The 56,234-nt window shown below is 71.0% G+C and carries 53 protein-coding genes, 1 pseudogene and 2 riboswitches (1 of these 56 running past the window's edge); of the genes and pseudogenes, 28 read left to right on the top strand and 26 right to left on the bottom strand.

Features of this window, described 5'->3' with window-relative positions; genetic code table 11:
- The first annotated feature begins 56 nt into the window (after positions 1-56).
- The 5 genes from KSK32_RS24060 (at position 57) to KSK32_RS24040 (ending at position 7,569) form a co-directional block, all read left to right on the top strand.
- The gene (locus KSK32_RS24060) at positions 57-320 is read left to right on the top strand and encodes a hypothetical protein (protein ID WP_254187166.1); all 264 of its coding nucleotides are present in this window, start codon (positions 57-59) and stop codon (positions 318-320) included.
- A gap of 517 nt (positions 321-837) precedes the next feature.
- Positions 838-3,402, top strand: coding sequence for a bifunctional acetaldehyde-CoA/alcohol dehydrogenase (adhE, locus tag KSK32_RS24055; protein WP_216933235.1), 2,565 nt, complete (start codon positions 838-840; stop codon positions 3,400-3,402).
- Positions 3,403-3,442: 40 nt separating this feature from the next.
- Entirely contained in the window at positions 3,443-4,012 is a 570-nt protein-coding gene (locus KSK32_RS24050) for an SRPBCC family protein (RefSeq protein ID WP_216933234.1), read from the top strand.
- Entirely contained in the window at positions 4,009-4,962 is a 954-nt protein-coding gene (locus KSK32_RS24045; protein ID WP_216933233.1) for a nitroreductase family protein, read from the top strand. The genes KSK32_RS24050 and KSK32_RS24045 overlap by 4 nt, the downstream gene beginning before the upstream one ends.
- A gap of 204 nt (positions 4,963-5,166) precedes the next feature.
- Positions 5,167-7,569 (top strand): phosphoketolase, encoded by a 2,403-nt coding sequence (locus tag KSK32_RS24040; RefSeq protein WP_216933232.1) that lies wholly within the window; start codon positions 5,167-5,169, stop codon positions 7,567-7,569.
- Between the two features lie 88 nt (positions 7,570-7,657).
- Here KSK32_RS24040 and KSK32_RS24035 read toward each other — a convergent pair whose 3' ends face one another.
- The 3 genes from KSK32_RS24035 to KSK32_RS24025 are packed head-to-tail and all read right to left on the bottom strand — an operon-like array spanning position 7,658 to position 9,860.
- Entirely contained in the window at positions 7,658-8,155 is a 498-nt protein-coding gene (locus tag KSK32_RS24035; RefSeq protein WP_216933231.1) for a DUF3237 domain-containing protein, read from the bottom strand.
- On the bottom strand, positions 8,152-8,634 hold the full coding sequence (locus KSK32_RS33590) for a MarR family winged helix-turn-helix transcriptional regulator (RefSeq protein ID WP_216933230.1): 483 nt from the start codon (positions 8,632-8,634) through the stop codon (positions 8,152-8,154). Before KSK32_RS33590 ends, KSK32_RS24035 begins: the two co-directional genes overlap by 4 nt.
- A complete protein-coding gene (locus KSK32_RS24025) occupies positions 8,631-9,860 on the bottom strand; it encodes a flavin-dependent oxidoreductase (protein ID WP_289256627.1) in 1,230 nt (409 codons plus the stop codon). Before KSK32_RS24025 ends, KSK32_RS33590 begins: the two co-directional genes overlap by 4 nt.
- Before the next feature lie 226 nt (positions 9,861-10,086).
- Here KSK32_RS24025 and KSK32_RS24020 point away from each other — a divergent pair, with 226 nt between their 5' ends.
- The 4 genes from KSK32_RS24020 to KSK32_RS24005 are packed head-to-tail and all read left to right on the top strand — an operon-like array spanning position 10,087 to position 13,459.
- The gene (locus KSK32_RS24020; protein WP_216933228.1) at positions 10,087-11,061 is read left to right on the top strand and encodes an ABC transporter substrate-binding protein; all 975 of its coding nucleotides are present in this window, start codon (positions 10,087-10,089) and stop codon (positions 11,059-11,061) included.
- 10 nt (positions 11,062-11,071) lie between these two features.
- Positions 11,072-11,842 carry an ABC transporter permease gene (locus KSK32_RS24015; RefSeq protein ID WP_216933227.1) on the top strand — a complete coding sequence of 257 codons (771 nt, stop codon included), beginning with the start codon at positions 11,072-11,074 and terminating at the stop codon, positions 11,840-11,842.
- Entirely contained in the window at positions 11,839-12,654 is an 816-nt protein-coding gene (locus tag KSK32_RS24010; protein ID WP_216933226.1) for an ABC transporter permease, read from the top strand. Before KSK32_RS24015 ends, KSK32_RS24010 begins: the two co-directional genes overlap by 4 nt.
- The gene (locus tag KSK32_RS24005; protein WP_289256378.1) at positions 12,647-13,459 is read left to right on the top strand and encodes an ABC transporter ATP-binding protein; all 813 of its coding nucleotides are present in this window, start codon (positions 12,647-12,649) and stop codon (positions 13,457-13,459) included. Before KSK32_RS24010 ends, KSK32_RS24005 begins: the two co-directional genes overlap by 8 nt.
- An 82-nt stretch (positions 13,460-13,541) precedes the next feature.
- Here the strand turns inward: KSK32_RS24005 and KSK32_RS24000 are convergent, their stop codons facing one another.
- From KSK32_RS24000 to KSK32_RS23990, 3 genes are all read right to left on the bottom strand, one after another.
- Positions 13,542-13,811, bottom strand: a complete 270-nt coding sequence (locus KSK32_RS24000) for a superoxide dismutase (protein WP_216933225.1) — start codon at positions 13,809-13,811, stop codon at positions 13,542-13,544.
- A 4-nt stretch (positions 13,812-13,815) separates the two neighbouring features.
- Positions 13,816-14,430, bottom strand: coding sequence for a superoxide dismutase (locus KSK32_RS23995; RefSeq protein WP_216933224.1), 615 nt, complete (start codon positions 14,428-14,430; stop codon positions 13,816-13,818).
- 112 nt (positions 14,431-14,542) lie between these two features.
- Positions 14,543-15,979 carry a short-chain fatty acyl-CoA regulator family protein gene (locus KSK32_RS23990; RefSeq protein ID WP_216933223.1) on the bottom strand — a complete coding sequence of 479 codons (1,437 nt, stop codon included), beginning with the start codon at positions 15,977-15,979 and terminating at the stop codon, positions 14,543-14,545.
- Positions 15,980-16,173: 194 nt separating this feature from the next.
- Between KSK32_RS23990 and aceA the strand changes: the two genes are divergently transcribed.
- From aceA to KSK32_RS23975, 3 genes are all read left to right on the top strand, one after another.
- Positions 16,174-17,445: an isocitrate lyase gene (aceA, locus tag KSK32_RS23985; protein ID WP_216933222.1), complete on the top strand. Its 1,272-nt coding sequence runs from the start codon at positions 16,174-16,176 to the stop codon at positions 17,443-17,445.
- On the top strand, positions 17,442-19,049 hold the full coding sequence (aceB, locus tag KSK32_RS23980) for a malate synthase A (protein WP_216933221.1): 1,608 nt from the start codon (positions 17,442-17,444) through the stop codon (positions 19,047-19,049). Before aceA ends, aceB begins: the two co-directional genes overlap by 4 nt.
- 85 nt (positions 19,050-19,134) lie before the next feature.
- Positions 19,135-19,355, top strand: a riboswitch (cobalamin riboswitch).
- A gap of 128 nt (positions 19,356-19,483) precedes the next feature.
- Entirely contained in the window at positions 19,484-20,227 is a 744-nt protein-coding gene (locus KSK32_RS23975; protein WP_216933220.1) for a class I SAM-dependent methyltransferase, read from the top strand.
- Here KSK32_RS23975 and meaB read toward each other — a convergent pair.
- The 3 genes from meaB to KSK32_RS23960 all read right to left on the bottom strand — a co-directional run bounded on the left by meaB (position 20,154) and on the right by KSK32_RS23960 (position 25,547).
- Positions 20,154-21,224 carry a methylmalonyl Co-A mutase-associated GTPase MeaB gene (gene meaB, locus KSK32_RS23970; RefSeq protein ID WP_216933219.1) on the bottom strand — a complete coding sequence of 357 codons (1,071 nt, stop codon included), beginning with the start codon at positions 21,222-21,224 and terminating at the stop codon, positions 20,154-20,156. The two genes, KSK32_RS23975 and meaB, sit on opposite strands and share 74 nt — an antisense overlap.
- A gap of 244 nt (positions 21,225-21,468) precedes the next feature.
- A complete protein-coding gene (scpA, locus tag KSK32_RS23965) occupies positions 21,469-23,691 on the bottom strand; it encodes a methylmalonyl-CoA mutase (protein WP_216933218.1) in 2,223 nt (740 codons plus the stop codon).
- Positions 23,691-25,547, bottom strand: coding sequence for a methylmalonyl-CoA mutase family protein (locus tag KSK32_RS23960; RefSeq protein WP_216933217.1), 1,857 nt, complete (start codon positions 25,545-25,547; stop codon positions 23,691-23,693). The genes scpA and KSK32_RS23960 overlap by 1 nt, the downstream gene beginning before the upstream one ends.
- Before the next feature lie 176 nt (positions 25,548-25,723).
- A riboswitch (cobalamin riboswitch) is annotated at positions 25,724-25,916 on the top strand.
- A 116-nt stretch (positions 25,917-26,032) separates the two neighbouring features.
- Here KSK32_RS23960 and metE point away from each other — a divergent pair.
- Entirely contained in the window at positions 26,033-28,270 is a 2,238-nt protein-coding gene (gene metE / locus KSK32_RS23955; RefSeq protein ID WP_216933216.1) for a 5-methyltetrahydropteroyltriglutamate--homocysteine S-methyltransferase, read from the top strand.
- A 69-nt stretch (positions 28,271-28,339) separates the two neighbouring features.
- Here metE and KSK32_RS23950 read toward each other — a convergent pair whose 3' ends face one another.
- Positions 28,340-29,500, bottom strand: coding sequence for an alkaline phosphatase PhoX (locus tag KSK32_RS23950; protein ID WP_216927959.1), 1,161 nt, complete (start codon positions 29,498-29,500; stop codon positions 28,340-28,342).
- Positions 29,501-29,645: 145 nt separating this feature from the next.
- The gene (locus KSK32_RS23945; protein ID WP_216933215.1) at positions 29,646-30,575 is read right to left on the bottom strand and encodes a mechanosensitive ion channel family protein; all 930 of its coding nucleotides are present in this window, start codon (positions 30,573-30,575) and stop codon (positions 29,646-29,648) included.
- Positions 30,576-30,900: 325 nt separating this feature from the next.
- On the opposite strand from KSK32_RS23945, the gene KSK32_RS23940 reads away from it, so the two are divergent.
- Both KSK32_RS23940 and KSK32_RS23935 read left to right on the top strand, forming a co-directional pair.
- Positions 30,901-32,103 (top strand): aromatic acid exporter family protein, encoded by a 1,203-nt coding sequence (locus KSK32_RS23940; protein WP_289256377.1) that lies wholly within the window; start codon positions 30,901-30,903, stop codon positions 32,101-32,103.
- Between the two features lie 351 nt (positions 32,104-32,454).
- A complete protein-coding gene (locus tag KSK32_RS23935) occupies positions 32,455-32,901 on the top strand; it encodes a DUF305 domain-containing protein (protein WP_216933214.1) in 447 nt (148 codons plus the stop codon).
- Positions 32,902-33,061: 160 nt separating this feature from the next.
- On the opposite strand, the gene KSK32_RS23930 is transcribed toward KSK32_RS23935, so the two are convergent.
- Together KSK32_RS23930 and KSK32_RS23925 are read right to left on the bottom strand one after the other, a co-directional pair.
- On the bottom strand, positions 33,062-34,387 hold the full coding sequence (locus tag KSK32_RS23930; protein WP_216933213.1) for a polysaccharide pyruvyl transferase family protein: 1,326 nt from the start codon (positions 34,385-34,387) through the stop codon (positions 33,062-33,064).
- 156 nt (positions 34,388-34,543) lie between these two features.
- Positions 34,544-35,044, bottom strand: coding sequence for a GNAT family N-acetyltransferase (locus KSK32_RS23925; protein WP_254187164.1), 501 nt, complete (start codon positions 35,042-35,044; stop codon positions 34,544-34,546).
- A 540-nt stretch (positions 35,045-35,584) separates the two neighbouring features.
- Here KSK32_RS23925 and KSK32_RS23920 point away from each other — a divergent pair.
- A complete protein-coding gene (locus KSK32_RS23920; protein WP_216933212.1) occupies positions 35,585-36,334 on the top strand; it encodes a GNAT family N-acetyltransferase in 750 nt (249 codons plus the stop codon).
- Between the two features lie 79 nt (positions 36,335-36,413).
- On the opposite strand, the gene KSK32_RS23915 is transcribed toward KSK32_RS23920, so the two are convergent.
- Entirely contained in the window at positions 36,414-37,139 is a 726-nt protein-coding gene (locus KSK32_RS23915; protein WP_254188499.1) for an IS5 family transposase, read from the bottom strand.
- Between KSK32_RS23915 and KSK32_RS23910 the strand changes: the two genes are divergently transcribed.
- A complete protein-coding gene (locus tag KSK32_RS23910) occupies positions 37,138-37,893 on the top strand; it encodes an SUMF1/EgtB/PvdO family nonheme iron enzyme (protein ID WP_216933210.1) in 756 nt (251 codons plus the stop codon). The genes KSK32_RS23915 and KSK32_RS23910 overlap by 2 nt on opposite strands.
- A 398-nt stretch (positions 37,894-38,291) precedes the next feature.
- On the opposite strand, the gene KSK32_RS34630 is transcribed toward KSK32_RS23910, so the two are convergent.
- From KSK32_RS34630 to KSK32_RS23885, 6 genes are read right to left on the bottom strand one after another with little or no spacing between them, the layout of a single operon-like run.
- Complete coding sequence (locus KSK32_RS34630; RefSeq protein WP_353939626.1) at positions 38,292-38,687, bottom strand: hypothetical protein; 396 nt, start codon at positions 38,685-38,687, stop codon at positions 38,292-38,294.
- A complete protein-coding gene (locus KSK32_RS34625; protein WP_353939625.1) occupies positions 38,668-39,837 on the bottom strand; it encodes an AMP-binding protein in 1,170 nt (389 codons plus the stop codon). The genes KSK32_RS34630 and KSK32_RS34625 overlap by 20 nt, the downstream gene beginning before the upstream one ends.
- Positions 39,834-40,298, bottom strand: coding sequence for a MaoC family dehydratase (locus tag KSK32_RS23900; protein WP_216933209.1), 465 nt, complete (start codon positions 40,296-40,298; stop codon positions 39,834-39,836). Before KSK32_RS23900 ends, KSK32_RS34625 begins: the two co-directional genes overlap by 4 nt.
- Positions 40,295-41,467 carry an acyl-CoA dehydrogenase family protein gene (locus KSK32_RS23895; protein WP_216933208.1) on the bottom strand — a complete coding sequence of 391 codons (1,173 nt, stop codon included), beginning with the start codon at positions 41,465-41,467 and terminating at the stop codon, positions 40,295-40,297. The genes KSK32_RS23900 and KSK32_RS23895 overlap by 4 nt, the downstream gene beginning before the upstream one ends.
- A 32-nt stretch (positions 41,468-41,499) precedes the next feature.
- On the bottom strand, positions 41,500-42,258 hold the full coding sequence (locus KSK32_RS23890) for an SDR family NAD(P)-dependent oxidoreductase (protein WP_216933207.1): 759 nt from the start codon (positions 42,256-42,258) through the stop codon (positions 41,500-41,502).
- 14 nt (positions 42,259-42,272) lie between these two features.
- A complete protein-coding gene (locus tag KSK32_RS23885; RefSeq protein WP_216933206.1) occupies positions 42,273-43,421 on the bottom strand; it encodes an acyl-CoA dehydrogenase family protein in 1,149 nt (382 codons plus the stop codon).
- A 272-nt stretch (positions 43,422-43,693) separates the two neighbouring features.
- Here KSK32_RS23885 and KSK32_RS23880 point away from each other — a divergent pair, with 272 nt between their 5' ends.
- On the top strand, positions 43,694-44,086 hold the full coding sequence (locus KSK32_RS23880) for a hypothetical protein (protein WP_216933205.1): 393 nt from the start codon (positions 43,694-43,696) through the stop codon (positions 44,084-44,086).
- 1 nt (position 44,087) lies between these two features.
- On the top strand, positions 44,088-44,579 hold the full coding sequence (locus KSK32_RS23875; protein ID WP_216936525.1) for a hypothetical protein: 492 nt from the start codon (positions 44,088-44,090) through the stop codon (positions 44,577-44,579).
- On the opposite strand, the pseudogene KSK32_RS23870 reads toward KSK32_RS23875, so the two are convergent.
- Positions 44,528-44,872 (bottom strand): annotated as a pseudogene (locus KSK32_RS23870) (transposase family protein); the annotation flags it as partial. The gene KSK32_RS23875 and the pseudogene KSK32_RS23870 overlap by 52 nt on opposite strands.
- 535 nt (positions 44,873-45,407) lie before the next feature.
- On the opposite strand from KSK32_RS23870, the gene KSK32_RS23865 reads away from it, so the two are divergent.
- The 9 genes from KSK32_RS23865 to KSK32_RS23825 all read left to right on the top strand — a co-directional run bounded on the left by KSK32_RS23865 (position 45,408) and on the right by KSK32_RS23825 (position 52,449).
- Positions 45,408-45,590, top strand: a complete 183-nt coding sequence (locus KSK32_RS23865) for an AlpA family transcriptional regulator (RefSeq protein WP_216936322.1) — start codon at positions 45,408-45,410, stop codon at positions 45,588-45,590.
- Complete coding sequence (locus tag KSK32_RS23860; RefSeq protein WP_216933204.1) at positions 45,590-46,795, top strand: site-specific integrase; 1,206 nt, start codon at positions 45,590-45,592, stop codon at positions 46,793-46,795. Before KSK32_RS23865 ends, KSK32_RS23860 begins: the two co-directional genes overlap by 1 nt.
- Before the next feature lie 850 nt (positions 46,796-47,645).
- On the top strand, positions 47,646-47,882 hold the full coding sequence (locus KSK32_RS23855) for a YgaP-like transmembrane domain (RefSeq protein WP_216933203.1): 237 nt from the start codon (positions 47,646-47,648) through the stop codon (positions 47,880-47,882).
- Positions 47,883-48,001: 119 nt separating this feature from the next.
- A complete protein-coding gene (locus KSK32_RS23850; RefSeq protein ID WP_308163813.1) occupies positions 48,002-48,652 on the top strand; it encodes a sulfite exporter TauE/SafE family protein in 651 nt (216 codons plus the stop codon).
- A gap of 125 nt (positions 48,653-48,777) precedes the next feature.
- The gene (locus tag KSK32_RS23845) at positions 48,778-49,209 is read left to right on the top strand and encodes an OsmC family protein (RefSeq protein ID WP_216933201.1); all 432 of its coding nucleotides are present in this window, start codon (positions 48,778-48,780) and stop codon (positions 49,207-49,209) included.
- A gap of 35 nt (positions 49,210-49,244) precedes the next feature.
- Complete coding sequence (locus KSK32_RS23840; RefSeq protein WP_216933200.1) at positions 49,245-50,990, top strand: aminotransferase class V-fold PLP-dependent enzyme; 1,746 nt, start codon at positions 49,245-49,247, stop codon at positions 50,988-50,990.
- Positions 50,930-51,325, top strand: coding sequence for a sulfite exporter TauE/SafE family protein (locus KSK32_RS34235; protein ID WP_308163713.1), 396 nt, complete (start codon positions 50,930-50,932; stop codon positions 51,323-51,325). Before KSK32_RS23840 ends, KSK32_RS34235 begins: the two co-directional genes overlap by 61 nt.
- A gap of 450 nt (positions 51,326-51,775) precedes the next feature.
- Positions 51,776-51,916, top strand: a complete 141-nt coding sequence (locus tag KSK32_RS23830) for a hypothetical protein (protein ID WP_216933198.1) — start codon at positions 51,776-51,778, stop codon at positions 51,914-51,916.
- Positions 51,913-52,449, top strand: coding sequence for a class II aldolase/adducin family protein (locus tag KSK32_RS23825; protein ID WP_216933197.1), 537 nt, complete (start codon positions 51,913-51,915; stop codon positions 52,447-52,449). Before KSK32_RS23830 ends, KSK32_RS23825 begins: the two co-directional genes overlap by 4 nt.
- Positions 52,450-52,555: 106 nt before the next feature.
- On the opposite strand, the gene KSK32_RS23820 is transcribed toward KSK32_RS23825, so the two are convergent.
- The 5 genes from KSK32_RS23820 to KSK32_RS23800 all read right to left on the bottom strand — a co-directional run.
- Entirely contained in the window at positions 52,556-53,155 is a 600-nt protein-coding gene (locus KSK32_RS23820) for a bifunctional 2-polyprenyl-6-hydroxyphenol methylase/3-demethylubiquinol 3-O-methyltransferase UbiG (protein ID WP_216933196.1), read from the bottom strand.
- An 86-nt stretch (positions 53,156-53,241) separates the two neighbouring features.
- Positions 53,242-54,210: a M56 family metallopeptidase gene (locus KSK32_RS23815; RefSeq protein WP_216933195.1), complete on the bottom strand. Its 969-nt coding sequence runs from the start codon at positions 54,208-54,210 to the stop codon at positions 53,242-53,244.
- Positions 54,207-54,602: a BlaI/MecI/CopY family transcriptional regulator gene (locus tag KSK32_RS23810; protein ID WP_216933194.1), complete on the bottom strand. Its 396-nt coding sequence runs from the start codon at positions 54,600-54,602 to the stop codon at positions 54,207-54,209. Before KSK32_RS23810 ends, KSK32_RS23815 begins: the two co-directional genes overlap by 4 nt.
- The gene (locus KSK32_RS23805; protein ID WP_216933193.1) at positions 54,599-55,972 is read right to left on the bottom strand and encodes a cytochrome c biogenesis CcdA family protein; all 1,374 of its coding nucleotides are present in this window, start codon (positions 55,970-55,972) and stop codon (positions 54,599-54,601) included. The genes KSK32_RS23810 and KSK32_RS23805 overlap by 4 nt, the downstream gene beginning before the upstream one ends.
- Positions 55,969-56,234, bottom strand: the end of a protein-coding gene (locus KSK32_RS23800) for a thioredoxin domain-containing protein (protein ID WP_289256372.1). It continues 400 nt past the right edge of the window; 266 of the gene's 666 nt are visible here — the last part of the coding sequence; its start codon lies off the right edge, out of view — the gene reads right to left on this strand; its stop codon occupies positions 55,969-55,971. The genes KSK32_RS23805 and KSK32_RS23800 overlap by 4 nt, the downstream gene beginning before the upstream one ends.

The following is a 56,234-nucleotide window of genomic DNA, read 5'->3' as shown; positions in this document are numbered from 1 at the left end:
CGGAACCTCTCCCCGCTTGCGGTCCGTCCCGCGGCGGCGAGGGCGGCAGTACGTCGATGTTCCTCCTGGGCGGCCTGGTCGCCGCCGGCCTGGGCGCGCTCGCGCTGGTGATGGTGCGGCGGAGGAACGCACCGAGCGGGTTGGCGGATCAAGCCGCTCCCCCGGCGACCCGGCTGCCGGCCGGTGGGGACATGGCCGATGCTCCGACCGCGATCCTGCACCTCGGGCCGCCCGGCGGCGGGCCAGGCAGGCCGGAGAACGGGTTCCACGACCCGGCGCTCACGTACCGGCACCGAGCTGCCACACCCGAAGGTTCCTGATCCGCGAGGCCCTGCCCGTGGTGACCGCTGACCGTCTCACGGGAGGCGCACCGTGAGGCGGGCGTCCCGCCCCGTCCGGCCCTCGGCCTCGATCGTGCCGTGACGGCTCGTGACGGCCCCTCGGAGCAGGGCCAGCCCCAGGCCGGAGCGGCGGCTTCGGTGCCCGCACCGCGGTGCAACCGGTCGAAGATCCGCCGGGCGTCCGCCTGGTCGAAGCCCTTTGCGGTGCCGGCGATCACGAACTCGGCGACGTCGCCGCAGGCTGAACGCGAGCAGGAGGCGCCGGCGGCGGGTCACGTGCCGGACGCCGTCAGGTGACCGGCGCCCGGGCCGGCTCATCCGCCCGCCGAACAGGCCGAGCCGGACCTCATCGGCCCGGTCGTCTCCCGCCACGGCGAAGGCGGCCGCCGGGTACGGGCGCGGGCCGGTGGTCCCGTCCTCGCAGGCCCATCGGCCATGCCGGCATCGATCGCCGGATGCCTATGTTCGATGTGACGGACCGACGGAGGGCGGAAGCATGATCGGGACCCTGGTCGAGAACGGTCTCAAGGCGTTGGCCGGCTACGACTCATACGGTCAGGAGCAGATCGACGAGATCGTGAAGAAGGCCTCGGTGGCCGCGCTCGGCCGGCACGCCGAACTCGCGATGCTGGCGGTCGAGGAGACCGGCCGCGGCGTGTTCGAGGACAAGGCGGTGAAGAACATCTTCGCCTGTGAACACGTCACCAACCACATGGCCGACATCCGCACCGTCGGGGTGATCGCCCAGGACGACATCTCGGGGATCACCCAGATCGCCGAGCCGGTCGGGGTGGTGGCCGCGGTGACGCCGGTGACCAACCCGACCTCGACCACCATCTTCAAGGCGCTGCTGGCGCTCAAGACCCGCAACCCGGTGATCTTCGCCTTCCATCCGGCGGCGCAACGCTGCAGCGCGGAGGCGGCCCGCACGGTCCGCGACGCCGCCGTCGCCGCCGGCGCCCCGGAACACTGCGTCCAGTGGATCGAGGAACCGTCGGTAGCCGCGACGAACGAACTGATGCAGCATCCCGGTGTCTCGGTGGTCCTGGCTACCGGCGGCAACGCGATGGTCCGAGCCGCCTACTCCACCGGCAAACCGGCGCTCGGCGTCGGCCCCGGCAACGTCCCCGCATACATCGAGGCCTCGGCCGACCTGGCTCGTGCGGTCAACGACGTGGTGCTGTCCAAGTCGTTCGACAACGGCATGATCTGCGCCTCCGAGCAGGCGGTCATCATCGACGACGCGATCCGGCCGGCCGCCCTCGCCGAGTTCCGGCGACTGCACACCCACGTCGCGACGCCGGAGGAGAAGTCGCTGCTGGAGCAGCTGCTCTTCGGCTCCGGCAAGCTCAACCCGAACGTGGTCGGGCAATCGGCGACGTGGATCGCCGAACACGCCGGTTTCGCGGTCGCCCCGAACACCTCGATCATCCTGGCTCCGGTCGACCGGGTCGGCCCGGCCGAGCCGCTGACCCGGGAGAAGCTCTGCCCGGTGCTCGCCCTGCTGCCCGCCACCGGTCACGATCAGGCCTTCGGACATGCCGAGCAGATGGTCGAGTTCGACGGTCTGGGCCACAGCGCCGTCATCCACACGCGGGACGCCGCTCTGGCCGAGGCGTACGGCCGCCGGGTCAAGGCCGTCCGGATCATCTGGAACGCACCGGCTTCGCAGGGCGGCATCGGCGACATGTACAACGCCTTCCTGCCGTCGCTGACGCTGGGCTGCGGAAGCTACGGCCGCAACTCGGTGTCGCACAACGTCACCGCTGTCGACCTCATCAACATCAAGCGGGTCGCCCGGCGTACGAACAACCTGCAGTGGTTCAAGGTTCCGCCGAAGATCTACTTCGAGCCGAACGCGATCCGCTACCTCGCTGACATGCCCGACATGCACCGGGTCACCGTGGTGACCGACCACACCATGACCAAGCTGGGATACGTGGACCGCGTGCTGTCCGTGCTGCACCGCCGCCGCGAGCAGGTGGCCCTGCAGATCATCGACGACGTCGAGCCGGAGCCCAGCGTGCGCACGGTCGACCGGGGCGCCGAGTCGATGCGCTCGTTCCGCCCGGACACCATCATCGCGCTCGGCGGGGGTTCGGCGATGGACGCCGCCAAGGTGATGTGGCTGCGCTACGAGCACCCCGAGGTGGTCTTCGCCGACCTGCGGGAGAAGTTCTTCGACATCCGCAAACGCGCCTTCAAGTTCCCCACCCTCGGCGCGCTGGCCCAGCTCGTCTGCATCCCGACCACCTCCGGCACCGGTGCCGAGGTCACCCCGTTCGCCGTCATCACCGACACCGCGTCCGGCAAGAAGTACCCGCTCGCCGACTACGCTCTCACGCCGAGCGTGGCGATCGTCGACCCGGTCCTGGCCGCCGACCTGCCGCCGGTGGTCACCGCGGACAGCGGCTTCGACGCGCTCACCCACGCGATCGAGTCGTACGTGTCGGTCTATGCCAGCGACTTCACCGACGGTCTGGCCCTGCACGCCGTCCGGCTCATCTTCGGCAATCTCGCCCGGGCCGTCCACCTGGGCGCCGCGGACCCGCAGGCCCGCGAGAAGATGCACAACGCGGGGACGATCGCCGGCATGGCGTTCGGCAGCGCCTTTCTCGGCATCGTCCACGCCATGTCGCACACCCTGGGGGCCACGTTCCACATCGCACACGGGCGCACCAACGCGATCCTGCTCCCGCACGTCATCCGGTACAACGGCGCCGTGCCGAGCAAGCTCACCGGCTGGCCCAAGTACGAGAGCTACCGGGCGCCGCAACGCTTCGCCGACATCGCCCGCACCCTCGGGCTGCACGCGGCGACCGACGCCGAAGCGGTCGAGGCTCTGGCGACGGCGATCGAACGCCTGCGCGACGAGGTCGGCATCGAACCGTCGTTCGCAGCGGTCGGTGTCGACGAGCCGGCCTTCCTCGCGGCGCTGCCGCAGCAGGCGCTGAACGCGTACGAGGACCAGTGCGCACCGGCCAACCCCCGGATGCCGATGCTCGGCGACATGCAGGAACTGATGCGCGCCGCGTACTACGGACCGGCCGACGCCGGCTGACTCGGCCGGGAGAGCCGCTCTCGCTCAGGAAGGAGAGGCCATGAAGGGGACAGTGCTCCGACGGCACGGGCGGTGGCTCACGTGGGGAGCCACGGCAGCCGAGGTGGAGGCCACGCTGCCCGGCGACGAACTCCTCGCCGGCCCGGACATCGTCTCCACCCGGGCAGTCACCGTCGACGCCCCGCCCGAGGCGGTGTGGCCCTGGCTCGTGCAGATGGGCAGCGGTCGCGGTGGTGCCTACACCTACGACTGGATCGAGAACCTGCTCGGGCTCGACATGCACAGCGCCGACGAGATCCTGCCGCAGTTCCAGCACCTCGCCGTCGGCGACGGGCTACCGCTCGGCAAGAACGGGCCCGCCATGCGGGTCGAGGTCCTCGACCCGCAGCGGGCGCTGGTGTTCCGGTCCGCCGACGGCACCTGGGTGTGGGGCTTCCACCTGCAGCCGAAGCCGACGGGCACCCGGCTGATCAGCCGCAACCGGATCGCCCTGGCGCACCGTCCGGGGCCGGGTCGGACCGCGTACCGCCTGGTGATGGAACCGGGCAGCCTGATCATGGAGCGTCGGATGCTGCTGGGTATCAAGCAGCGCGCGGAAGGCACGCCATGAACATGCTCGCCCGGTGCGTGGAGGCGGCGACACTCGCCCCCTCGCTGCACAACAGCCAGCCATGGCGTTTCCGGGTCACCGGCCGGGAAGTGCGGGTGTACGCGGACCGCAGCCGCCGGCTCGACGCGCTGGACTCCTCCGGGCGCGAACTCCTGATCAGTGTCGGTGCGGCCCTGTTCACCCTGCGGCTGGCTCTGCGGGCGCAGGCATGGCGGACGACGTACGTCCTCTTCCCGGAACCGGATTCGTCCGAACTGGTGGCCCGGGTGCTGCTCGACCGCGAAGACCCACCGCCGGAGAGCGTGACGACGCTGGCCGAGGCGATCGCCCGGCGCCACACCAATCGTCTGCCGTTCGCCGACGCGGCGGTGTCCGCCGACGCGATCGAGGAGCTGAGAACGGCCGCCGCGGACCAGGGCGCGGCACTCACGATCGCCGGCCCGGCCACCCGCAACGCGATTCTGGCGCTCGGACACCAGGCCGAGCGCCACCTGCGGGCGAAGGGCCGCTACCGAGCCGAGCTGAGCCGCTGGACGAGGCCCGCACCAGGTCGCCACGACGGCGTCCCACCGGCCGCCGTCGGACCGTGGGACGCCCTCGAACGGATGCCGATCCGGGACTTCGGCCTCGTTCACCCGCAACCCTGGCGGACGAACGAGTTCTTCGAGGCGCACCCGACGATCGCCGTGCTCGCGACGGCCGGTGACGGCCCGGACGACTGGGTCCGCGCCGGTCAGGCGTTGCAGCACGTCCTGCTGGCGGCCACCCGGCTGCGGCTGGCCACCACGCCCATCAGCCAGCCGATCGAGGTTCCGGCGATCCGCGAACTGCTCACCGACACCAGTGCCGGCCGTTGGGCACAGATGATCATCCGGGTCGGCTACGGACCGCCGGCCGCCGTGACACCGCGCCGGCCACTGTCCGAAGTCCTCACGGAGAGCGACCAGTGATCATCCCGGGATCCTGGCGCGCGGGGGCGTACCGAGGTGGTCACCCCGGCCCGCCGGCCCGGGTGCTCAGCCGGATCGCGGCGCCGGAGGTCCCGGAACCGGAGGCCGAAAGTCCTTTCGGCCTCCGGCTTGCGGCCCGGGCGGCCCACGTCGGCTGCGCCTAACGTGGGCCCTGACAAGACGAGATCTGTGAAAGGAACCACCGTGACCGCGGTCGTATCCGAACTCCGTTCGCTCGCCGAACTCGACGACACCGAACTCGCCCGTCTGGACGCGTGGTGGCGAGCGAACAACTACCTGACCATCGGACAGATCTACCTGCAGAGCAACCCGCTGCTGCGCGAGCCCTTGTCGGCCGAACACATAAAGCCGCGCCTGCTCGGTCACTGGGGAACGAGCCCCGGCCTGTCGCTGATCTACGCGCACGTCTCCCGGCTGATCCGGCACACCGGTCAGCAGGCGATCTACCTGGCCGGTCCGGGTCACGGTGGTCCGGCACTCGTCGCTGCCGGCTATCTGGAGGGCACCTACAGCGAGGTGTACCCGGACGTCAGCCAGGACGAGGCCGGGATGCTCCGCCTGTTCCGGCAGTTCTCCAGCCCGGGCGGTATCCCGTCGCACGTGTCGGTGACCACCCCCGGCTCCATCCACGAGGGCGGCGAGCTGGGCTACGTCCTGGTCCACGCGTTCGGCGCGGTGATGGACAACCCGGACCTGCTGGCCATCGCGGTGGTAGGCGACGGTGAGGCCGAGACCGGGCCCCTCGAGGGCTCCTGGAAGGGCGTGTCCTTCCTCAACCCCGAACGCGACGGGGCGGTCCTGCCGATCCTGCACCTCAACGACGCCAAGATCTCCGGCCCCACCGTGCTCGGGCGCAAGGACCCCGAGGAGGTACGCACCCTGCTGCGCGGCCACGGTTACGACGTCATCGAAGTCGAGGGCTCGGACCTTCCCGGCATGCACCACCGCTTCGCCGCCGCCCTCGCCACTGCCTGGACGAGGATCCGCGACATTCAGACCGCCGCACGTGACGGTTCCTGGGACGGCACCCGTCCGGTCTGGCCACTGATCATCCTGCGGTCACCGAAGGGGTGGACCGGGCCGGACTCCGTCGACGGGATCACCGTCACCGGGACGTGGCGGTCACACCAGGTGCCGCTCTCCGGCGTCAAGGACAATCCGGAGCACCTGGCACTGCTCGAGCGCTGGCTCAAGTCGTACCGTCCGGAGGAGTTGTTCGATTCCGCCGGCGCGCCCGTGGCGGTGATCCGTGACCAGGCCCCCGACGGTGACCTGCGAATGAGTGCCAGCCCGCAGGCAAACGGCGGCGTGCTGACCCGCGACCTGGACCTGCCGGACTTCCGTGACTACGCAATCGACGTGCCCCGGCCCGCGCAGCAGCGGGCCGAGTCGACGCGCAAGCTGGGCGAGATGATGCGCGACATCTACACCCGCAACGCCGACCGGTTCCGGTTGTTCTGTCCTGACGAGACCAACAGCAACCGCCTCGGCAGCGTGTTCGAAGTCTCCGACCGTGCCTTCATGGAGCGGGTGACACCGGAGGACACGGCGATCAGCCGCGACGGCCGGGTCATGGAGGTTCTCAGCGAGCACAACTGCCACGGTTGGCTGGAGGGCTACAACCTGACCGGCCGGCACGGCATGTTCGCCACCTACGAGGCCTTCGCGATGGTCAGCGCCTCGCAGACAGTGCAGCACGGCAAGTGGTTGCAGGAGGCCAAGCACCTGCCGTGGCGCGCGAAGGTGCCCAGCCTCAACGTGCTGCTGACCTCGACGGCGTGGCGCAACGACCACAACGGCTTCTCCCACCAGGGCCCGGGCCTGATCCAGGTGGTGCTCACCCAGCGGGGCGACGTCGCCCGGGTCTACCTGCCGCCGGACGCCAACACCCTGCTGTCGGTGGCCGACCACTGCTTCCGGTCGCGGTCGTACATCAACCTGATCGTCATCGACAAGCAGCCGCAGCTGCAGTACCTCTCCATGGACGAGGCGATCGAACACTGCGCCCGCGGTGCGGGGGTCTGGGACTGGGCCGGCACCGATGACGGCACCAGCGACCCCGACATCGTCCTCGCCTGCGCCGGCGACGTCGTCACCATGGAGACGGTCGCGGCAGCGCAGATCCTGCGCGACCGGCTGCCCGGCCTCAAGGTGCGCGTGGTCAACGTGGTCGACCTGATGACCCTGGTCCGGCCCAAGGACCACCCGCACGGCATGAGCGAGACCCTGTTCACCGAGCTGTTCACCGACGACGTCGACGTGGTCTTCTCCTTCCACGGCTACCCCGGCGCGATCCACCAGCTCGTACACGGCCGCCCCGACGCGGACCGGTTCCGCGTCCGCGGCTTCGTCGAGCAGGGCACGACCACCACCCCGTTCGACATGACGGTGCGCAACAAGGCGTCGCGGTATCACCTCGTGATGGACGCCATCAACAACGCCAAGCGCCTCCCGCGCGGCGCCGCGGACCTCAAGGAGTGGTGCCGGAGTCAGCTCGACCGCCACGAGAGGTACGTGGTGGAGCACTTGGAGGACATGCCCGAGGTCCGCGACTGGGCCCTCGGCGACTGGGCCGCACGCGGCTGAGCCGCACCGGGACGGTGGCGTCAGCGGGCCGGCGCCACCGTCTCCACAGGCGCGTACGCGCCGGCTGCTCGCCCGGCGCCGGGAACAGCTACGTGACGCGGTAGGCGGTGTAGCGCACCCGGTCGGCCTCGCGGATCGCCGCCGCCACGAAGACGCACTGCTCCAGGACGGCCAGCGTGGGCACCGACGTCTCCAGTCGTAGGCACAGCCGGAAGTAGTACTCGGAGGGGTGGACCGCGTCGCCGCGCAGCAACGCTTCGAGGATCTCCGGGCGGCCGCTGCGGACGCCGAACGTCCGGATGTAGACGTGACCGCCGCCGGTGGTGCGCGCCGAGTAGCGGGTGTCGATCTCGATCGCGCCGTCGGGGCGGACCAGCTGCCAGTCGGCGCCGCCGGGAAGGATGTCGGCCTCGAACAAACCGCTGACCCGGCCGCCGACGATCGGCACGACGCGACGTTGGCCCGCGCGGGTCACCCCGTGGTCCTCCAGCGTGCCGAGCCGGGCCTCCACCTCGAACGCGGCCTCCAGGGCGGGAACCGCCGGGGCACTCACCGGGGCGGGATCAGTGGGCCGGCGCGTACTCATGGGGTGTCCTTGGCGTTCGCGAGGGCGTCGCGCAGGCGTTCCAACGCGGGCACGGCGGCGGCGAGAGCCGCCCGGTCCTCCGCCGGCAGGGTGGCCGCGGCGCGGGCGACCAGGTCTCCGCTCGCGAGGTCGAATCGGTCGAACAGGTCGAGGGCCTTCGGGGTGGCGAGGACCTCGACGTGGCGGTGGTTGCCGGGACGGGGGCGGCGCTCGACGAGACCGTTGCCCTCCATCGTGGTCAGCAGGTTGCTGACCGTCGATCGGCTCAGGCGGAGTCGATCGGCCAGCTCACCGGGACCGGACACGGTGCCCCGGGGCAGCGCCCGCACGATCTCGATCTGCGCGTCCGGGATCTCCGGCAGGTGCTCGGCGGCCCGGGCGGCGGCGAGCAGCGTGCGCCGCAGCGGCGAGATCACCGACGCCAGTCGCGCCGCGTCCAGCTCGGTCGCCTCCGGGCCGGTCTCGTCGGGGCCGGTCACGGCAGGACGCCCGGGAAGACAGTCGGCGTCAGGGAGGCCCGTTCGTTGAGGTCGGCGGGCAGGAAGCCGGCCGCCTTCTTGTACCCGGCGGCGATCTCGGTGAGCTCGTCCGGCGGGATGACGTCGTGGATGTGGTCGAACCCGTCCGGCGCGCGTTCGTGGGCCAGCACCATCACCTGTTCCGGGCCCTGCCGCCGGTTGCTCAGCACGAGCGCGGTGGTCGCCGGCCGCCGGTCCGCCTCGTAGGCGTCGAGCGCCTGCCGCACCGTCGGCGCGCCGGCGAGGTGGAAGGCGAGGGTACGGGCGTCGAGGATCGCCTGCGACGCCCCGTTGGAACCGTTGGGGTACATCGGGTGTGCCGCGTCGCCGAGCAGCGTCGTGTTGTCGTGGGTCCAGGTGCCGATCGGGTCGCGGTCCACCATGGGGTACTCGAGGATCTCGTCGGCCGCGGCGAGCAGTTCCGGCACGTCGAGCCACGGGAAACGCCAGCCCGCGAAGAGGGAGACGACCGGCGCGGGGTCGACCGCCCGGTTCCAGTCCGCGTTGGGCCCGGCGAAACCGGGCCCGCGTCGTTCGGCGACGACGTTGACCAGGCCGGCGCCGATCGGGTACGCGACGAACTTCTGTTCCGCGTCCCCGGCCATGATCATGGTTCGCCCGTCCAGGAATCCGGCCGCCCGCGCCGTCCCCCGCCAGAGCGTCAGCCCGTTCCAGAGCGGCGCTCCCTCGCCGGGCTGATGCTGGCGGCGCAGCGCGGAATGGATGCCGTCGGCGCCGACGATCAGGTCGCCCGGGACGCTGACCTCCCCCGCTGCCGTCTCGAAGCGCGCGACGCCGTTCCGCACGTCGACGAGCCGGTGCCCGGTGCGCACCGCGCCGGCTCCGAGCCGTTCCCGCACCACGGCGAGCAGCTCCATCTGGAACCGTCCGCGATGGACGGAAAGCTGCGGCCAGCGATATCCGGCGTCCAGTCCGCGCGGTTCGCTCCAGATCTGCTGACCGTAACGGTTGTAGTAGGCAAGTGTGCCGGGCGCGGCACCCAGCCTTTCCACGCGTTCGCCGAGGCCCAATTCGGCCAGCTCCCGGACGGCGTGCGGGAGCAGATTGATCCCGACCCCGAGTGGGCGCAGCGCGGCGGCGCGCTCGTAGACGGCGATGTCACGGAAGCCGGCCCGGTGCAGGCTGAGCGCGGTGGTGAGGCCACCGATACCAGCGCCCACGATCACGATCGCCAAGTCGTCACTCCCTCCGCCGCCCCAGCACAACGCCACAGTTTGGTCACAAAATCGTTACGTGTCAAGACGCTTCCCGCGAACGCGAATAGCGTTATCGGCATTCTTGACAATCAATCCCCGCCGCATGATTCTGATCGACGCGGCCGGATGGTTCACCTCACCTCGCCGGCCCTCACTCCTCCGGATGCACCAGCGCTTCGCACGGAAGGGCTCGTCCATGAAGAAGGCCACCGCCCTCGCTGTTCTCGCCGGCGTCGTGATCGCCCTGACCGGCTGTACGGACTCCGATGCCACCGATCCGTCCCCCGGAGCGAGCGGCGGACTGCGGAAGGTCCGCGTGGCGGCGCTGCCGATCAGCGAGACCGCCGCGCTGTGGGGTGGGATCAGGGCGGGCATCTTCCGGGAGCAGGGGCTCGACGTCGAGGTGGTGCCCGCCCAGGGCGGCGCACAGGCCATCCCGGCCCTGATCAACGGCGACATCGACTTCGCCATCGGTCAGCCGTTCGGCCCGTTCCGCGCCGACCTGCAGAACCTCGGCGTGGTGATCATCGGGAACTACGCGTCGTCCTATGCCGACGGTGACGACATCAACGCCGTGGTCGCGTCGGCGAAGTCCGGCATCACCCGGCCGGCCCAGCTCGCGGGGCGCACGGTGGCGGTCAACAGCCTGGGCGCGGCCGGCGACGTCACGATCATGGCGGCCGTGGAGAAGGACGGCGGCGATCCCGCCACTGTGAAGTTCGTCGAGGTGGCGTTCCCGGACGCGCCGGCCCAGCTCGCGGCCGGCAACATCGACGCCGCCTGGGTGACCGAGCCGTTCATCACTCAGCTGCGCAAACGCGGTGACGTCCTGGTGGTCGCCCCGTACCAGGCCACGATTCCCGGACTCACCACCCTGACGACGATCACGTCGAGCAGGCTGACGGACTCCGACGCCACCCTGGTCGCGGACTTCTCGTCGGCGATGCGGAAGACGCTCACCTGGGCGAAGAATCCGGCCAACGAAGCCGCCCTGCGTCAAGCCATCAAGGACAATCTCGAGCTACCGGAGGCGGTGGCGGACTCCGTGCGGCTCCCGGCGTTCGGGTGGGAGCTCGACCGGGCCGGCCTGGAGCAGCTGGCGACGCTCGCCCAGAAGTACCGCGTCCTCGACCGGCGACCCGACTTCGACCGCCTCATCCAGCAGCAGTAGCCGGCCGACGATGCGCAAGATCCTGCTGGGCGCCGCCGGCCTGCTGGGGTTCCTCGTCGTCTGGCAGCTGATCCCGACGCTGGGACTGGTCGACCCGGACTACCTGCCGTACGCCACCGACGTGTTCGGACGACTGGCCCAGGAGGTCCGCGACCTGGCGTTCTGGCGGCGGGTCCGGCTCACCATGACGTCGTGGGCGATCGGCCTGACGGTGGCGACGCTCGCGGCTGTCGCACTGGGGACGGTGGTCGGGATGGTGCCGTTCCTGCGTCGGGCGACACACACGACTGTCGAGTTCCTGCGGCCGGTGCCGTCGGTCGCGCTGATCCCCCTCGCCGTGCTGATGTTCGGCCTGCAGATGAGCGCCGCGCTCGTCATCATCGTCTACGCGGCGTTCTGGCAGGTGTTCGTGCAGGTGATCTACGGCGTCGCCGACGTCGACACCGTCGCCCGGGACACCGCGCGGAGTTTCGGCCTCACCCGCGCCGAGCGTCTGCGGTACCTCGTCCTGCCGACCGCGCTGCCGTACCTGATGACCGGTCTGCGTCTCGCCGCGGCGGTCGCGCTCATCCTGGCCGTCACCGCCGAGATGGTGATCGGCAATCCCGGCCTCGGGCGCATGATCGAGCTGTCCCGCTCCGCCGGGGACGCGGTCGGCCTGTACGGCCTCGTCGTGGTCACCGGGTTCCTCGGCCTGCTGGTGAACGTCGTGTTCCGCTTCGTCGAACGCCGCTCGCTGGCCTGGCACCAGTCGGTGCTGGCGGACGAGGCGGCCCGATGACCGCCGTCGGCGCGGGCCGGGCCCGTCCCCGCGGCCTCGGCGTCAGGGTCGCCGAGAACGTCCTGTTCGCGGTCGGGCTTCCCGTCCTGACGGTGGCGCTCTGGACCGTCTGGTCCACCGGGTCGACCAACCGCTTCCTCGTCGGCCCCGGTACGCTCCTCGACGCGTTCCGGCGGACCTGGATCGGCCCGGCGTTCGTCGACGACGTCCTGCCGAGCCTGTACCGGCTCATGATCGGCCTGTTCGCGTCGATCCTCGTCGGCGTCGCCGCCGGCGTCGTGATCGGCCGGCTCCGCCCGCTACGCGAGACCCTCGAACCGCTGCTGGAGTTCTTCCGCGCGATTTCGCCACCGGTGCTGATTCCGGTCGCGATGCTCCTGCTCGGCATCACCGACACCATGAAGGTCGTCGTCATCGTGTCCGGCGCGGTCTGGCCGATCCTGCTGAACACGATCGAGGGCGTCCGGGCGACCGACAGCGTGATGACGGAGACCGCGCACTCGTTCCGGATCTCCCGGTGGGACCGGCTGTGGCTGCTGATCCTCCCGGCGGCGAGCCCCCGCATCATGACCGGCGTACGGCAGGCGCTCTCGGTGGCCCTGATCCTCATGGTCATCTCGGAGATGTTCGCGTCGTCAGCCGGCCTCGGCTACCGGATCGCCTACTTCCAACGGAACTACCTCATCGCCGAGATGTGGAGCGGCATCCTCCTGCTCGGCCTCATCGGGGTCTTCCTCGCCGTGGCCTTCGGTGTCGTCGAACGGCGCGTTCTGCGCTGGTACCACGGAATGAAGGAGGTCACCCGTGGCTGACGGCCGCCCGCTGCTGAGGGTCGAGCATCTCCGGAAGGTCTACGCCTCCGGCCGGGGCGAGGTCGAGGCGATCGGGGATCTCAGCTTCACGATGGAGCCCGGCGAACTGCTGTGCGTCGTCGGTCCCTCGGGCTGCGGCAAGACCACGCTCCTGAAGTGCCTGGCCGGACTGCTCCGGCCCACCGGCGGCCTCGTCGAGATGGAGGGATCGCCGGTGACCGGCCCGAGCCCGGCCATGGCGGTGGTCTTTCAGGAGTACGGCCGCAGCCTCTATCCGTGGCTGACGGTCCGGGGCAATGTCGAGCTGCCGCTGCGCCACAAGAGGCTCTCCCGTGCCGAACGTGACCGGCTGGTCGACGACGCCCTCGACGCGGTCGGGCTGCCCCAGTCGGCGCGGAGCCATCCGTGGCAGCTCTCCGGCGGGATGCAGCAACGGGTGGCTATCGCACGCGCCATCGCCTACCAGCCCGAAGTGCTGATCATGGACGAGCCGTTCGCCGCGGTGGACGCGCAGACCCGCGCGGACCTGGAGGACCTCGTCCGCGAACTGCATCTGACCCGCGGGATCTCCACTGTCTTCGTGACGCACGACATCGACGAGTCGGTGTATCTGGGCCAGCGCGTGCTCGTCCTGTCGAACGCACCGACCCGGGTGCAGGAGGATCTCGTGATCGACCTACCGCGGAGACGCGATCAGCTCACCACCCGGGCCCTGCCCCGGTTCACCGAACTGCGGACCCACGTCTACGAGCAGATCCAGCGGGCCAAGCGCGGGCCGGCCGCGGCGCCACAGCCGGCACCGTGACCGCACCGCCGATCGTCCATCGCCGTCCGCCCGGTCCCCACGTGGCCCCACCCGCTGCCGCAGATCGGCGAGGACGCTGCGCTCAGCCTCCGTCCGGTGGCCGGCCCGCGGTGGCGGCGACGAGCAGGGACAGTTCCCGGACCAGGTCGTCCATGGACTGTCCGCTGCCGGCCCGCACCAGCCCGAGCGCCAGGTCGGCGAGCAGGTAGAACCCGAGGGTGCGGGCCTGCTCGCCGGGGAACGCCGCGAGCAGTTCCTCGGCGCCGGCGAGGTCACCTCGGTGCTTGGCGGCGATCACCCCGGCGGCGCGCTGGAGCAACTCCGCGGCCGCCGGGGTGGTGGCGTCGGTCACCCGGTCAGATCTTCGGGCTCGTGGCACGGGCGGCGTCGAACCGGGCAGTCACGTCCGCCCAGTTGACGAGGTTCCACAGCCGGTCGACGTAGTCGGGACGGACGTTCTTGTACTGGAGGTAGTAGGCGTGTTCCCAGGCGTCGAACACCAGCAGCGGCGTGGTCCCCTGGCCGACGTTGCCGTGGTGGTCGTAGACCTGTTCGACGATCAGCCGCCGCCCCAGCGGCTCCCAGGCCAGCACGCCCCAGCCGGAGCCCTGCACGCCCTTGGTGGCCGCCGACAGCTGGCCGGCGAACGCGTCGAACGAGCCGAAGTGCTCGTCGATCGCCGCTGCCAGCTCGCCGTCCGGGCGGTCGCCGCCGTCCGGCGACAGGTTGCCCCAGAAGATCGAGTGCAGCACGTGGCCGGAGAGGTTGAAGGCGAACGTCTTCTCCAGCCCGACCAACGTCGAGAAGTCGCCCTTCTCACGGGCTTCGGCGAGTTGCTCCAGGCCGTCGTTGGCGCCCTTGACGTACGCGGCGTGGTGCTTGCTGTGGTGCAGTTCGAGGATCTGCCCGGACATGGCCGGTTCGAGTGCGCCGTAGTCGTAGGGCATGTCGGGCAGGGTGTAGACCGCCATCAAGGATCCCTCTCCTAGTAATGCCGCTGCTTTGCTGTTGCCACTCTATGGCAACAACGTGGCGGCTCGCCGCCCGTGACGCCGGTTTCGCTGCTTCGCCGGGGCCGGTGGTTCAGGGAGTGGACGACCGCGGGGCCGGGGGCACCGCCCGGTCCGCCCCCTTCAGCGGGTACGGGATGAACGTGCTGCGGTTCTCGTCCAGGTCGAGCCGTCCGCTGATCGGAGCCGCCGCGCGCTGGGGGCAGGTCATCCGCTCGCAGGTCTTGCAGCCGGGGCCGATCGGGGTGGCCGCCTCGGCCGCGTGCAGGTCCATCCCGGCCGAGTAGACGAGCCGGTCCGCGTGACGGGTCTCGCAGCCCAGCCCGACCGCGTAGACCTTGCCTGGTTGGTTGTAGCCGCCGTGGTGGCGGGTGATGGTGCGCGCGATCCACAGGTAGCGTTGCCCGTCGGGCATCGCGGCGACCTGCACGACGACCCGGCCCGGCGCGCCGAACGCCTCGTAGACGTTCCACAGGGGGCAGGTGCCGCCGGTGTGGGAGAACGGAAACCCGGTGGCGGACTGGCGTTTGGACATGTTGCCGGCCCGGTCGACCCGGACGAAGGAGAACGGCACCCCGCGGGCGCGAGGGCGCTGGAGTGTGCTGAGCCGGTGGCACACCGGCTCCCAGCCCATCGCGAAGTGCTGGGTGAGCAGGTCGATGTCGTATCTGCGCTGCTCCGCGGCGGCCAGGAACCGCTCGTAGGGCAGGATCAACGCGGCGGCGAAGTAGTTGGCCAGGCCGACCCGGGTGAGGATCTGGGTCTGCGTGTCGTCGAAGCGCTCCTGCTCGACGATCTCGTCGATCACGTCGGCGTACTCCAGCAGCGCGATCTGCGCCGCCATCCGCATCGCCTCCTGCCCGGCCCGCAACGACGCCGACAGGTGCAGGGTGCGGGTCTGCGGGCGGTAACGGTGCAGCTCGTCGCCGAGCGCGAGGGCGTCGTCGTGGCGTACGCGCACGCCGTGCCGGTCGGCCAGCCGGTCCTGCAGCATGGCGCGGACCTCGCCCCGGCGCAGCCCGACCGTTCCGGCCAGCCGCTCGGCGGCCTCGTCGAGTTCCGGTACGTAGTTCTGCCGCCGGTAGAAGAACTCGGTCACCCGGTCGTGCGGACTGCGGCCCGCCGTCTCGCGGTCGCCGAGCAGCTCGGCGAGTTGCTCGTCGGCCTGCCGGTAGCGGCGGTGCAGGTCGATGACCGACTCGGCGACCTCGGGCAGCCGGGTGGCGAGTTCGGTGAGGTCGGCGACGCCGACCCGGCCGGACAGCGCCTCCCGTAACCCGGCGACCAGACGTGGGGTGTCCCGCGGGGCGAACACGGTCGGGTCGACGCCGAACACCTCGGTGATGCGCATGAGCACCGGCACCGTCAGCGGCCGGGTGTCGTGCTCGATCTGGTTGAGGTAGCTCGGCGAGATGGCCAGCAGCCGCGCCAGGTGGGACTGGCTCAGCCCGCGTTCCTCCCGTAGCCGGCGCAGCCGGGCGCCGGCGAACGTCTTGCTGATCGCCGTCACCTCCCGCTGCTCGTGCCGCCGGTGCTTAACAGGCTGCGAATATATCTGTTCGCAACTTCGCAAACCACCGCCGGAAATTCCCAGAACTTGGCTGATTCCGTCTCTCGCCCCGGTCACCGGGCCCGTGTGACCGTGGGCGCCACACCGGCCCGGCTCACGTCCTCCGCCGCCGGCCACCACAGAAGGGACACGTCATGCCGAACGCCGTCGAGCAGTTGCGTACCGAGTGGGAGACCGCCCCCCGCTGGCGAGGGGTGCGGCGCAGCTACCGCCCCGAGGACGTGATCCGCCTGCGCGGCGCGATCCAGGAGGAACACACCCTGGCCCGCCACGGCGCGGACCGGCTGTGGCGGCTGCTGCACACCGAGGACTACGTCCACGCGCTGGGCGCGCTCACCGGCAACCAGGCGGTGCAGATGGTCCGCGCCGGCCTGAAGGCGATCTACCTGTCCGGCTGGCAGGTGGCCGCGGACGCCAACCTGGCCGGGCACACCTACCCCGACCAGAGCCTGTACCCCGCCAACTCGGTCCCGGCGGTGGTTCGCCGGATCAACAACGCGCTGCTGCGCGCCGCGCAGATCACGACCGCCGAGGGGGACACCGACGCGACCCGGTGGCTGGCGCCGATCGTCGCCGACGCCGAGGCCGGGTTCGGCGGCCCGCTCAACGCCTACGAGCTGATGACCGCGATGATCGCGGCCGGCGCCGCCGGGGTGCACTGGGAGGACCAGCTCGCCGCCGAGAAGAAGTGCGGCCACCTCGGCGGGAAGGTCCTGGTCCCGACCGGCCAGCACATCCGTACCCTCGAAGCGGCTCGGCTGGCCGCGGACGTGGCCGGCGTGCCGACGGTGGTCGTCGCCCGCACCGACGCACAGGCGGCCACCCTGCTCACCACGGACGTGGACGAGCGGGACCAGCCGTTCGTCACCGGCGAGCGCACCGCCGAAGGCTTCTACCGGGTCCGCGACGGCATCGAGCCGTGCATCGCCCGGGGCCTGGCCTACGCGCCGCACGCCGACCTGCTGTGGATGGAGACCAGCACCCCGGACCTGGAGGTCGCCCGCCGGTTCGCCGAGGCGATCAAGGCCGAGTACCCGGACCAGATGCTGTCCTACAACTGCTCGCCGTCGTTCAACTGGCGCAAGCACCTCGACGACGCGACGATCGCCAAGTTCCAGCGGGAGCTGGGCCACATGGGATACAAGTTCCAGTTCATCACCCTGGCCGGTTTCCACGCGCTCAACCACTCGATGTTCGATCTGGCCAGCGGCTACGCCACCGAGGGCATGTCCGCGTACGTCGCGTTGCAGGAGCGGGAGTTCGCCGCCGAGGCGGCCGGTTACACAGCGGTCAAGCACCAGCGGGAGGTCGGCACCGGCTACTTCGACCTGATCAGCACCGTGCTCAACCCGGCGGCCGAGACCACTGCGCTGCGCGGCTCCACCGAGGAGGAGCAGTTCGCATGAGACACCAGATCATCGGTCCGGTGGCCGAACGGTTCGACGAGGTCCTCACCCCCGGGGCGCTGGAGTTCCTGGTGGCGCTGGACAGCGAGTTCGCCGCCCGCCGCGTGGCCCTGCTGGACACCCGCCGCGCCCGGCGCGACCGGTACGCGACCGGTCAACTGCCCGACTTCCTGCCGGAGACCGCCGCGATCCGCGCCGATCCCACCTGGCGGGTCGCGCCACCCGCGCCCGGTCTGCTCGACCGGCGGGTCGAGATCACCGGGCCCACCGACCGCAAGATGACTGTCAACGCGCTCAACTCGGGGGCGCAGGTGTGGCTCGCCGACTTCGAGGACGCCACGGCCCCCACCTGGCACAACGTCGTCTCCGGACAGCTCAACCTGATCGACGCGCTGGACCGGCGGATCGACTTCACCGACGCGCGCGGCAAGCGGTACGCCCTCGGCGACGACCTGGCCACGATCGTGGTCCGGCCGCGCGGCTGGCACCTGGTGGAGAAGGGCGTCGTGGTGGACGGGCGCCCGATCTCCGCCAGCCTCTTCGACTTCGGCCTGTACCTGTTCCACTGCGCCCGCCGGCAGCTCGACATCGGCGCCGGCCCCTACTTCTACCTGCCGAAGCTGGAGGGCCACCGCGAGGCGCGGCTGTGGAACGACGTGTTCGTCTTCGCCCAGCGGTACCTCGACCTGCCCCAGGGCACCATCCGGGCCACCACGCTGATCGAGACGATCACGGCCGCGTTCGAGATGGAGGAGATCCTCTACGAGCTGCGGGAGCACTCGGCAGGGCTCAACGCCGGGCGCTGGGACTACATCTTCAGCATCATCAAGAACTTCGGGCAGTGGCCGGACTTCGTCCTGCCGGACCGCTCCGAGGTCACCATGACGGTGCCGTTCATGCGCGCGTACACCGAACTGCTGGTCGCGACCTGCCACCGGCGCGGCGCGCACGCGATCGGCGGGATGGCCGCGGTCATCCCCAGCCGCGACGCCGAGGTCAACGAGACGGCGCTACGCCGGGTGCGCGCGGACAAGCGGCGGGAGGCAGGCGACGGATTCGACGGCTCCTGGGTCGCGCACCCGGGCCTGGTCGACGTGTGCCGGGATGAGTTCGACGCGGTGCTGGGCGACCGCCCGAACCAGCTCGACCGGCTTCGCGACGACGTCGACGTCACCGCCACCGACCTGCTCGCCGTCGACAAGACCCCGGGCCAGGTCACCGCCGCCGGGCTGCAGTCCGACATCGCGGTCGCGCTGCGCTACGTCGACGCCTGGCTCGCCGGCACCGGCGCGGTGGCGCTGTGGAACCTGATGGAGGACGCGGCGACCGCCGAGATCGCCCGCTGCCAGGTCTGGCAGTGGCTGCACCACCGCACCCCGTTGGCCGGCGGCGGCTGCGTCACCGAGGACCTCGTCCGGTCGGTCCTCGCCGAGGAACTGGCCGCGCTGACCGCCGGCCGCGGCGACGCCGACCGCGAGCGCGCCGGACAGGCGGCGCGGATCGTCGAGGACACCGCGCTCGGCGAGGACCTGCCGGCGTTCTTCACCACCGGCGCGTACGCCCGGCACCTCGCACCGCGGGGACAGGTGGCGACGGCCGGCTGACCGGCGGGACGCCGCGGCCGGGAGGGATGTGACAGAGCCCTCCCGGCCGTGCCACAGCCCGCCGGTCCCGTCACCGGGGTGCCCTACGATGGCCCACGGTGCTGGTTCGCGCGGGCTTTGACGGTCCGGGCGTCGCAAGAGGGAATCCGGTGCGAATCCGGAACTGCCCCGCAGCGGTGAGTGGGAACGACCGCCGTCACACGCACTGGACGCCCTCGGCGCCCGGGAAGCGACGGCCACTAGGAGATCGGCACTGTCCGATCACGCCCGCGAGTCCGAAGACCTGCCTGCACCGCGTGCGTGACCACGCACGCCGCCGACGGCCTCGCGGGAGGGCCAGGGCGAGGCGGGCGACCAGTCACCCGACCCTGCCGTCACCTTTCCCCGGACCGCCGGTGAGCCGTACCGGACCTCGAGGGAAGGATCCCAGGCAGATGACGTTCTCGACCGCGCCCGGCTACGGGTTCGCCGATGCCTGGCATGCGGTGGCCGGCGGCGAGCCGGAGTACACCGGCCCGCTCGACCCGGACGTGTCACGAATGCTGGCCTCCTACATCGGCCCGGGTGAGACCGTGCTCGACATCGCCGCCGACGATTTCGCGGCGGTGGCCGCCCGGGCCGGCGCCCACGTCACGGTCGTCGACCCGTCGCCGGGACGCCTCGCCCGGGTGGCGGACGACGCCCGGCGCTACGGCGTCACAGTCGAAACGGTACGCGCGCTCTGGCCGCACACGGCACTCCCGCACCACGACGTGGTGGTGAGCGTCGGGACGCTGCGCCGGCACCACGACCTGCCGGCCGCGTTGCGCGCCATGGTGCTGCACGCCGGCCGGTTGCTGCTCTGTGCCGACGAGGCCGGCGCCCCCGCGCCGCACGAGCAGGTCCTGACGGCGCTGCTCGGCGCGCCGGTGACCCGGCCGGTGCCACGGCACCTGCTCATCGCCGGAACGCTCGCCGAACTGGGCCTGACCGCCGACGTGCGGACGGTGACCGCGGTCCGCGGCGTCACCGGGGCCGACGAGGCCGAACTGGCCGCGCGGGTGGCCGGGCGGACGCTGCCCGGGCCACTGGCCGCGCGACTGCTGGACCTGCTCGCGCCGATGCTCAGCCGGACTCCGTCCGGCCACTGGCAGTACCGCTACCCGGCGCAGCTGGGTCTGGTGGTGTGCCCGGTGTGACGGCCGGGTCGGCGAAACCGGCCAGCAACCGCTCGGCGGCGAGAGCCGGGGTGAGCGTGCCGGCAAGGACGTCTCGCTCGACCTGCGGGGTGAGGGCCCGCACGGTGGGATGGGCGCGGAGGCGGTCGAGCAGTTCGGCGCGCACCGTCGCCCAGACCCAGCCGAGCTGCTGTCGTCGGCGCCGCTCGGCCAGCTCGCCGGAGGCGGCCAGTATGTCCTGGTGGTGGCGGATCTGCTGCCACACCTCGTCGAGGCCGGTCTCCTCAAGGGCGCTGCACGTGACCACGGGGGTCTGCCAGCCGCCCTCCGGATGCAGCAGGCGAAGCGCGCCGGCCAGTTCCCGGGCGGCCCGGCGGGCGTCGGTCGCGTGCGGTCCGTCGGCCTTGTTGACCGCGATCACGTCGGCGAGTTCCAGCACGCCCTTCTTGATCCCCTGCAGTTGGTCGCCGGTGCGGGCCAGGGTGAGCAGCAGGAACGAGTCGACCATCTCGGCGACAGTGGTCTCGGACTGGCCGACGCCGACGGTCTCGACCAGAACCACGTCGTAGCCGGCGGCCTCCACCACCACGATCGCCTCCCGGGTGGCCTTCGCGACGCCGCCGAGCGTCCCGGCCGTCGGCGAGGGCCGCACGAACGCGGCCGGGTCGACGGCGAGGCGGGCCATGCGGGTCTTGTCGCCGAGGATGCTCCCGCCGGTGCGGGTGGACGACGGGTCGACCGCGAGCACCGCCACCCGGTGCCCGTCGCCGGTCAGGCGGCAGCCGAGCGCGTCGACGAACGTGGACTTGCCGACTCCGGGCACCCCGGTGATGCCGACGCGACGGGCGCCACCGGCGTGCGGGGTGAGCGCTGCCAGCAGCCGCTGGGCCGACGCCCGATGATCGGGCCGGGTGGACTCGACCAGAGTGATGGCCCGGGCGATCCACGCCCGGGAGCCCGCGCGCACCCCGTCGACGTACGCCTGCACCGGCGGGGTGCGCATCGCGGCGCCGCTCACGCCGAACTTCCCTTCGTGCGCGACTGCGGGGCTCGCAACACCGGCTCACTCCTCGCGCTCACGCCGAACTTCCCTTGGTGCGCGACTGCGGGGCTCGCAACACCGGCTCACTCCTCGCGCTCACGCCGAACTTCCCTTGGTGCGCGACTGCGGGGCTCGCAACACCGGCTCACTCCTCGCGCTCACGCCGAACTTCCCTTGGTGCGCGACTGCGGGGCTCGCAACACCGGCTCACTCCTCGCGCTCACGCGGGGTGGCCGAGCCGCCGGGACAGCTCGGCGAGCAGCTCCCGGGCGGCCTCGGCGATGACGGTGCCGGGCGGGAAGATGGCCGCCGCGCCGGCCGCGCGCAACGCGTCGAAGTCCTGCGGCGGGATCACACCCCCTACGATGATCATGACGTCGTCGCGGTCCAGCGCCGCCAGCTCGTCGCGCAGCGCCGGCACCAGCGTGAGATGACCGGCGGCAAGGCTGGACACGCCGACGATGTGCACGTCGGCCTCGACCGCCTGCCGGGCCACCTCGGCCGGGGTCTGGAACAGCGGACCCACGTCGACGTCGAAGCCGAGGTCGGCGAACGCGGTGGCGATGACCTTCTGGCCGCGGTCGTGGCCGTCCTGCCCCATCTTGGCCACCAGGATGCGCGGTTGGCGGCCCTCGGCGACGGCGAACGCGGCGGTGGCGGCGCGGACGCTCTCGATCGCGGACACCGAGCCGGCCTCGTCCCGGTACACCCCCGAGATGGTACGGATCTGCGCGGCGTGCCGCCCGTACACCTTCTCCAGCGCGTCGGAGATCTCCCCCACCGTGGCTTTCGCCCGTGCGGCGTCGACCGCCAGGGCGAGCAGGTTGCCGTCCAGGCCGGGCCCCCGGGTGCCGTCGAGCGCGGCGCCGGCCGCCCGGGTCAACGTCTCCAGCGCGGCGGCGCAGGTCCGCTCGTCGCGCTCCGCGCGTAGCCGGCGCAGCTTCTCCACCTGCTGTGCGCGTACCGACCGGTTGTCGACCTTGAGCACGTCGATCGGCTCGTCCGCGTCCGGGCGGTACTTGTTGACTCCGATCACCGGCTGCCGGCCGGAGTCGATGCGCGCCTGGGTCCGCGCGGCGGCCTCCTCGACCCGCAACTTGGGGATGCCCTCGTCGATGGCCCGGGCCATCCCGCCGGCCGCCTCCACCTCGGTGATGTGCTGCCAGGCGCGGGCGGCCAGATCGTGGGTGAGCCGCTCCACGTAGGCGCTGCCGCCCCACGGGTCGATCACCCGCGTGGTGCCCGACTCCTGCTGAAGCACGAGCTGGGTGTTGCGGGCGATCCGCGCGGAGAAGTCGGTCGGCAGCGCGAGCGCCTCGTCCAGCGCGTTGGTGTGCAGCGACTGGGTATGCCCCTGCGTGGCGGCCATCGCCTCGACGCAGGTGCGCACCACGTTGTTGAACACGTCCTGCGCAGTGAGCGACCAGCCGGAGGTCTGACAGTGCGCGCGCAGGCTCAGCGACTTCGGGTTCTTCGGCCCGAAGTCGCGGACCAGGCGGGCCCACAGCAGCCGCGCCGCCCGCAGCTTCGCCACCTCCATGAAGAAGTTCATCCCGATCGCCCAGAAGAAGGACAGCCGAGGCGCGAACGCGTCGATGTCCAGCCCCGCGTCCCGTCCGGCCCGCAGGTACTCCACCCCGTCGGCGAGCGTGTAGGCCAACTCCAGGTCGGCGGTCGCCCCGGCTTCCTGGATGTGGTAGCCGGAGATGGAGATCGAGTTGAACCGGGGCATCCGCGCGGAGGTGAACGCGAAGATGTCGGAGATGATCCGCATCGACGGCTGCGGCGGATAGATGTAGGTATTGCGGACCATGAACTCCTTGAGGATGTCGTTCTGGATGGTGCCGGAGAGCTGCTCCGGCGCCACCCCCTGCTCCTCGGCCGCGACGATGTAGAGCGCCAGCACCGGCAGCACCGCGCCGTTCATCGTCATGGACACGCTCATCCGGTCCAGCGGGATGCCGTCGAACAGCTGCCGCATGTCGTAGATCGAGTCGATCGCCACCCCCGCCATGCCCACGTCCCCGCCGACGCGGGGGTGGTCGGAGTCGTAGCCGCGGTGCGTCGGCAGGTCGAAGGCGACCGACAGTCCCTTCTGCCCGGCGGCCAGATTGCGCCGGTAGAACGCGTTCGACTCCTCCGCGGTGGAGAAACCCGCGTACTGGCGGATCGTCCACGGCTGGGTGGTGTACATGGTGGGGTACGGGCCGCGCAGGTACGGGGCGACGCCCGGGTAGGTGCCGAGGAAGTCCAGTCCGGCCCGGTCAGCCGCGGTGTACAGCGGGGCGACGTCGATGCCCTCCGGGGTCTGCCAGGTCAGCGTCTGCGGGTCCGCGCCGGTCTCGGCGCGTACCGCATCGCGCCAACGGCCCAGGTCGGCGCTGTGGGCGGTGGCCGGAGCGCCCAGCTCGACGCCGGAGAAGTCCGGGATCCCCACGCCCATCACGCCACCCCCAGGTCGTTCAGTGTCGTCTCCAGCACCGCGACCGCGTCGCAGCCCGCGAACAGGTATCCGTGCACGCCCGTGTGACCGGCCGGTCTGCCGGCCAGCCACACCCGCTTTGCGCCCGCGTCGCCCAACGCCCGCGCCACCGTCTCCGCCGACTCCCCGTAGAGCCGGTCCGTGGAGCACAGGCAGGCCACCCGGGCGCCGCTGGCGGCGAACTCGGCGGCCAGCCGCGCCGGGTCGTCGTCCCCGACCGGTGGTCGCGCCGTGTCGATCCCGCCGGCGGCGAAGAGGTTCGCGGCGAACCCGGCGCGGGCGTTGTGCGCCGCCGCCGGGCCGAGGGTGGCCAGGAAGACCGTGGGCCGGGCGCCGGTGGCCGCTGCGTGGGCGTCGGCGCGGTCCCGCAACGTCTCGTACGCCTGCGCGTACCGGCGCCGGGGCAACCCGCCACCCGGCGGCGCCGGTGCGGGCGGACGGGCCGGCAACCGCTCCCCGAGGTGCGGGAACTCGCTGGCCCCGGTCAGTGGATCCCGGCGGTGCGCCAGGTTGTCGGCACGCCGCTGCCAGGTCTCGGCCAACCGGTCCGCGACCAGGCCGCCGTCCAGCGCCGCCGCCATCCCACCGGCACGCTCGATCTCGGTGAACCACGCCCACGCCGCCCGGGCCAGATCCTCGGTGTACCGCTCGACGAACCACGAGCCGCCCGACGGGTCGACCACCCGGCCCACGTTCGCCTCCTCCAGCAGCAGCGACTGGGTGTTGCGGGCGATCCGCCTGGCGAAACCGTCCGGCAGTCCCAGGCAGTGGTCGAACGGCTGCACGGTCACCGCCTCCGCGCCGCCCACACCGGCGGCGAAACAGGCCAGCGTGGTACGCAGCATGTTCACCCACGGATCGCGGGCGGTCATCATCGCGGTGGACGTGACCGCGTGCTGACGTTGCGCACCGTGCTCCGGCACCCCGCACACCTGCGCCACCCGCGCCCACAGCCGGCGGCCCGCCCGCAACTTCGCGATCGTGGCGAACTGGTCCGCGGTCGCCGAGTACCGGAACTCCAGCTGCCCGAACGCGGCCGGCACGCTCAACCCGGCGGCCGTGAGGTCCCGCAGGTACGCCACGCCGGCGGCGACCGCGCAGCCGAGTTCCTGCGCGTCCGAGGCGCCCGCGTCGTGGAACACCGTCGCATCGACCGTCATCGACCGCAGTCCCGGGAAACCCTCGGCGCAGCGGCGGGCCCACTCGTCCGCCGGCCCCTCCCACCGCCGTCCGGTGCGCGCCCGCCATCCGAGCGGATCCACACCGAGGTTCCCCCGCACCTTCGCCGGTGGCACCTGCCGCTCGGTGAGCAGCGCGAACCACGCCGGCACCGCGTCGACCGCGGCGGCGCCGGCGTCGAGCACGATCCCGGCCAGATCCAGGTAGACGTTCTCCAGCACGCCCGGCAACCCGGCCGCCGGTACGCCGTCCTCGCCGAGCACCAGCCACAGCGACGTGGCCCCGTTCTCCAGGTCCGCGCCGACCGCCTCGGCGGTGACCTTCGGGTCCGGGTCGGCGTGCCGCTGCCGGATGTCCCACCCCGCCGGCACCGCGCCGGCCGCCCGCGCACCCCGGGTATACGGGAACAGCCCCGGCGGCGCGGGCGTCGGCGTCGGATCGTCGGCGGTGTACAGCGGCGCGAGCGTGACGTCGTCGTAGCCTTGGTGAGCCAGCAACTCCTCGACCGCGTCCAGCGGGGTGTCCTCGCCCGCGAGCCCGGACCTGCGCAGCACCCCCAGGGCGAGTCGCTGCCACTGCTCACGCCCAGCGGCCGGGAAATCGGCGGCGAGGGATAACGTCTCTGACGGCACCGTCATGCCGGGATGGTAAAGGCCGCCGGCTCGGACCGGACCGGGATGTGACGACATCAACTGCGCTGCCGGGGCAGCGTCCGTCGATCGGCGACCATGGTTGTTCCGGCCCGCGTCCCGCGCCTCGGACATCACCCCGCGTGCCGCGAATCGGCGTCGTACGATCCTGGGCGGTGCTGGTGTGCCTCTCCCGCCGCGCGGGTGAGGCGCCGTAAGAGGGAACCCGGTGGGAGACCGGGACTGCCCCGCAGCGGTGAGTGGGAACGACCGCCGTCAACGAAGCACTGGACCGCGAGGTCCGGGAAGCGACGGCCAGTAGGCGACCTGGTGTCATGCCCGCGAGTCCGAAGACCTGCCCGCACTGCGCGTACCGCCGGTGCGCGCCGTCGGCGGCCTCTCGGGAGGGCCAGGGCGGAAAGCCGGTACGCGACAGCCGTACCCCGCCTTCCCTTTCCCGCGTGGCCGCCAGGCACCTCGAGGGAAGGACCACAGTGACAACCTCATTCGGGCAGAGCACCGTACTCGGCTACCCCCGCATCGGCGCGCACCGCGAGCTGAAGAAGGCGGTCGAGGCCTACTGGGCCGGCGCGCTGGACGCCGCCACCCTGCACGAGACCGCCGCCGGGCTGCGGGCGCAGGTGTGGCGGACGCTGCGCGACGCGCGCCTGGACGCCATCCCGTCCAACACCTTCTCCTACTACGACCACATGCTCGACACCGCCGTCGCCCTCGGTGCGATCCCGCAGCGGTTCACCCGCCTCGGCCTCGACGAACTCGACACCTACTTCGCCATGGCCCGCGGCGTCGACGCCGAACCGGCGCTGGAGCTGACCAAGTGGTTCGACACCAACTACCACTACCTGGTCCCGGAGATCGACGCCGACACCGCCTTCACCGCCCACCCCGCCAAGGCGCTCAGCGAGTACACCGAGGCCCGGAACCTGGGTATCACCACCCGCCCGGTGCTGGTGGGGCCGGCCACGTTCCTGCTGCTGGCCAAGGGCGCCGACCCGTTCGCCCGCCTCGACGACCTCGTCGACACCTACGCGGAGATCCTCACCGCGCTCGCCGGAGCCGGCGTGCCGTGGGTGCAACTCGACGAGCCCGCCTACGTCGCCGACCGCTCCCCGGCCGAGATCGACGGCCTCCGCCGCGCCTACCGCCGCCTCGGCGACCTGGCGGACCGGCCGCGGATCTTCGTCGCCAGCTACTTCGGCCACCTGGGCGACGCCCTGCCCGCGCTGCTCGACACCCCGGTCGAGGCAGTCGGCGTCGACCTGGTCGCCGGGCGGGAGAACCTGGACCGGCTCGCCGCCGCCGGCCCGCTGGGCGGGAAGACTATCGTCGCCGGGCTGGTCGACGGCCGCAACGTCTGGCGTACGGATCTACGCGCCGCCATCGCCGCCGGGGCCACCGTCGCCGCGCTGGCCGACCACGTCTCGGTGTCCACGTCCTGCTCGCTGCTGCACGTACCCGTGGACCTGGCCGCCGAGACCCGCCTGGACCCGCGGCTGGCCGGCCGGCTGGCGTTCGCCCGCCAGAAGGTCGACGAGGTGGTCCTGCTCGGCCGCGCGCTGCGCGACGGCACGACGACCCTGCCCGCGCCGCTGCCGGCCGCACCGGCGTCGTGGCGCCACGACGACATCCGCGGACGCCTCACCGCGCTACGCCCCGACGACCGGCAACGCGGCGACTACGCCCAGCGCGCCGACCGCCAGCAGCGCCGCCTCGGCCTGCCCGACCTGCCCACCACCACGATCGGCTCGTTCCCCCAGACCGCCGAGCTGCGCGCGGCACGCGCCGCGCACCGGGCCGGCACCCTCGACGACGCCGGCTACACCGATCGGATGCGCACCGAGGTCGCCCACGTCATCCGGCTGCAGGAGGACCTGGGCCTGGACGTGCTCGTGCACGGCGAGCCGGAACGCAACGACATGGTCCAGTACTTCGGCGAGCAGCTCGACGGGTTCGCCGCCACGGACCACGGCTGGGTGCAGTCCTACGGCACCAGATGCGTGCGCCCGCCCGTCATCTTCGGTGACGTGGCCCGCCGGGCACCCATGACCGTCGCCTGGTCCACCTACGCCCAGTCGCTGACCGGCAAACCCGTCAAAGGCATGCTCACCGGCCCGGTCACCATCCTCGCCTGGTCCTTCGTCCGCGACGACCAGCCACTCGCCGACACCGCCGACCAGGTCGCCCTCGCCCTGCGCGACGAGTGCCGCGACCTGGAGACCGCCGGTATCCGCGTCATCCAGGTCGACGAACCCGCGCTAAGGGAGACCCTGCCGTTACGCCGCGACCAGCAGCAGACCTACCTCGACTGGGCGGTCGGCGCGTTCCGGCTGGCCACCAGCGGCGTCTCCGACGACACCCAGATCCACACCCACCTCTGCTACTCCGAGTTCGGCGAGGTCATCACCGCCATCGACGCCCTCGACGCCGACGTGACCAGCATCGAGGCGTCACGCTCCAAGATGGAGATCCTCGACGACCTCGCCGCGATCGGGTACCGGCGCGGTGTCGGACCCGGCGTCTGGGACATCCACTCCCCCCGCGTACCGCCCCACGACGAGGTCGTCGACGCGCTGCGCCGCGCCGTCGCCGCGGTCCCCGCCCGCCGGCTCTGGGTCAACCCCGACTGTGGCCTGAAGACCCGCACCTACCCCGAGGTCGAGGCGTCCCTGCGACACCTCGTCGCCGCCGCGGCCGAGGTACGGCAGGGCTGACAACGGCTCCGGGTGGCCGTCACGAACGGCCACCCGGGGCCCGTGCGGGTCAGCGCGGCCGGGAACCCGTCATCGGCGGAACGGACCGGTGACGCAGTAGGTGATGCCGCCGGAGGACGAGCCGGTCGTGCCGCGTTGCGACGAGAAGTACAGCCGGTCCCCGGCCGGGGTGAACGCCGGTCCCGTGATCTCCGAGCCGCTCTGCCCGGTGATCCGCAGGAAGACGGAGATCTTGTCGTCCGGCGTGATCATGCAGATCTCCATGTTGCCGCCGTCCTCGGCGACGTACAGGTCACCGGCCGTCGACCCGGTGATGTTGTCGACGCCGGTCAGCGGTGCGGCACCGGAGGTGACCAGGCTGTCGTCGTAGGCGAGCTCGTACGTACCGGCGGCCAGGTTGACCTGCCACACGCGGTTGTCGCCCTTCGTGGTGAACCAGACGGTGTCGTCCGCGTAGTGACAGCCCTCGCCACCGTTGAAGGTCTTCGCGCCGGACACCTGCCGCCGGGTCGGCGTGGGCGAGCCGTCCGGGTCGGGCACCGTGGCCCAGGTGAACGTGCCGGAGGTGGCCGTACCGGCGCGGAGGACCTGGAGGGTTCCGGCAGAGAGGTCGCCCCAGGTGGTCGGCACGAACCGGTAGAACTTGCCGTCGCTCTCGTCCTCGGTCAGGTAGACGACCCGGCGGACCGGGTCGGCCGCGGCCGCCTCGTGCTTGAACCGGCCCATCGCGGGACGCGCCACAGCGGTCCCGCCCAGCGGGTACGTCTCGAAGACCCGGCCCCGGGACACCTCCTCGCAGGAGAGCCAGGTGTTCCACGGCGTCTTCCCGCCGGCGCAGTTGTTGTTGGTGCCGGACAGGATCCGCGACGCCCCGACCACGGCACCGCTGGAGTTGAAGACGAGGCGTGAGGCGCCGCCGCCGGCACCGGCCGACACCTCGGAGTTCGACACGTAGATCCAGCCGGAGCCGTTCGGGAACACCGCGCCGCCGTCCGGAGCGTCGTGCCAGGTGTACGACGTCCCCGGCACCGTCTGCCGGGAACGCGCGACGATCGAACTGGTGAAGCCGGCCGGCAACTGGATGCCGTTGGCGTCGGCGGACCGAAGCCCGCCGTAGGGCCCAGCGGCGTTCTGCGCGGGTGCTCCGTACGCCGCCGACCACGCCGTGAACGGCAGGGCGACAGCGCCCGCACCGACAACAGTGGCCCGCAACATCGCTCGACGATCCATGGAACCTCCTCGGTAGGTTCCCAGATCTGATCGGGCCGAGCTTACGCACATCGATCCGTTGGATGAACGTCGATGGACGGTCCGGTGCGTGACGTCATGTCACCGCGCACCCGCAACGTTCGCGCGCCACGACCCCGTCAACGGGTCATCGGCGGTCACCCGGGGCCACGGCGACGGTTTCGGTTGCCTGAGGCGGGTGGATGGTGATGTCCTGCGTCACCGACGCCACCCGGATGCCACTGTCGGCGAAGCGGTCCAGCACCCGCCGGGTGACCTGATCCTTGACCTGGCGGGCGGCGCGTACCGGCACCACGAACCGGGCGGACAACTCGACCCAGTTGGGGGTGGCGCGGACGAAGACGCGGGGGTCGACCTCGGCGTCGGCGACCGGGTAGCGGCGGCGCATCTGCTCGATGGCGCGGCGCGCCTCGACCGTCGAGGAGATGCTCTCCGCCTCCTCGCACAGGATCCGCTCCGCCAGGTGCCAGTCCGCCTCGTACGGCACGGGCAGGGTCAGTTCCTCCCACAGATGATCCAGCACGGTGCTGCTGTTGAACACCGGCGCCGTGAACACGAAGCGGTTCGACAGTGACACCACCCGCCCGGTGTACTGACGGCCGCGGATCCAGGATTCCGGGTCCGAGGAGGAGCCGCTCTCCAAGATCCGGGTACGCAGTGGGGTGATGTCAAGGACGTCACCGCGTACCCCGCACATCTGGATCCGGTCACCGACGCGGAACTGCCGGCCGGTGAGGATACTGATCCACCCGGCGAACGCGCCGATGACCTCCTGCATGGCCAGCGCGAGGCCGGCGGCGAGCAGACCGAAGACCACGGCGACCCGTCCGGCGAACGGCCGCCACAGCAGCGCCAGCGCGAAGAGCAGCGCCACTGCGGTCAGGTAGTGCACCGCCTTACGGAGGTAGTAACGATTGGTGGTGTCGGCCACCCGGTGGGTCGCCAGGCGCCCGGCGAGCATCGCGAGTACGACAGCCAGCACGATCAGGACGATGCTGGTCACGAGGCGACCGCTCACGCTGCTCGTGTCCCAGAGGGCCTCCAGGAACCGCTCCATGCTGCTCGTCCATCGTCCTCGGCGGCGACCGGCCGACGCGAGCCCGTCGCGTCTCCTCCACCATAGGCATTCACGGACGGTGGCTCTCGGAAACCGCGATGCGAGGGGTTTGGGCAGCGTCCGTTTGCCGGGCACCGGCGGGATCACCACAAGCGCCGGGTAGCCGGCACCGCGACGCCGAGCAGACATCGGAGATCCTCGGGCTTCTTCCAGGAATTCTCCGGACCCACCCGTCCGGCCGGCTCGTACCGCGATCCCGGCGGTCTGCTCCGTGGCCGGCACTCGGACGCGCGATTCAGCGATGGCCTGACGGGTAGTCGCGGGCGTGACTCAACCGCCGCCGAAGCGGGGCAGCCCGGCGCCGCTGGTCGTGCTGGCTCGCCGGGCCCGGAACCTGGTTACCGGCACCCGGAGTCGGGCCAGCCGGGCGGGACGGTTGCGGCTACGCCAATTGGAGATCATCGCGCTGATCGCGGCGCAGGCCGGTCTGGCGGCGGCGCTGTCCTGGTGGCTGGCGTTCAGCCTGTTGGGCAACCCGAATCCGGTCTTCGCACCGACGGCAGCGGTCGGCACGATCGCCGCGGCGATCGGCCAGCGCACCCGCCGTACGGTCGAGCTGCTGTTCGGGGTGGGCCTGGGCATCGCCATCGGCGACGGGCTGGTCCTGCTCATCGGCACCGGCCCGTGGCAGACGGGTGTCATCGTCGCCCTGGCCATCGGGGTGGCCCTCGGACTCACCGGCCGGGGCGGCACCGTGGTCAGCCAGGTGGGTGGTACGGCGGTCCTGATCGCCACGCTCTCCTCCAGCCAACAGAACCTGGAACTGCCCAGGATCATCGACGCCGCGACCGGAAGCCTGGTGGGTCTGCTGGTGGTGGCGGTGCTGCTGCCACTGCACCCCATGCGCGTCATGCGCCGGGCGGCTTCACCGGTCTTCGACGCGCTCGCGGCGTACCTCCGGGAGACCGAGGCGGCGATACGGACGAGGGATCCGGACCGCGCGGTGCGGGCGACGGACGGCCTGCGTGCCATGGGACCGGACGTGGAGCGGCTCCGCGAGGCGCTCAGCGGCGCGGAGGAGGTGGTCACGGTCGCGCCGGCGAGGTGGCACTGGCGGCAGCACTACGAACGGTACGCCCACGGCGTCACGCACCTGATCCGCGTCATCGCCGACAGCCAGGACCTCGCCCGACGATCGGCGACGATGGTGGAGTACGGGGAGAAGATCACGGATCACCTCCCCGACGCCGTGGCGGCGCTCGCGGACGCCGTACAGCAGTTGCAGCGGGAGCTACGGGCCGACAAGCCACACGAGCGAACCCGACGGCACGCCCTGCGGGCGGGCGACGAGGCGGGCCGGGCCGCCGGTGGCGGATTGCAGAACTTCGCCGCCTCCGTCGCGACCCAGGTGCGGGTGACCGCCAGTGACCTGATGCGGGCCACCGGCTGCTCCGTGGACGAGGCGAATCAACAGGTACGGCAGGTGGCGCGACGGGGTGAGCGGGAAGGACGGATCCACTCGTCGTGAGGATCGGAGCGACCGGCGGGCGCCGGAGTCGCTGGATAGGGCCGGGCGCTCCCGGAGCGCGTACCACCCGCCTGGAACTCCTCTGTGATCCGGCTCAGCCTGTGGACCGCGGCACTGGACATGAGTACGTCGCCGCGCGCCGCGCGCTCCCCCCCGGCGGCCGGCACGACGCCGTTGCCGGCCGGGCACCTCGCCGAACGGCACGGCCTGGTGCGACGTCCTGGCGCCGAGATCCTCCTCTTCTCGCTCGGCTCGGGCTCGGGGCCAACCGCCCCATAGGAAGCTTTTGCCGCTCAACTGACATTAATCTGGGCGAAAACCTAGAGGGAGCCGACCATGGCCGGAGGAAAAATGAGAAGCAACTACATCCGGTTCGGTTTGGTCCTGCTGATCAGCCTTGCGGTCATGTTCGTCCTCACACTCTCCCAGATCCGCAGGTGGTCGGACTTCTTTCTGAACTTGAGCAACTTCTACACGTCGGTGATCATGGTCGCCGTCATGGGTGTGATCATGATGGGCGTGATGCATCAGATGTTCACCGATCGACGTCTCAACATCGTGCTCTACGCCGTGCTGGGTGCCCTCTTCGTCGGTGGCTTCGCGGCGGTGCGCACGGAACCCTTCGTGGGCAACGAGAACTTCCTCAGGTCGATGATCCCCCACCACTCCCGGGCGGTCCTCGTCTGCCAGGAGTCCGACATCACCGACCCGGAGATCATCGACCTCTGCGACCAGATCGTGAAGTCACAGGAAGAGGAGATCACCCAGATGAAGCGGATCCTCCGCGACCGGTACTGACTTCCGCGCTCTCGGGACCGGGCCGCGGCGCGTACCCGGCGCAAGCGCTGCTGGACCCGGCGGGTGCGGGCCGGACGGCGGGTGATCGACGTCGGCACCGAGCCGGGCACCGTCGCGGCGCTGGCGCCGGCTGGTCCGCTGCCGGGCGGGCGTACGACGGTCAGCGCGACAGCATCCGTCGGACCCGGCTGCCCACCGCCTGCTTGACCTGCTCGCGCAATGGCTGCGCGCGGCGTGCCTTGAGCTTCTGCTGCAGCGTCCGGTTCTCGTCCCGCAGCCACTGCATGCGCGCCAGCAGTTCCTCGGTGGTGTGGGCGGAGGCCGGCCGGACCGCCTGCGGGTAGACGGTTCGGCGGACCTGCTCGTCGAAGCGGGTGGCGCTGTCCCCGTCGGCGAACGACAGCCCGAGGTCGTGCTTGGCGAGGAACGCGGTGATCCGCGCGAAGCGCTCCTTGTGACCCTCGTTCAGGGCCGTGTAGTCGGCTTCCTCGTAGAGTCGGGCGGCGTCGACGTCGGCCGGCACGTCGCGCATCAACCGGTGCGGGATGTCGAAGTATCGGGCCAGTTCCAGGGTGCGCGAGTCGTGTGCGAGGAGATACCCGGGAGTGCCGGAGATCAGCGCCGTGATGGTGCCGTGGATCCGGGTGCCGAAGGCGAAGTCGAATCCGGAGAGATACTCCATCCAGGGCCACGGGTCCACGAACATCCGCACCTTGTCCTCGACGAAGAGCGGGTGTGAGGTGTGGATCGGCATGTCGTCGGTCTTGCCGCGCAACTTCGGTTCGTCGCCGTAGAGCAGGGTGCCGAGGGTGTACAGGCCCTGCGCCAGGTAGCGCAGGTTCGGGTAGCGCTGGTGGTGGTGGGCAACGATCGGGGCCAACGCGCGGACGTATGGCGAGATGACGAACGCGAGCCGATCCTCGGTGCCCAGGGTCGCCTTCGCCTTCTCGACCCGGAGGCTGTCGCCGTGCAGGAACATCGACGGACAGCCGATCTGCTCGACGGCGGAGAAACCCAGCGTACGCAGGTAGCTCTCGCTGATCTCGCCGCGTACGCCGATGCTGTGCGACCGGTCCAGCACCGCCCGGCAGAACGCCTTCACCGGCTCGTCGATCGGGCGCAGGTACTCCCGGTCGCCGTCCACGTCGGTCTGCACCCCGACCCCGAGCACCACCACCGGGATCTTGAGCCGCTCGATCAGCCGGGTCATCGACATCAGCCGGTTCGCGTAGTCGTGGCGAAACGCGTTCGCCAGCGGGATCACAAAGACGTCGTACTTCTCGTTGATCTCGTCGGCATCGCGCGGGTCCGCCCGGAACCGCGACGGGGTGATCTCCGCCGCCGAGGTGGACAGCAGCTTGTGCGCGGCGTGGCTGAAGACCAGGTTGCCGCTGTTCTTGCCGATCCAGTCCCGCTCGTAGGTCTCCTCGGCGGTGACGACGTCGAACGGGCCCTTGCGGGCGCGCAACAGGATCCGCTGGTGCATCCGGGGTGTCCACCCTTCGTCCCGGACGCCACGGCGCCCGGCGAGGCCGAAGCGGCGCGATCGGCCGGGCACGGCCCCGCTTCGTGCAGGAGCAGAAATCCTATGCCATCTCCACGCCGCTCCGGATCCCGCCTGCCTCGCGGCTGCCCACCGGTGTCACCGATGTGGCTCTCTCATGGCCTGCGGTCCTCCTCCGGCGACTCCGTCGAGTTCAGCCGAGGGCCGCCACTCCCGCCTGATCAGCCCGTAGACCCACGAGTCAGAGACCTCGCCGTTCACCACGCAGTCTTCCCGCAACGTCCCCTCACGCACGAACCCGAGCTTCTCCAGCACGCGGGCAGATGCCACGTTGCGGGTATCGGTCTCAGCCTGGACGCGATTCAGGTCCAGCGTGTCGAATGCCCACTGCAACAGGGCGCGTACGGCCTCCGTGTCCACGGCCAGCCTCGCCCCGGTGCCCTCCTCTGCCATCTGCCGGCAAGCCGCGATGAACCGCTCGGCGCGCAGGCGGTCGCTCCACGGCGGCGCGTCCCAGTAACGCAGCACGTCCGCGTTGCTGTGCAGCGCGAACAGGTCGTTCGCATCCGCGTCGTCGAAGGGACGCAGTCGAAGGCGAGGGGTTTGCAGCGTCGAGATGGGCAGCGACACGGGCGTCATGTTCCCTCCTGTGGTCGGTGGCCGGTCGATCCGACATCCGGTGCCGGCCACTCGCAGTGGGTTTCTCGAAGGGCGGGAGGAACGACGTGCTCACTCGTCGGCTACCTGCTTCATCGACCTACGACTGCGGCCCGGCCAACCTTCGGTTGAGCTACGCGGCGATGAGGAATTACGCCAGCCAATGATCGCACCGGGTCCGATACCAGAAGCGCGGCAGCGCAGCTCGGACATACCAGCGAGGTGTTCACGCCGGTCAGGCACCTACGGTCACGTCGCCGCTGCGGCAGTGACGGCGCGGGCCGGCAGCAAGGGCCACCGGCTGTGCAGAGCGGCCTGATGCCGTATGTCCGAAATTCTCGCGCCCATCCGATCGACCGCGCCGATCGCGGCACCCGGGCATGCCGCGGTCCGCTACGGGTATGCGAATCGCTGCGACGTTCCCTGTCCCCGGCCGAGCTGTCGACCCTCCAGATCGAGCTGTGGGGTGAAGGCGCTCGGCGTGGAAACGTGGAGGCTGACGTCATGCGTATCCCAGCCCGGATGGTCGACGATCTCCGTTCGAGCATCGTCGAGCCCTCGGCCGCCGACTCCACGGACGCAGAGCTGGTCGACGGGCGGTTCGTGGTCCGCTCGCCGAGGTGCACCGACTTGCCGGCGATGTCCCGGGCGCATGTCGAGTTGCTTCCGATGGGGCTGTTCCCGTTGTTCGGGGCCAGGTTTGTCCGCCGCTGGCAGCGAACCTTCCTGCGCTCGGCGCACGGGGTTGGCGTCGTCGTTGTCGACACCACTGCACCATCGGGTGAGATCGTCGGTTTCGCACTGGGTGCCAGTGATCACCGCGCCCACACCACCGAACTGGCGAGGAATCGGCGTGAGTTGGTGTGCCTGGCTGCCGCCGGGTGCGTGGCGCTGCTTGTTCGGCCCCGTGTTGCCGCCCGGGTTGCGCGATCACGGGTGCGGCCATGGGCCAGGCGCCTGTCACGCCTCGGGAGAGCCTCGGGCTCGTCACGGCGGACGGCATCCGTCGCGGCGCCGAACGTGGCGGTCATGGCCGCACTGGCGGTACGGCCGCAGTGGCGCGGGAGCGGCATCGGGGTGATGCTGGCCGACCGTTTCGTTGAGCAGGCGCGGATCGCCGGCGCCACGCGCGTCGAGGCGCAGACCTCGACCGGGTCTGTCGGAGCGGCTGGATTCTACGAACGCCTGGGCTGGCACGCCGGTGCGCAGCGGCTGACCCCCGACGGGGAGAGTGTGCGCACCTACCACCACGACCTCGGAGAGACACGCTGAGCTGCTGTTAGCCTCGGCCTTTCACGGCAGCCGTGATCTTGGATGTCCAGCGGGCTGTAGAGCCCGTTTCACATTGCTGTCAGTCGGGTGTGTTGAAGGTGAGGCGTTGTTGGCGGGCGGCGGCTTCGCCTCGGGCAAGGCGGCGGAGCATGCCGCCGAGGGCGGCCCATCGGATCATGGCCTCGGACGTCGTGCGGTGAGTTTCGTAGTCGCGGGCCAGGCGGCGGTGGGCGGTGATCCAGGCCAGGGTCCGCTCCACGACCCAGCGGCGTGGGTGGACGACGAACCCTTTCTGATCGGCGGGTTTGCGGACGATCTCGACGGTGGTGCGCAGCAGGTCGCGGGCCCAGTCGACGAGGCGGCCGGCGAAGCCGGCGTCGGCGAAGACGTGCCGGATGGGGGTGGCCGCGTAGGTGGCGAGTAGTGCGCCTTTGGCGCCGTCGCGGTCTTGCCAAGACGCGGCCAGGACCCAGACCGTGACCAGCAGGCCGAGGGTGTCGGTGATGATGAACCGTTTCCGGCCGTTGATCTTCTTGCCGGCGTCGTAACCGCGGGAGTCCCGCGGCACGGTGTCACCGCCTTTCACGCTCTGCGAGTCGATGATCCCCGCCGTGGGCTCAGGCTCGCGGCCGTGAGCCACCCGGATCTGCTCGCGTAGTTCGGTCACGATCCGCTCGGTCACGCCCCGCCTGTTCAGCCGTGTGAAGTGCGCGTACACGGTCTGCCACGGCGGGAAGGATCGGCAGGTACCGCCACGCGCAGCCGGAGACTGCCCGACGGCTTGGCTGCTAGCGTTCGCCGCCATGTGGACCGAGGAGATCGTGGCCGGGCGACCGGCGTGGCGGCACATCCCGTCGGGAGTCGTGTTCCGGGAGGTTCCCGGCGGCGCGTTCCGGATGGGCCTGTCCGAGGCGGAGCTCGACGCGGTACGCGCCATCGAACGCAGCGGCGGTGTCGAGGACACCATCGACCCGTTCCTTGCCAGCGCCACGGACGCACAACCGGTCCGCGAGGTGCGCGTCGAGTCGTTCCTGCTCGCCCGGCACCCGCTGACCGTGGCGCAGGTCCGGTACTGGCTGCCCGAGTACGAAGACGACTACGCCGAGGCGGACACCGGCACGGCTCGGCTCGCAGGCGACCTGGAGGACCTGCTCGAGCTGTTGCCGTTCGACCTGCCCAGCGAGGCGCAGTGGGAATACGCAGCCCGGGCCGGCACCACCACGCTGACCTTCCACGGTGACGGGAAACCCGACGAGGACCAGCTCCTCGACGACTTCGGCGACGAGACGCGGACGGCCGCCGGCGAAAACGCGTTCGGGCTGGTGGCGATGGGCTCGGCGAACGAGCTCTGCGCCGACGTGTGGATCCCCGGGTTCGACGGCGCGCCGTCAGACGCGCGACCGCGGACCGGAGACGGGCCCCGGTCCGTACGCGGCGGAGCCGCCGATCAATACCCGTGGCAGGGCTGCGACGAGTGGCTGCTACTGCTCTCCGCCACCCGGTACGAACACGCCGACTTCACGGCCGTACGCCCGGCCGCACCACTGCCACCCCGGTGAGGCAGGTGGGCGTGGATCTGTCGCAAGCCAGCGGGCAGGCTCGATGGTCGCCGAGCAGGGATGTCTCACGCCGCCGTTCGGCCTCGCCGCTCGCACAGCCCGCCCGGACTTGCGGCAGCCCGTCCTCGGTCAGCACGATCGTCACCCGGGGGTGTCCGGGAGGAGTGCGCCGGGGCCGTCCGGCACGTCCACACGCGGGTCGATCGGCGGGTACACCTCGGGATCGAGGTCGGGGTTGGTCATCGGCTCAGTATTCGACGCCACCGCCGGGACCGCCCGCCGAGCACGACGGCGGGCAACGCTCGCCGGCGCGACAGCCGGAGGAAGCGGCCCTCGATGCGCGGTGAGCGCGACGAGGGCCGCGGCCTGGGCGGGTGGCAGTGGACGGCGGGCGGTGGTCAGTCGGGCGGGGCCATCCGGCGACGCAGTTCCCGCTTGAGCACCTTGTGGCTCGGCCCGAGCGGCAGGTCGTCGACATACCGGACCTGCCGTGGGTACTTGTGCCGGCCCAGACGCTCCCGCGACCAGTCGATCATCTCCTGCTCGTCGGGCAGGCCCGGGCCGGCCGGGTCCACCACCACCACCGCGCAGATCTCCTCGCCGTGACGCGGGTCGGGCACCCCGATCACCGCCACCTGGCCGACCGCCGGGTGCCCGGCAAGGACCTCCTCCACCTCGCGTGGGTAGACGTTGAAGCCACCCCGGATGATCATGTCCTTCTTCCGGTCGATGATGGTGATGAACCCGTCGGCGTCCTTGCGTCCCAGGTCACCGCTACGGAACCAGCCGTCCACCACCGCCTCCGCGGTCGCCTCGGGCCGCCCCAGGTAACCGGCGAAGACGTTGTGCCCCCGGATGACGATCTCGCCGAGCTCTCCGGTCGGCAGCAGCTCGATTCGCTCGTCCACCTCCGCGCGGGCGATCTCCACCTCCACGCCCCCAGACCGGGTGCCCGATGGTCCCAGCGCGGGTGCCGAAGTGCGGCTGGTTGGTGGTGGCGGTGGGTGAGGTCTCGGAGAGGCCGTACCCTTCGAAGACCGTCGTCTGGAAGGCGGCGTGGAACCGTTCCAGCACGGCCACCGGCAGCGATGCCCCGCCGGAGACGCAGAGCCGCAGCCGGGGCAGGTCGTCCCGGTCCCGGGCGGCGTCGAGCAGCGCCACGTACATGGTGGGCACGCCGTGGAAGACGTTCACCCCCTCACGCAGCATCAGGTCGATGGCGGCCGGCCCGGTGAACCGGCTCAGCAGCACCAGCGTCGCGCCGATCCGGAAGGTGCCGTTCATCGCCACCGTCTGGCCGAAGCTGTGGAACAGCGGCAGGCAGCCGAGCACTACGTCCGTCCTGCGCGCGTCGTTGGCGTCGAAGACGTTCACGGTGGCGTTCATGACCAGGTTGAGGTGGGTGAGCACGGCGCCCTTGGGCACCCCGGTGGTGCCGCTGGTGTAGAGCACCACCGCCGGGTCCTCCGCCGACCGGGTGACGTACGACGGCAGCGGTGGCAGCAGGTGGCTCAGCTCCTCCAGGCGGGGCGCGACCGCGCCGGCGGCCGCCGGCCCGACGGTCACCAGCGGCACGCCGGCCGCCGCCGCGGCGGCGGCGCCCAGGGCGAGCTGGGAGCTGTGGCACACCAGCAGCTTCGTGCCGCTGTCGGTCAGCACGTGCGCCGCTTCGTCCACGGTCAGCAGCAGGTGCACCGGGACGAGCACCGCGCCGGCGGCGAGGGCCCCGTAGTAGACCCGGGGGAAGTCCACCACGTTCGGAGCCAGCAGGGCCACCTTGTCGCCGAGGCCGACCCCCCGCTCGCGCAGCCCGGCGGCGTAACTGCGCGCCTCCAGCCACAGCTCGGCGTACGTCACCCGGGTGTCGCCGTCGACCACGGCGACGGTGTCGGCGTGCCGGCGGGCGGACTCGGCCAGCACCATGGCCAGCGACAGCGCGGTCATCGGGCCACGCCCCGCACCAGACGGCTGACCGTCTCGGCGACGCAGACCGGCTTGCCGCCGGCGTCGCTTTCCACGGCGACCGCGGCGACCACCTGCACGCCGCCGTCCACGGGTGACACCCCGGCCAGGGTCGCGGTGGCGCGGACCGCGCGGCCGACCCGGAGCGGGGCCGGGAAGCGCACCCGGTTGAGGCCGTAGTTGACCCCCATGGCCACCCCCTCGACCCGGTAAAGGCCACCGGCCAGCGCCGGCAGCAGGGACAACGTGAGGTAGCCGTGCGCGATGGTGCCGCCGAACGGGCCGGCCGCGGCCCGTCGCGGGTCGATATGGATCCACTGGCGGTCGTCGGTGGCGTCGGCGAACCGGTCGACCCGTTGCTGGTCGATCCGGAACCAAGGGCCGGGGCCCAGGGTCTCGCCGGTCGCCTCGGCCAACTCCTCGATGGACGCGAAGACCCTCATGCCAGGTGCCCTCCCAGCTTTGTGTAGCCGCGCAGCAGGTCGCGGGAGATGATCAGTCGCTGCATCTCGTCGGTGCCCTCGAAGATCCGGTACAGCCGGACCTGCCGGTACCAGCGCTCGATCGGCAGCTCACGGGTGTAGCCCATGCCGCCGTGGATCTGCAGGACGCGGTCGACCACCCGATTGACCATGCCCGCGCCGTAAAGCTTCGCCATCGAGGAGGCGTGCCGCGGGTCCATGCCCTGCTCGACGGTCCAGGCGGCGCGCAGGATGAGCCAGCGGGCCGCCTCCAGCTCGGTCTCCGAGTCGGCGATCATCCACTGGATGGCCTGGTTGGTGCCGATCTTCGCGCCGAAGGTCTCCCGGGTGTTGGCGTAGTCGATGGCCATCGACAACGCCCGCTCGGCGATGCCGACGGCGTGCGACGGGATAATGTAACGGCCCTTGCCGATCCACTCCATGCCGAGGCTGAAGCCCTGCCCGGGCTCGCCGAGGATGTTGCGCCTGGGTACCCGGACGTCGTCGAAGACCAGCGAGGCGGGGCCGCCCTCGCCCATCGTCTGGATGAACTCCGAGCGCCAGCCCATCGACCGGTCCACCAGGAACGCGGTGGCGCCGCCGTGGCGGGCCCCCTTCTCCCGGTCGGTCACCGCGATCACGATGGCGAAGTCGGCGTCGTGACCGCCGGTGATGAAGGTCTTCTCGCCGTTGAGGATCCAGTCGTCGCCGTCACGGCGGGCGCTGAGCTTGATGTTGGCCGCGTCGGAGCCGGCGCCGGGCTCGGTGATCGCGAAGCAGCTGCGCCGCTCCCCCTCGATGGTCGGGACCAGGTACTCGCGCTTCTGCTCGTCATTGGCGTGGAACAGGATGTTGTCCGCCTCGCCGCCGAACCGGAACGGCACGAACGAGCGGCCGAGTTCGGTCCAGATCTGGGACTGGGTGACGGCCGGCAGGTCCATGCCGCCGTACTCCTCCGGGGTGCCCAGCCCCCAGAACCCGAACTTGCGCGCCTTGAGCTGCAACTCGCGCAGCTCGCTGTGCTCCAGTCCGGGCCGGTGCGCCCGTTCCCGCCGCAGCAGCTCCTGCTCCAGCGGCATGACCTCCCGGGTGATGAAGTCGCGGGCGGTGTCGCGGATCGCCCGCTCGGTGTCGGAAAGCGCGAAGTCCATGTCCCCTCCGGGTGCTGGTCCGCCGACGCGCCTCAGCGCGCGCCGCCGTTGACGTACAGGGTCTGTCCGCTGACGTACGACGCGTCGTCGCTGGCCAGGAAGGCGATCACCGAAGCGATCTCGGTCGGCTGGGCGACCCGGCGCAGCGGGGTGTGCTCGGCGACCGTCCGCTGATGCTCCTCCGGGCTGCTGCCGACCCGCTGCGCGGTGGCGGCGGTCATCGCGGTGGCAACGTAGCCCGGGGCGACGGCGTTGACCGTGACGTTGTACGGGCCGAGTTCGATGGCGAGGGTGGCCGTCAGACCCTGCACCCCCGCCTTGGCCGCCGCGTAGTTGACCTGGCCCCGGTTGCCGAGGGCGGAGCGGCTGCTGAGGTTGACTATCCGGCCGTAGCGGGCCGCGACCATGTGCTGTTGGGCGGCCTGGCAGCAGAGGAACATGCTGGTCAGGTTGGTGGTCAGCACCGCCTCCCAGTGTGGCAGTGGCATCTTGAACAGCAGGTCGTCGCGGGTGATGCCGGCGTTGTTCACCAGCACGTGCAACCCGCCGTACGCCTGCACCACCCGGTCGCTCATCGCGGCCACCGCCGCGGGGTCGGTCACGTCGCAGCCGATGCCGACGGCCCGGCCGCCGGCCGCGGTGATCTCGTCGGCGACCGCCCGGCTGCGCTCCTCGTCGAGGTCGACCACGGCGACGGCGGCGCCCTCGGCGGCCAGCCGGTGGGCGGTCGCCGCGCCGATGCCCTGCCCGGCGCCGGTGACGACGGCCACCCGGTCGGCGAATCTGGTCACGGTTCTCCCCTTTGCTAGAAGGCGTTGACGCCGGTGAGCGCGCGCCCGATGAGCAGCTGCTGGATCTGGCTGGTGCCCTCGTAGAGGGTGGCCACCCGGGCGTCGCGCAGGTACTTGCCGACCGGGTACTCGTCGATGTAGCCGTACCCGCCGAAGACCTGGACGGCGTTGTTGGCCGCCCGGACCGCTGCCTCGCTGGCGAAGAGCTTGGCCATCGAGGCCTCGGTGGCGAACGCCTCGCCCCGGTCCACGAGGTCGGCCACCCGCCACACCAGCAGCCGGGCGGCGGCGGTGTCCACGGCAATGGCGGCGAGCAACTGCTGCACCAGCTGGTGCCCGGCGATCGGCTTGCCGAACTGGGTGCGCTGCCCGGCGTAGCCGACCGCCGCGTCGAGGCAGCCCTGGGCGATGCCGACGCAGCCGGCGGCCACCGACATCCGGCCCTTGGCCAGGGTGGCCAGGGCCAGCCGGAACCCGCCGCCGGCCGGGCCGAGGCGCGCCGAGTCGGGCACCCGGACGGCGTCGAAGCGCAGCTCACCGGTTGCCTGCCCGCGCAGCCCGAGCTTGCCGTGGATCTCCCTCCGGGTGAGCCCGGCGACGTTGGTGGGCACCAGGAACGCGCTGATGCCCCGGTGTCCGGGTCCGCCGGTGCGGGCGAAGAGCAGGACCACGTCGGCCACGGTGCCGTTGGTGATGAACGTCTTCGCGCCGGTGATCAGCCAGTCGCCGCCGTCGCGGGTCGCCCGGGTGGTCAGCGCGGCCGCGTCCGAGCCACTGTCCGGTTCGGTCAGGGCGAAGCAGCCGAGCGCGGTGCCGGCGCAGAGCCGGGGCAGCCACTCGGCCCGCTGCGCGGCGGACCCGTACGCGGCGATGGCCTTGGCGACCAGCCCGAGCGACACCGAGACGATGCCCCGGACGGCGGAGTCGCCCCGGCCGAGCTCTTCCAGCACCAGGCAGTAGGAGAGGTGGTCGCCGCCGGACCCGCCGTCTTCCTCGGAGATGGTCAGCCCGAGGAAGCCCAGCCGGCCGAGCTTGTCCACGATCTCCGGGTCGACCGACTCGCGCCGGTCCCAGGCCGCGGCGTGCGGGACCACCTCACGGTCGACGAACTCGGCGGCGAGCTGACGAACCGCCGCCTGCTCCGCGGAGAGCTGAAGGTCCATGCGGCATAAACTAGCGCTGCAAGTTTAAGTACGTCCAGACCCGGCCGAGGCAGGCGTTGCTCAGCCGGCAGCGGATTGTCGATGCCGCCGCCGCGCTGATCGTGCTCGCCGGCCGGGACCTCGCTCCGGCGCCGGCAGCGACGACGCCCGGCCGGCCGGGGCACTGCGTTGAATACAGCGGTGACACCCGCTGCCCGGGCGGATGACCGCAGCGGTTCCGTCGAACTGTCGTGCCATGATGCCGCTCACCTCAAGGCAAGGAGCACGGCGCGATGGCCACGGTTACGGTTCGGGACGAGACAGCGACGGGCAGGGCGATCGATCAGTGGCCGTTGGCAGGCCTGCCCGAGCGCATCTCCGCGCGGGAGCTGGTCCGGTTGCGCGTGCGCGAGGAGGTGGCGCGGTTCGACGCCGACCAGGCCGACCTCTTCCGGGGTCTGGTGCGGCCGACCAACGCGGAGGCGACGTTGAACGGCTATCGGGTCGGTCGGGGACGGCGGCTGGACTGGGAGCGTCAGGCGGACGCGGCGTGTGCCGCCTTTGCCCGCAACGGCTTCGTGCTGTTGGTGGGTGACCGCCAGGTCGAGGATCTCGACGAGGAGATCGACCTGCTTGCGGACCCCGAGGTGGCCTTCGTGCGACTCGTCCCCCTGGTAGGTGGCTGAGATGGGTGACTGGACGCGTCTGCTTCCCGCGCTGAGCGCCCCGGATCGCCGGCGGGTGGAAACCGGAATCGCCGAAGCCGACGTCCACGTTCGGCCGCTGCTCCGTCCGATGGACACCTACTTCTGGGCGACGTCGGTGACCCGCACGCCGGAATGGGCGGCCACCAAGGCGTGGCCGGGTGAGCTTCGCCGCCGCGCCGCGCTCGCCGTGCACCTCGAGGCGACCACCAGCTCGATCCCGTCCGCGCTGAACGACGTCGTGCGGAGCCTCGCCGACGGCGTGCACGACTGGACCCGGGCGGATCTCCTATGGAGTCTGGAGGTTGCCGGCCAGGGGCACGGCTACGACAACGGCGCCCACCTGGAGTTGCCGGCGATGATCGCCGTGCGTCTGGCTCCCGCGGACCTGGCGGATCTGGCGCCGGCGCTCTCGGCCCTGTTCTGGTTGGCGACCCGGTCGATCGGGATCAGGGTGCCGTCGAGGATTGCGTAGGCGAGCAGCCGGATCCTGGTCATGGCCGTGGCCAGGTTGTCGGCGGTCGCGGCGAGCAGGTCGATGGCCTCGCGGACATAACGCCAGGCCGTCGTGACGCCGATCTCGAAGCCAGCGGCCAGGCGGGTCAGGGTGTCGCCGTTGCGCAGGTGGGCCAGGGCGAGCAGGGCTTGCCGGCCGGGGTCGAGGCGTCGCCACCGGGACCGTCGCTGCTGGCGGCGGGTTCGGATGAGGGCGGCGAGGTGATTCAGGCTGCGGGTGGACAACGGAATCGCGGCAGGGTAAGACAGCACAGCGAGGCTCCCGGTTGGGGCATCTGATCTTGGTCGATTGCTGTCTTACCGGGAGCCTCGTCCTACATAGACACCGGCCTCCCCGCACCGCCCGTGACCTGCACCGTCACGTCGAAAATGGCTCACTGGTACGGATCAATCCGTACCAGCGCCCCAATCCGTACCGCGCCTGAGCAGGCAAAACGAGCTTGGTGCGGATGGGACGGATACCCCCCGGCGACAGGTCACCCACCGCCGACCCTGACGCATCTCTCTCGACCGGGACGCCGGTCCCGGCTCACGGAAACGGCCCGCTGAGAGCCACACAGACGCAACCGCCCAACGCCCTACACCGGGGCACCCGAAATCTTGCGTCTACGGCGCTCTCAGCGGGCCGTTCTACGCCCTTCTGAGCCGATAACTCCCTGTCTTCACAACAGAGTCCAATCACCCCGGAAAGGCGCTCACCGTGCGACTCGTGCCGCAGAATCAGCCCGCAGACGCGATCGACCGCCAGGAAGGAGACAACGTCATCCGCCTCTCGCCGAAGGTGTTCATGTCCACCGAGGAACTTGCCGAGCTGCTCGACGTCGATCCGTCGACCATCCGGCGGTGGCGCACTCTCCAACCGTTGCAGGGTCCGCCGTTCATCCAGATCTCCGACCGGGTTGTGAAGTACGCGACCTCCGACGTAGAGCAGTGGCTGTCCGCCCGTCGCGTCTACCCGCAGGCGGCCTGATGGCCACGCCGCAGCAACCACCGATCGGCGTGCGTCTGGCCACCGACGTTGAGCACCGGCCCGGCCGCGACCGGCCCTACCGGGCGCGGGTCCGGTGGACCGACCGGACCAGCAACCGCCGGCTGTCCAAATCAACGACGGTCGCCACACTGGAAGAGGCGCAAGCCTGGCTCGACGGCATGGCCAGCGCCGCACAGGGTGGCGTCGACCCGATCGCCGCGACCAAGCGCCTCGCCAAGTACGGCGAGAGCGTGATGACGCTGGCCCTACGCGGCTTGGAGCGCAAGACGCTCGATCCGTACCTGGCCGGGTGGCGCAAGCGGGTGGTGCCGACGCTCGGCCACATTCCCGTTCGGATGATCACCAACGGCGCGGTAGACCGGGCGGTGCATTCCTGGATCGCCGACGAATACAGCCGATCGACGGTGAAGAACAGCCTCGCCGTGCTGGTCCGCGTGATGGAACAGGCCGTGCGTGACGGCATCATCCAACGGAATCCCGCACAGGTGACCGGATGGCAACGCGAATACCAGCGGGTTGCCGACGAGTTGGACGATCCACGCTCGCTGGCTTTGCCCGATTGGGAAACGCTGACCACTCTTGCCGCTGCACTGGTCGACCGCTCCGCGAATCACTTCACCGGATGGGCCGACGTGGTGATATTCGCCGCCTGTACCGCCGCCCGGATCGGCGAGGTTTCCGGCGTCCGGGCCGAGGACATCGACCGGAGAACGTGGACGTGGACAGTGCGCCGCCAGACCACACCCAGCCCCGGTGGCCTCATCGACAAGGGCACCAAGGGAAAACACGCCCGGACCGTGCCGCTGATCGAAGAGGTACGACCGATCGTGGCTCACCGCCTGGACGCCGCGTCCAAGCCGGAATCCCGGCTGTTCACCGGCCCGCGCGGTGGCCGGATCAGTACCGCCGTACTCCGTGACGCGACGCATTGGGATGAGGTGGTCACCAAGCTCGGATACGAACACCTACGCCGACACGACCTGCGGCACACCGGCCTTACCTGGATGGCGGACGCAGGCGTACCGGTGCACGTCCTACGGAAAATTGCCGGACACGGATCACTGACGACGACTCAGCGCTACCTACACCCCGACCGACAGTCGATCACGGACGCCGGAACGGCCCTCAGCGCCCATTTGAAGGCCCGCCGGTCCCAAGGTGGTCCCCAGCTACGCGCCGTCTAGATCAGCAAATCCCCACTAGCACAATACGAATTAGAGGCCGTTGACCAGGGTTTTCACCCAGGTTGACGGCCTCTTTTCGTGCTGTCGGGACGGCCGGATTCGAACCGACGACCCCTTGACCCCCAGTTTGACAACGATCATGTCACGGCATGCCAGAACAGGTTAAAACATCCGCAGAAGCAGACGAAGCAGCGGCTTCGAATGCTGTTCCGTTCCGTGCCGTCCGTCTAATCCGCAGGCTTGCGCTCTTCTCCGTTACCGGGTTCGTTACCGCGCATCGTCAAGCACTCCCGCGTCAAGCTGTCCGACCGCATTGCTGGCCTCGCGCACGCGCTAGGCAGTAACCCGCCACTCCCTCGACGTCGGGGCCACCATCACCAGCGGCTACACCTTCGTCAGCTCTGCGCCAGCCGCGCTGGCGACGGAGGGAACGCGGCGCTCAGTCCGTGAGGATCGCGAGACGCATAACCGCTCGGTGTCACTACTCGCTTCCTGTCGCCGGCAATTTCAGCGCCATGGTCCCCACCAGAACTTGTACGGCTTCGAGGCCGCCGTAGGGCTCACGCCACTCCCGACAGGTGCTCGCCTACGGTGACCTGATCCTCATCCTCGGTCCGATCGACAACGTCGAACGCTTCGCCGCGAGCGAGTGAACGGCGCCGACGCCGGGCGATTGAGGCGTCGCCAGCCCCCCAGCGACCAGCCGCCGCGCTCTTCCGCACGAACGCGGGCGACCGGAGGGCCGGTCCGGCCGTGCTCATCGAGGCGCTTCCGGTACGGCCGGTCCGGCTTTGACGATACGCTGGCGGAGTTTGGAGGTAATTGTCCCTATTCGTTCCCGGGAGTGGCCATGCCCGTCCTGAGGTTCTTCAACTCGCCAGCCGGTCGGGTCGCTCGGGTCGTCCTCGGGTTGGTGCTCATCGTGGTCGGGGTGTCGTTGGGCGGCTGGTGGTGGCTGCTGGCCCTGCTGGGCCTGTTGCCGCTGGCCGCTGGGCTCTTCAACTTCTGCACCCTGGCGCCGTTGTTCGGTATGCCGCTGTCCGGCCGCCGCTTCCAGGAAGCGAGCCGGAACAGAGCCCGCCGGTGATCGCCTGGGCGCTGCCACCGGCCGGCTGATGACATGGTGGGCGATCGCCCTCATCGGCGCCGGGGTGGGATTCTTCGCCGGGCTGTTCGGGGCCGGCGGCTCGGCGGTGGGCACACCCCCTGCTGCATCTGGTCGGGGTGCCGGCATTCGTCGCGCTGGCCTCTCCCCTACCGGCCGCCGTACCCGTCGCGCTGGCGTCGTCGCGGGCCTACTGGAGACGGGGGGTCGTGGATCGGCGGATCCTCGTGTGGAGCGTCGCCGTGGGGTTTCCGGCGACTGTGGTCGGCGCCCTGGCCACCCCGTACGTGGGCGGGCGGGTGCTGGTACGCGCGATCGAGGTGGTGGTCGCGGCCATCGGTGTGCGGTTGGCCCTCTCCGCACCGCGAGCGTGCCCGCGAGGGCCGGACCTTCGCTGTCCGGTCCCGGATGGTCGGCGTGGCCGCGGTGGTCGGGCTCTTCTCGGGTCTGCTGGCCAACAGCGGCGGTTCCCTGCTCGCCCGCTCTACCTGATGGTCCTGCACCCGCCGATCGAGCGGGCGCTGGCGACCTCGCTGGCCGTCTCCGCCGTGCTGGCGCTGCCCGGCACGGTCACGCAGTGGCGGCTCGGGCACGTCGACTGGCGGGTCGTGCTGGCGTACACCGTCTTGGCGGTGCCCGCCGCGCACCTCGGCGCCCGGCTGTCCATCCGCGCCAACCCCGGCTGGCTGGCCCGGGCCTACGGCATCGTGCTCGTCCTGCTCGCCTTGGGTCTTCTTCTCTCCGGCCGGTGATCTGGTACCCGAGCCCCACCGGCCAACCCGCCGGGCCCAAGGTCCTCTCATCAGGGTCGGACGGGACTTCTGCAAGGCAGACCGCGGGTGTTGGCTGAATCGGGAGCACGGAAAGGAGCAGGACCATGGGCCAGGCTGGCGCGCAGGCCGTGAACGAGCAGGTCGGGACGGTGGACGTTCGTTTCACGGCGGGTGAGTCGTACGAGTTCGCGGTACGGGGACACCGGATGCTGGTGGATCAGCCACCAGAGGCGGGCGGCGACGACGAGGCGCCGACTCCGACGGAGTTGTTCGTGGCGTCGCTGGCCACCTGCGTGGCCTTCTACGCGGGCAGGTACCTGACCCGGCACGGATTGGAGCGGGACGGTCTGGGGGTGTCAGTGACGTACCGGATGGCGGCGGACCGGCCGGCGCGGGTGGCCGACATCCGGCTGGGCCTACGACTGCCGCACGGGTTCCCGGAAGCTCGGAAGCAGGCGCTGCTGGCGGTGGCATCGCACTGCACGGTGCACAACACCCTGACAGCACCGCCGACGGTCACCGTCGACGTGCTCTGACAGCGTCCGGTCTCGGGCACAGGGGAAGGTGTGACATGGAGACGAACGGTTCCGCGGCCGGATCCGAACGCCTGCTGGCTCGCATCCGCGAGGGGATCATCGGCGAGGGTGAGGTGCTGGACTGCCCGTACGGGCCGCGGCGGATCACCTACGCCGACTACACCGCCTCCGGCCGGTCGCTCGATTTCATCGAGGACGCCATCCGGGAGTGGGTGCTGCCCCGCTACGCCAACACCCACACCGAAAGTTCCGGCACCGGCCTGGCCACGGGGCGGCTGCGCGAGGACGCCCGGCAGGTCATCCACGACGCGGTCGGCGCCACCGACGAGCATGTGGTCATCTTCTGCGGGTCGGGGGCCACGGCGGCGGTCAACAAGCTGATCGGGATCCTCGAGCTGCGGCTGCCCGACGGTCCGGCGCGCCGCTACCGGCTCCTCGGCGGCATTCCGCCCGAGCAGCGTCCGGTGGTGTTCGTGGGCCCCTACGAGCATCACTCCAACGAACTGCCCTGGCGCGAGACGTACGCCGATGTGGTGGTCATCGGCGCGGACGCCGACGGACACATCGACCAGGTCGAACTCGCCGCGCAACTGGCCCGGTACGCGAGCCGGCCGCTGCGGATCGGCAGCCTTTCCGCCGCCTCCAACGTCACCGGCATCCTCTCCGACGTCGACGGGATCGCGGCGCTGCTGCACGCCAACGGGGCCCTCTCGTTCTGGGACTACGCCGCCGCAGGCCCGTACGTGCCGATCCGGGTGGCTGAGTCGACGCCGGGGGCCGGGGACGGCAAGGACGCGGTGTTCCTGTCTCCGCACAAGTTCGTCGGCGGGCCGCAGACGCCCGGTGTCCTGGTGCTGCGCCGGGATCTGATCCGCAACCGGGTGCCGACCGCCCCCGGCGGTGGCACCGTGGCGTTCGTCGACCCGGCCGGACACCGATACCTCGACGATCCGGTCGCCCGGGAGGAGGGCGGCACGCCGGCGATCGTCGAGTCGATCCGGGCGGGGCTGGTGTTCGCGCTGAAGCAGGCCGTCGGCACCGACGTCATCCAGGCCCGCGAGGAGCAGTTGTGGTCTCGGGCGCTACGCCGCTGGTCGGCGAACCCACAGATCGAGGTGCTCGGATACCCCGAGGCCCGGAGGCTGTCCATCGTGTCGCTGCGCATCCGCCACGGCGAGCGGTATCTGCACCACAACTTCGTCGTCGCGCTGCTCAACGACCTGTTCGGCATCCAGACCCGCGGGGGCTGTTCCTGCGCCGGGCCCTACGGTCATCGCCTGCTGGCGATCGACGCGCAACGCTCGCACGCGTTCCGCGACGAAATCGGGCTCGGCTGCGACGGAATCAAGCCCGGCTGGTTACGGATCAACTTCAACTACTTCATCTCCGACACCGCGGCGGACTACCTCATCGAGGCGGTCGACCTGGTCGCCCGCTACGGGCACCGACTGCTGACCGACTACCGCTTCGACCCTCGCACGGGGCTGTGGCGCCACCACCGTGGCACCGGGCAGGCGCTGAGCGTGGCCGACCTGAGCTACCTCTTCGACGACGCGGCACAGCGGCCCGGCCGGCGAGATCGGGTCGGCGAGGACGCCCTGCCGGGGTACCTGCGCGAGGCCGGCGAAATCTTCGCCGCTCGGGACGACCACCTCGACGAGGGCCCCACCGGCCTGCCGCCCGGCTTCGAGGCGTTGCGCTGGTTCCCTCTTCCGCCGGCGTGCACCGCGCCGGCGCTCGCCGGCGGACCGTCACGACCGGCGGGACGCCGAAGAACCTAAGGGAGCAGCGCCAACACGATGCGGAGCACCTCGTTCATGCCGGGGATCTTGTGCAGCCCGCCCTGGTTCTCGCCGTCGGAATGCCGATGCCCGCCGCAGTGGGCACCTCGCTGCTGGTGATCGCCGTCAACTCGGCGGCGTCGCTGGTCGCCCGCACCGGATCGAGCCACTACGACTGGGCGGTGATCACGCCGTTCACGCTCGCCGCGATCGTCGCCAGCCTCGCCGGCAAGCGGGCCGCCGACCGGCTGCCGCCCACCGCGACCACGCGCGGGTTCGCAGCGCTCATCCTCGTGGTGGCCGCGTTCATCGGCGTACACACCATGGCCGGCTGAACATCCTGCCGGTCGACGGGCATCCCGAGAAGATCCTTTTGATAAGGGAGTGACCGGCCTACCGGATGACTTCGAAGCGCTGCGCTGGTTCCCCCCGGCTGGCGTGTCCTGGGCCGGCCGGGTTGTGGGGAACAGCGGCCGATCGTGAAGACCGAACCGTGCCGAGAGGAGTTACTGCATGAGTCGACCCGCCCGTCGAGGCACTGCCGTAATCGGTGGCGTGGCAACCGATCCACACCAGTCAACCTCGGTCAGTTGGCTTACCGGCACTCCCCAGACGTATCCGCGTGACCAAGGTTCCCAGGACAACACCGTCGAGGTGACGGGCCGTCAACGGCACGGGCATACGCCGACTCCCGGCTTGCCCTGGCGGGCCACACACTTCGGTAGCGGCGCTGCTCAGGGTGTGACACCTGCTCAGGTGGGTATCTCGCGGACCGGTTTCAGGCTGTGAGAGGGGACGACGTGGCCAGTGGCTCGCCCGACGAACTGCGGTCGCAACTGGTGGACGCGGTCCGGGAATTGTTCACGGCAGGAGTGATGTCCCACTCGGGCCACGCCAACGTCAGCGCGCTGCGGGTGACACGATGATCATCAGCAACACGGGACGGGTCCGCCAGCTAGGGCCCGACCAGTTCGCCGTCGTCGGGCTGGACGGCGAGGTGGTCGAGGGTGACATCACACCGGAAAACATGGAGATCGTGTCCATGCACGCCCGGGTCTACCAGACCCGTGGTGACATCGGAGCGATCATCCACACCCACTCCCCGGCGCTCACCGGCTTCGCCTTGGCCAGCCGTCCCCTGCCGTGCCGGTACGAAGCCCTGCTCAGGTTCGGGCAGGCGGAGGACGTACCGGTCGTCCCGTGGGCCCCGCGGGGCACCCCGCAGTCGGTGGACGGCATCGTACGGACCTTGCAGTCGCACCCCCTCACCTCGGCAGTCATCCTCGCCAACCACGGGCTGCTCGCCTTCGGGATCCGTCCGATGGACGCCGCCCACCTCGTTGAGGCCCTAAAGGAGGCGGCCGGCGCCGAACTTGAGGCCAGCGAGCTCGGTGGCGCGGTGAACTTCCCCGAAGGCGCGCTGGACGCCGTCCGCGCCGGTATGCGACGAGCGCTTTGACCCGTCCCGGCGAGGCCGGGCCGCATCACCGGCACCGACGGGCCTGGGGCGGCAAAAACGCCGGTCGGACGTGCTCGCGGTTCGGCGATCGTGCACGCCGGAATGGTCAGGAACGTTCGGCGACCACCACCGTGTCCAGGGCGTCCACAGCTCCGCCCTCCACCGTCACGGGTCGGCGAGCGGTCTCGGCCCGGCGGATCCGCAGCCCCGGCAGCTCCTGCACCACCGCCTCGGGGGTGAGCAGGACATCGGGGTCCTGCGGGCCACCCGTGCCGCCGGAGAGGTTCGCGAGGTCGTGGCCAACCACGAGGACCCGCCCACCGGCACGTACCGCCTCGCGGGCGTGGGACAGCACCCTGGCGATCTCGGCGGCGGGCAGGTGCAGGTACGCGATCAGTACCAGGTCGAAGCCGTCGGCCGGCGGCTTGTACTCGGTGACGTCGGCGACCTGCCAGTCGACGTTGACGTCTCGCTGACGGGCCAGTTCCCGGCCCCGCTCGATGGCTACCGCGGAGAAGTCCACTGCGGTGACCCTCCAGCCCTGCTGGGCCAGCCACACTGCGTTGCGTCCCTCACCGGCGGCCAGGTCGACGGCCCGGCCGGGGGACAGACCGGCGACGTCTTCCACGACGAAGCGGTTGGGTTCGGCGGTCCACACGAGTTCCGGGGCGCTCGCGTACCGCTCGTCCCAGGCACTGCTGTCCATCGTCGTACTCCTCTCGACGTGCGAAGGACTGGTTCCGGCGCAGCCCTCATCCTTGCCGAGAGCGGCTGCAGATGCGGTCGAGGCCGTCAGCCGCCGGCCAGGTGGGCGGGATTCCCGGCCGCGGGTGGCGAGCCGGTCGGACAGGTGGCGGCCTGGAGGACCAGGCCGGCGGAGGCGACCGCCACGGCCGGCGGTCCGGTCAGGAGCAGTCCGATCGCGGCGGCGGCGACGAGGCGGTGGAGGATCCGCGGTCGGGCCGGTGGAGTGAGCATGCGGCGTACCCGCTCCACCGCCCCCGTCCCCGCACCCAGCGCGTGCCGGGGAACGCGGTCGGCGAGCTGGACGATGGCGGTGGCGACAGCATGCCGTCCGTGACGCGCGCTCGCGTGGTCGTCGGCCAGGTGCTCCACCAGCCGTCTGATCTCCGTCTCGGCCGCGTCGGCCATCGCCAATCCTGGCAGCGCGCGATGGAACGCGACGGCGAGAGCGACGAGGAGGTGGTGTCGGCCCCGGAGGTGCGCCCGCTCGTGCCGCAGTACGGCGGCGAACTCGTCGGCGGTGAGGGCGTCGATCGCGGCGCTGGTGACGACGACCTGGCCCGGTCGGCCGGGCAGGCAGTAGACCGCGGCCGTGCCGTGGTCCACGACAGTCGAACCGTTGGCGTCCTGTCGGCCCAGCAGCAGCAGGGCGGCGAGGTGACGGCGGCGCCAGCGGCGGGCGGAGGTGAAGGTGACGATGAGACTGATCAGCAGGCGGGCGGCGAGGACCGCGGTGGCGAGCAGCCCGATCACGGCGAGCGTCTCGTTCGGGGCACCCAGGCCCGCCAGGGCCCGCGTGCACGCGACGATGATGCCTTCCAGGCCGGCGGCGAGGGCAGCGGGCGGTACGGCGACGAGCAGTCCGGCGGTGAGGACGGCGACGGTGATGGAGAGTTCTGCTCCGAGCCAGAGTCCGACCGTGAGCCGCGGCAGGGAGGCCGCCCATCGCCCGGTGAGGGCCGGACGGGCGAGGACCGCCACCGCGGCCGCCCAGGCCAGCAGTACCAGGCTGGTCACGCGCTGGGCTTTCCGCGCTCGTCCAGCAGCTCGCGCAGGGCCGCGGCCTCCTCGGATGTCATGGTGTCGACGAACCTGGCCAGGGCGGCATGCTGGTCTGCGGCCGAGGAGAGCGCTTCGGCCATGAGCTGTCCGACGTGCTCCTCCCGGCTGGCCTTCGGGCGGTAGCGGTACGCCCGGCCGGCGAGATCACGCTCCGCCCAACCCTTGCGGTGCAGGTTGTCCAGGACGGTCATCACCGTGGTGTAGGCGAGGTCGCGGTCCGCCATCGCGTCGACCATCTGCCGCACCGTGAGCGGCCCGGGGGTTTCCCACAACACGTTCATCACCGCGGATTCCAGCGGCCCCAGCGGGCGGTCGTTGCCGGGGTCCTTCCTTCGGTGTCGGCTCATCGGTCGAACCTACCGTCGGCGGGCAGCGGTGCCGAGGCGGCCGGAGCCGGACAGACCCGCTCGCCGGCGAGCCGACGTCGCAGCGCCCAGGCGAGCAGGGCGATCGAGGCTGTGGCGAGTATCGGCTGCGCCGGGGCGAACCAGCTCATCGCGCCGCTGTAGCCGAGCGCGATGAGGACGAGCTTGTTGCAGACGGGGCAGCCGACGGCGAACAGCGACAGGGCCGCCCCGGTCACCCCGGTCCGCGACTCGCTGCGGCCGGTCGCCTGGTCGCCGGTTCCGGCGACGGGCGCGACGTAGGTCGCCAGGAGCAGCCCGGACAGGACCGCGGTCACCACCAGCACCGGCCACGCCCACCAGGTGACGGCCATGTCACGGCTGAAGTAGGGGGTGTCGATCAGATCGGTGGGAACCGCGATCACCACCGTGGTCCCTACGGCGCCGGCGGCTGCCGCCGTCCACCGCCGAGCCGGCCACACCGACGGGCTGGGCGTGAGGGTCACTCCGGCCACGTCGGTGGCGGACGGCAGCGGGGCGGCAGCCGCTTCCGGGGTCCCGGTACGACGTCGGCGCCGCACCAGGACGGTGACCGCGGCCAACCCCGCGACGAGGAGGACCAGGAGATCCGGTACGTCGCCGAGCGCGCTGGTCACCCACTCCTGCGCGGCGCCCTCGATGTCGGTCAGCCCGAAACCGCCGGCCAGACCGGCCGTGCCGTCGAAGACCAGGAAGAGCACGCCCAGGGCGACGAAGAGCAGACCGGAGACCGTTGACGTGGTGTGCAGGTGCAGCCGACCGATGGAGAACTGCCGGCCTCGCAGCCACCGGCGCTGGCCGATACGCCACCGGTCCCAGACGAGGGCGAGCAGCAGCAGGGGCGCGGTCATGCCCAGGGCGTACACGGCCAGCAGGGCACCACCGGTCGCGGGCTGCTCGGAGGTCGCGGCGACCGTCAGGATGCCGCCCAGGATCGGGCCGGAGCAGAAGCCGGCCAGCCCATAGACGGCGCCGAGGGCGAGCACCGACAGCGCAGAGTCGCCGGTGATCCGTGCCATCAACCGCTGCGCCGGCCCGAAGGTGAATCCCTTGCCGACCAGTTGCATGGCACCCAGCGCGATGATCGACCATCCGGCGACCAGGATCAGGGTGTCCCGGTGCTGGAAGAAGGCTCCGGCCACGACCGAGGAGCCAGCCCCGAGCGGCACCAGCACGGCGGCCAGGCCGAAATAGAAGATGCCGGTGCGGGCCAGTAACTGCTGGGGGTTCTGGAAGGCGTACGCGAAGAAGGCGGGCAGCAGCATGGCGCTGCACGGACTGAGCAGCGCGAGCACTCCGCCGAGCAGGGCGGCGAGGTAGCCGATGTCGCTCATTGCGCCCCCAACTGCCGGTCGATGGTCTGCTTGAACGCCCCGTACGGCTGGGCACCGACAACGGGGGTGTCTCCCACGATGAACGCCGGGGTGCCGGTGATGCCCATCGAGGTCGCCTCCTGCTGGTCACGCCCGACGGCGGCGCGGGTGGCGGCGGAGGCACGGTCGGTGTCGAACCGGGCCACATCCAGCCCGACACTCCTGGCGATGGCGCGCAGTGCGGCCTCGTTCAGGGAACCGCTGTTCACGCGGCGCTCCTTGG

This window comes from Micromonospora sp. WMMB482, from assembly GCF_019038635.1.
GTDB lineage: Bacteria > Actinomycetota > Actinomycetes > Mycobacteriales > Micromonosporaceae > Micromonospora > Micromonospora marina.
This window is presented reverse-complemented; position numbering and strand designations above follow the sequence as displayed.

Bases quoted from the DNA above. Each gene is read 5' to 3' on its own strand.
- KSK32_RS24060 (WP_254187166.1), top strand. From the start codon at position 57: ATGTTCCTCCTGGGCGGCCTGGTCGCCGCCGGCCTGGGCGCGCTCGCG.
- adhE (WP_216933235.1), top strand. From the start codon at position 838: ATGATCGGGACCCTGGTCGAGAACGGTCTCAAGGCGTTGGCCGGCTAC.
- KSK32_RS24050 (WP_216933234.1), top strand. From the start codon at position 3,443: ATGAAGGGGACAGTGCTCCGACGGCACGGGCGGTGGCTCACGTGGGGA.
- KSK32_RS24045 (WP_216933233.1), top strand. From the start codon at position 4,009: ATGAACATGCTCGCCCGGTGCGTGGAGGCGGCGACACTCGCCCCCTCG.
- KSK32_RS24035 (WP_216933231.1), bottom strand. From the start codon at position 8,155: ATGAGTACGCGCCGGCCCACTGATCCCGCCCCGGTGAGTGCCCCGGCG.
- KSK32_RS24020 (WP_216933228.1), top strand. From the start codon at position 10,087: ATGAAGAAGGCCACCGCCCTCGCTGTTCTCGCCGGCGTCGTGATCGCC.
- KSK32_RS24015 (WP_216933227.1), top strand. From the start codon at position 11,072: ATGCGCAAGATCCTGCTGGGCGCCGCCGGCCTGCTGGGGTTCCTCGTC.
- KSK32_RS24010 (WP_216933226.1), top strand. From the start codon at position 11,839: ATGACCGCCGTCGGCGCGGGCCGGGCCCGTCCCCGCGGCCTCGGCGTC.
- KSK32_RS23995 (WP_216933224.1), bottom strand. From the start codon at position 14,430: ATGGCGGTCTACACCCTGCCCGACATGCCCTACGACTACGGCGCACTC.
- aceA (WP_216933222.1), top strand. From the start codon at position 16,174: ATGCCGAACGCCGTCGAGCAGTTGCGTACCGAGTGGGAGACCGCCCCC.
- aceB (WP_216933221.1), top strand. From the start codon at position 17,442: ATGAGACACCAGATCATCGGTCCGGTGGCCGAACGGTTCGACGAGGTC.
- KSK32_RS23975 (WP_216933220.1), top strand. From the start codon at position 19,484: ATGACGTTCTCGACCGCGCCCGGCTACGGGTTCGCCGATGCCTGGCAT.
- scpA (WP_216933218.1), bottom strand. From the start codon at position 23,691: ATGGGCGTGGGGATCCCGGACTTCTCCGGCGTCGAGCTGGGCGCTCCG.
- KSK32_RS23960 (WP_216933217.1), bottom strand. From the start codon at position 25,547: ATGACGGTGCCGTCAGAGACGTTATCCCTCGCCGCCGATTTCCCGGCC.
- KSK32_RS23950 (WP_216927959.1), bottom strand. From the start codon at position 29,500: ATGGATCGTCGAGCGATGTTGCGGGCCACTGTTGTCGGTGCGGGCGCT.
- KSK32_RS23945 (WP_216933215.1), bottom strand. From the start codon at position 30,575: ATGGAGCGGTTCCTGGAGGCCCTCTGGGACACGAGCAGCGTGAGCGGT.
- KSK32_RS23935 (WP_216933214.1), top strand. From the start codon at position 32,455: ATGAGAAGCAACTACATCCGGTTCGGTTTGGTCCTGCTGATCAGCCTT.
- KSK32_RS23930 (WP_216933213.1), bottom strand. From the start codon at position 34,387: ATGCACCAGCGGATCCTGTTGCGCGCCCGCAAGGGCCCGTTCGACGTC.
- KSK32_RS23925 (WP_254187164.1), bottom strand. From the start codon at position 35,044: ATGACGCCCGTGTCGCTGCCCATCTCGACGCTGCAAACCCCTCGCCTT.
- KSK32_RS23920 (WP_216933212.1), top strand. From the start codon at position 35,585: ATGGTCGACGATCTCCGTTCGAGCATCGTCGAGCCCTCGGCCGCCGAC.
- KSK32_RS23910 (WP_216933210.1), top strand. From the start codon at position 37,138: ATGTGGACCGAGGAGATCGTGGCCGGGCGACCGGCGTGGCGGCACATC.
- KSK32_RS23915 (WP_254188499.1), bottom strand. From the start codon at position 37,139: ATGGCGGCGAACGCTAGCAGCCAAGCCGTCGGGCAGTCTCCGGCTGCG.
- KSK32_RS34625 (WP_353939625.1), bottom strand. From the start codon at position 39,837: ATGACCGCGCTGTCGCTGGCCATGGTGCTGGCCGAGTCCGCCCGCCGG.
- KSK32_RS23900 (WP_216933209.1), bottom strand. From the start codon at position 40,298: ATGAGGGTCTTCGCGTCCATCGAGGAGTTGGCCGAGGCGACCGGCGAG.
- KSK32_RS23895 (WP_216933208.1), bottom strand. From the start codon at position 41,467: ATGGACTTCGCGCTTTCCGACACCGAGCGGGCGATCCGCGACACCGCC.
- KSK32_RS23885 (WP_216933206.1), bottom strand. From the start codon at position 43,421: ATGGACCTTCAGCTCTCCGCGGAGCAGGCGGCGGTTCGTCAGCTCGCC.
- KSK32_RS23880 (WP_216933205.1), top strand. From the start codon at position 43,694: ATGGCCACGGTTACGGTTCGGGACGAGACAGCGACGGGCAGGGCGATC.
- KSK32_RS23875 (WP_216936525.1), top strand. From the start codon at position 44,088: ATGGGTGACTGGACGCGTCTGCTTCCCGCGCTGAGCGCCCCGGATCGC.
- KSK32_RS23865 (WP_216936322.1), top strand. From the start codon at position 45,408: ATGTCCACCGAGGAACTTGCCGAGCTGCTCGACGTCGATCCGTCGACC.
- KSK32_RS23860 (WP_216933204.1), top strand. From the start codon at position 45,590: ATGGCCACGCCGCAGCAACCACCGATCGGCGTGCGTCTGGCCACCGAC.
- KSK32_RS23855 (WP_216933203.1), top strand. From the start codon at position 47,646: ATGCCCGTCCTGAGGTTCTTCAACTCGCCAGCCGGTCGGGTCGCTCGG.
- KSK32_RS23845 (WP_216933201.1), top strand. From the start codon at position 48,778: ATGGGCCAGGCTGGCGCGCAGGCCGTGAACGAGCAGGTCGGGACGGTG.
- KSK32_RS23840 (WP_216933200.1), top strand. From the start codon at position 49,245: ATGGAGACGAACGGTTCCGCGGCCGGATCCGAACGCCTGCTGGCTCGC.
- KSK32_RS23825 (WP_216933197.1), top strand. From the start codon at position 51,913: ATGATCATCAGCAACACGGGACGGGTCCGCCAGCTAGGGCCCGACCAG.
- KSK32_RS23820 (WP_216933196.1), bottom strand. From the start codon at position 53,155: ATGGACAGCAGTGCCTGGGACGAGCGGTACGCGAGCGCCCCGGAACTC.
- KSK32_RS23810 (WP_216933194.1), bottom strand. From the start codon at position 54,602: ATGAGCCGACACCGAAGGAAGGACCCCGGCAACGACCGCCCGCTGGGG.
- KSK32_RS23805 (WP_216933193.1), bottom strand. From the start codon at position 55,972: ATGAGCGACATCGGCTACCTCGCCGCCCTGCTCGGCGGAGTGCTCGCG.